The organism is Mesorhizobium sp. IMUNJ 23033 (assembly GCF_044778005.1).
GTDB lineage: Bacteria > Pseudomonadota > Alphaproteobacteria > Rhizobiales > Rhizobiaceae > Mesorhizobium > Mesorhizobium amorphae_A.
The window spans coordinates 54,952-106,885 of the sequence record NZ_JBJACT010000029.1; the positions used below are offsets into that span (position 1 = coordinate 54,952).

A 51,934-nucleotide genomic window follows, 5' to 3' on the forward strand; every position below is an offset into this window, starting at 1 on the left:
CTCACCGAACTTGCTGGATCGGCCGTCAACGCGGCGGCGGAAGCCGCGTAACGGCAGGCAGACATCCCCTCTATTGTCGTCCCGAGCCCTGGTGACCGGTCACCAGGGCTCGGACTACTTTCAATCGAATGGCTCCGCGAGGAATGGAACATTAGCCTGTTCTAAAAGTTCTACACCCAACACTGTCAGGGGTGATCGAAAATGGCATTTGTGGTGGTTCATTTCCTCGGCTTGACGGTTCAGGATTTCGTGGGCGGGGTGGTGCCGTTGCTGGCGTGCGTTCTCTTCTTCCATTTTGCGTTGAGGGACAGTCCGAACCGCTAGGAGCAATGGGCTCTGGACACAGCATGGTGATCCGTCGAAAGGCCCAGCAAGCAGGTATTCTTGATCCGTCCGAAGTTGGCACTTCCAGCCCGGGTCGTTCGAACTTTTGAAACTTGAAGGCCAGTCGAGCGATCAGGGATGTAGCTACCCTGGCGCTGCCTATGCTCCTTCGGAACTCTTGGCCACGTCGCCGGTTCCTCCTTCATAACCCGAAGGAGACCCTGTCATGGACCACACCAGCCACGTACGACTTTCAAACGCCGAGCTGACCCCTTCCATACTGGAAGGCGCGACCATCTATGGCCCCGACGACGAAAAGATCGGCTCTGTCGATCATCTGCACGGCTCTCAGGTCGTTATCGACGTCGGCGGCTTTCTCGGCATCGGCGCCAAGCCTGTCGCTGTTGCCGCCAGCCAGCTGGATTTCATGCGCGACGAGGATGGTGACGTCCACGCCGTCACCAACTGGACCAAGGACCAGCTGAAAGCCATGCCTGAACACCGCGACTGAAAATGAGCCAGGGCCTGGCGACAACCGGGCCATCCTCCTTTCCGGGAGAGACCGATGATCAGAAAACTCAAATCCGGAAAATACCGCCTCTATTCGCGCAAGAAGGATGAAAAGACCGGCCGCCGCCGCAATCTCGGCACCTTCGACACCCGCGAAGCCGCCGAGAAACATGAACGCGAGGTGCAGTATTTCAAGCGGCATTGAGGGGCCGGCGACTGGCGCGCACGATGCACCGCTGACGACGCCCCCAAATGTCATGCCGCGCGGCCGCGTCGGCATGACAATTTTCGCCACGTCGCTGGTCTCCTGCAGGCTTCGCGACGCATTGGCTTCGATATTTCTCAAGCGATCTTGACGCGCCGCGTCACCTGGCCATTGCTCTCCCAGTATGTGTGCTTCTTGGTGATCAAGGGATCGTCCATTGCTGGTTGAACCTGTCCCGTGGTGCTGACCGCGCGCGAGGTCACCGTGTGTTCTCCCGGCGACGGGTTTGCCCAGGGCAGGGACCAGATTTTCCAGGCGTGTTCGGCCTCCTCACTGTGATCGATGGTCGCCGGCGCCCAGGGCGCTTGATCGATTTGCACTTCGACCCGGTCGATCGGTGCCCCCCAGGCTGCCCCGACGATGGCGTAATCCGAGCCTTTCCGGGTGACCTTCGCGGGTGCCGACTTTAGCAGCGCCCGGCCCACCGAGGTCTCGGCCCACACGGTCTCGCCATTGTGGTCTTCCTCCCGGATGGTGACATAGTCGCGGGCCATCATAACGCTCATGAACCTTGTGTCGCGAACCTCGATGCGCTTCAGCCACTTGACGTTGGCGATGCCGTACCAGCCCGGAGCAATGAGCCGCAGCGGGAAACCATTGGGCGCCGGCAAGGCGGCGCCGTTCATTTCATAGCAGAGCAGATTGTCGGGGTTCATCGCATCGGCGAGCGACATGCTGCGCGCGAAGTTCTGCTTCATCTTGACGTCGCGTATCGGGATCTCGCTTTCGTCGGTCCCGAAAAAGACGACCTCGATGCCCTTCTCCAGCACGCCGGCTTCCTCGAGGATCGGCGCGAGAGGCGTCCCTGCCCAACGGGCATTGCCGATGCCACCGGTGAAAAACGGAAAACCGTGGTTGCCCGAGCATTCCACTGTGAAAACAACCTCCTGGCGCGGCCGCGCCCTGATGTCGGCGAGCGTCAACTTCAGGGGCTTCTTGACCAGGCCCCCGATCTCCATGGACCAGGTCTTCTCATCGATCGTTGGTCGATTGAAATGCGAGATGCTGAAGAACTTGTCGTTTGGCGTTATCCAGCTATCCAGATCCTCCCAGACAAGCTGCGTCTTGATTCCATCCGGATTGGGATTTTCGGTCGGCTGATCCAGCCACGGGATAACGTCCTCGCCCGCCTGTGTTGGAAAAGCGTAAGCGCGACGCGAGAGAGCAGCGATTGCGACAAGAGCCGCGCTTCCTTGAATAAGAAGTTCTCTGCGTTGAATTCTATGCATGTTGTTTACCTCCCAGTTGATCCGGGAACAGGCTGCAACGTGCGTAGGCCGTAGCCTGACCGCGGATAGGCGACACAATGAAAGTTCTGCCCAGCCGGAAGTATCCGGATGGGTCAGACAATCACCGGCGCACCTCAAGCATGTGAAGTGTTGGGCGAAACTCTAGCTGCGTTTCGCAATCTAAGAGTGCGCCCTTGAAAAGGAAGTGTCCACAACCTGGGCGGGACATTGTAACTTTGTGGCATTATACTTTGTGGCATTCCAGACCGATTTCCGGTCCTGCCGAAATCATTGCTGCTCAGATCGCATCAGGCCGGCCTGGGTTTCGTCGTGCATGGGCTGGATCGACCATCCTGCCAGCCGTGCGCGAGTTCGCCAGGCGGCACGTCGGCTACGGCGTCGAGGAGCACCCGATCGTCGGCCAGGCGCTGATCGAGACGTTGGCGGCCGGCCTTGGCCCCGCCTTTACGCCGCCGGTGCGCGAGGCCTGGGAGGCAGCCTACGGCTTGCTGGCGAGTGTCATGATCGCGGCCGCCCGCGAGTTGCAACTCGCGGCGTGACGAGGATGCCGCTCGTGGGATCGCGCAGATTCCTTGGATCGTTCTGCCGCGCGCGGCGTTTCAGAAAAATGGAGGAACGGACAATGGGCGACGATCGGCTGGAAAAGATCAATCAGCGTGCCTATGAGATCTGGGAACGGGAAGGCCGGCTGTTCGGCAATCACGAGCGGCACTGGAACCAGGCCCAGGCGGAAATCGACCGCGAGGCGGCCCTGCCGCTGACGGCGGGCGACGCCCTGCCGGAAACCCGCGAGATCGCGAGCACCGACATTCTGACGGTCGAGGAACTTGCCATGCGCACCGGCATATCGGGCGACGAGGCGCGGGAGCTGATCGACAGGCTGGGCAGTGACCGCGCGGCGATCGAGGCAGCCGCGCGCAGCCTCAAGGCGCGACGGCGGCTCTAGCTACGGGCTGCATTGAACCGAACGGCCAGGCCCGCGTCAGCGGCCCCTCTGTCAGGCAGGCCCCAGCGGCCTTCGCCGTCATGCGGGAACAGGTGGGCGCCGATGCGCGTTGACCTCTGTCAGGAGACAAAAAATGTCTGTCCACAAGACGACTGTCCACAAGGAAGACTACCGGACAAATCGGGCCGACTACCTGATTGCGAGGTCGCCGATCTCAAAGGTCGAGCCCAAGCCGAAGAAGCGACCGTCCCGGCCTGATGACCTGCGCTCGGCCGGGGAGAACTCTTCGCAGCCATTGGCGAGATCGCCCCCGCGCCACTAGCCGCCTTGTCCGGAGCATCAAAACAAGGCCCGCGGGCTGAATCGGTTTCGAGGCGAACGCGACAGATGATCAGGAAACTCAAATCCGGAAAGTACCGGCTCTATTCGCGCAAGAATGACGAAAGACCGGCCGCCGACGCAACCTCGGCACCTTCGACACCCGCGAGGCCGCCGAGAAGCATGAGCGCGAGGTGCAGTATTTCAAGCCGCATTGAGGGGGCGGAGAGCGAGGGGCCGCAGCGATGCGGCGGGTGCAGCGGGCCATCGCTGGCGCATGGCGCAAGGCTGTCGGCTTCGATGAACCACAAACTTGACTGAACCAACGGATCAGATACGTTTTGCTGTGCCTTGAGAAGAAGCGGCGCCGGGCATTTCGTGAGCCGCATGATAACCGACGACGGTCTGACCTCACGTCGAAGATAAAAAGAAACAGCACCAGCTCAGGCTGGCCGCGCTGCCGACATAGCTTCCCAAACAAGAATCTGGCTGCCGCCTGGGATGGCGTGCGGCCCTAACCTCAATTGGAGAAGGTCATGCGGTTTGCATTGGTGAACAACATGCGATGTGAGGCCTCGCCTAGCTTGATCGCTTTCTGCCCAGGCTGCTCGCAGCCGATGATCGCAAAATGCGGGACGCAAAGGGTTCGGCATTGGGCACATCGCGGCAACAGGAACTGCGATCCGTGGTGGGAGCCGGAAACGCTATGGCATCGCGCTTGGAAGAATAGTTTTCCTCCAGAGTGGCAGGAGGTGATCCGGCGAGACGAGGCCGACGAGAAACATATTGCGGATGTGATGACCGAAAATGGCTTGGTTATCGAGTTCCAGCACTCACACCTGCCTATGCAGGAGATGGCTGCACGCGAGTCGTTTCATCGGAATATGGTCTGGGTCGTGGACGGAACGAGGTTGAAGAAAGACGAGCCGCGCTTTATCGAAGGTCGCAGGCACTTCAGACTCCCCCCAGTACCTTTGAAGGGCGTTTTCGTTACGAGCAGTCCAGCGCATTGCTTCCCCTTCTCATGGCTGAATTGCACTATGCCAGTCTTCTTCGATTTCGAAGGTATCGGGACGGCAAGCGATATGTCGGGACAAAATCGGGGCATGCTCTGGTGTTTGTTGCCGGAGCGTGTCGAAGGCCAGGCTATTATCGCGGCAGTTTCGCGGGAAGTGTTTCTGGATGGGGCTCGGAAACGGGAGCAGATCATTCCTATTCGCGCGGTTGTGGAAATGATCGCCGTCGGACTTAGGCGCGAGCGGGCGGTTGCCGAACTAAACGCCCGACGTTCGGCCTATGCACATCCTCCGAGCAGGGGACGAACGTTCCGCCGGAGTCGCCGATCGAGATACTAGGTAGGGCGCCGGCACGTGCTCAAAGAGAAAAGATCGCTTTCAACGACCGGAGGTCTGTCAAGAACTGCTCTCGCATCTGTGTCGTATAGATACGATCGATCTTTCCTTGGTTCTGTCGGTCGACAATCTTCTTGAGGTCAGAAATACGTTGCTTCCAAGTCGTGCCGTCAGTCACGAAGAATAGCTTTGTACCATGGCGCTTAGCATCGATGATCGCATCAAGATCGCCGATGATGTCTGTCATCTTCGAGCCGGTCGCGCCGTAGCCCTTCACCTCGATCACGATCGAAGGGCGTGTCCGACTAGGGATCGCGACGTCACACTTGGCCAACTTCCCGTCGGCCCCCGTAAAGGTGCAGCGAGTTTCATAGGCATCGCCGAAAACTTCACGGACGAGTGCCTCGACAAAATCCTCCAGCCCGCGGCCGCGCCTTTGGCCAGAGATGGCTGACCCGCGACCGGCTCGGAGACGTTCGACGAGAATGTCGCTCCAGACGGGCTCATGGTTGATCACCGTCTCCATCTTCACGAGGAGGCCCATACGCTCGAGCGCATCGAGGAACCCCGTCCGATCGGCTTCGTAGCCCTTGATGCCTATGCCACGTCGCGGCAGCTCCTTTCGGAGTAAGGAATCCATGCTGTCTTTCGACAGCATTAAGAACAGCCGCGCGCACAGGAGACCTTCCGTGAAGTTGTCGTCGAGTAGAGCAGCGATGTCGTTGCGAGTGTATTCGCCTTTCTTCGGCAAGGCTGTTAGGCGCGCAATCGCACTCGCCGCGATGTCGTCCATCCAATCGACATCGAGAGGACTCAATCCCTCGACGACTTCCTCCAGCGATTGGTCACGATCCTGCATTAGCGCCCAACGATCAGATATTCGGTGGTCTTGGCGCGCGAGACGCCGCCGTGGGTTCCGAAATGATACGTGTGGGGCTTTTCGAAGACCCGCACGTCTCGCTTGTGTCGTCGCATTAGCCGCTCGAGCTCGACGAGATCGGGATAGCCGTTCGAGCTGTAGGAAAGAGCGATGATACTTTTCGAGAAGCGAGCAAACATTCGATCAAACGCGTCTATTGCGGTCCGGCGATAACTGAAGGGCGTGTGCTTCTTTGCGATCTTGCGGACCTTGGTCGTCATGTCGACCGGCTGATCTTGCCAGTAGCTCGAAAGTCCTTCGAGGAAATGGTAGCGCTTGATATAGCAATTATCGTCGGATCGTGGAACATAGGGCGGGTCCAGATAGACGAGATCGATCGCCCTATTGGGAAGGTCGAACAGGTCGGTTTGCAGCGCTTGATTGCGACGGCCGTTGTCGAACACAGTTGCATTGTAGACCTCGATCTGCTCGAGGAAATGCTCCTCGATGGACAACTTCAGATCGCGGCGGCCATCGTCATAGTGCGATAAATCGCCAGAAATGGTGAAGACCCCGCGCGGTTGCCGCTTGAGACAGGAACGAAACAGTGCCGCATAGGCCAGTGCTTGCTGATGTAGATTCTCGAGGCCACGAATATTGTGCGAAAGCCGATCGAGAAACCGCAAGTCGTCAGGTGTGTAGAAAATGCCCTTGAACGTCTTAATAATGAAGTCGTCCGCGTCCTTGGGTCGTGTAAGGAGGCGTTTGATCGTCCTGCCATCGAGATGATGAGTGTTGTTTTCGACAGTGGCTCGCGCAACGATCGATGAAAAACGTAAAAAATCTGACGAAACGACGCGCCTGTCCATTGCTTTCAAAAGGTAGGCGACGCTGCCCGTTCCTGAAAAAGGATCCATCGCGCTCTCGAAATCCAAGGCATTCAGCGCCTCAAAAATCCAAGGCAGAAGCCGTTTCTTCGATCCCATGTAGCGTAGCTCGGGATAGCGCATCGCGCGTTCAGGGACTGTAGCGTGTAGCGTGCTCGGCAGGACCGAGTCTGCGACGACCCTGAGTTTTGGCGTAGCGATGTGCGCAACACTAGACATGGAATTGGTGCCCCTCTCAACCATTGTATGACCTAAGCGACGAGTCGTGGAAACGAGAACAAAAATAGAACATCGCCAAGCCTATGACAACCGTGCAATTCAACTGGCTTACGTCATTTGTAGCGCGTTCGCCCCAACGGGCTGCTGTCAGGAGTGGCCCTTCCCAATTCTCCCTCCAACCCCCTCCGTTAACCTTTCGTTAACCATGCCCGGCCTAGCGTTTACCTATCAGTAAGGAATCGCTGTCCGTGACCTTCGCCGCCCCCGTCGAGACCAAATCCATTCGCTTTCGCGCCCGCTCTTTCGTCGCCTTCACGCTGACGCCGGAGGCGCCTTTGGATGTGTGGCTGGAGAGCCTTGATCGCTGGATCGGCAACTCGCCCGGCTATTTTGCCGGCCGTCCGGTGGTGCTCGATTTGAACACGCTCAAGCCCGATGTCGCCGCGATCGAATCGCTGGTCGGCGTGCTTGGTCATCGCGGTATCCGCGTCTATGCCATCGAGATGGATGGCGGCGCCGAGCTTGGGTCGCATCTGCCGCCGGCGCTGGTCGGCGCCAAGGAGGCCACCGCCGACGGGCTGTTGCAGCCCGGCCGCAAGGCAGCCCCAAGCAAGCCGGAAGAAGGCAAGCCGGAAGAGGGCAAGGCTGAAGAGCACAAGGCCGACGAGGGCAGGGCAGTCGCCCAGGCGAAGCCGGCCTTGCCGGCTGACGGCACGCTGATGATCCGCACGCCGATCCGCTCGGGGCAGCTTGTGTTTCATCCGCATGGCGACGTCATCGTGCTGGGCTCCGTCGCTTCCGGGTCCGAGATCGTCGCCGCCGGTTCCATCCACGTCTACGGCACGCTGCGCGGACGCGCCTCGGCCGGCGGGCTCGGCAATTCCGCGGCGCGCATCTTCTGCCGCAAGAACGAAGCCGAACTGCTCTCGGTCGACGGCTGGTATTGCACCGCCGAGGAGATGGATCCGTCGGTGCGCGGCAAGGCGGTCCAGGCCTTTCTCGACAACGGCATGCTGCGCATCGCGCCGTTCAGCTGACAGGAACTCGGCGGCGGCGCCGACCGACAAGACAACGAAACAAAAACGGAGGCACTTTTTCATGGGCAAGGTAGTGGTGGTCACGTCGGGCAAGGGGGGCGTCGGCAAGACGACCTCGACGGCGGCGCTGGGAGCGGCGGTCGCCAAGACCGGCAAGAAGGTGGCGCTTGTCGACTTCGATGTCGGCTTGCGGAATCTCGACCTGATCATGGGCGCCGAGCGGCGCGTCGTGTTCGACCTGGTCAACGTCATCCAGGGCTCGGCCAAGCTGTCGCAGGCGCTGATCCGCGACAAACGGGTCGAGACGCTGTTCCTGCTGCCGGCCTCGCAGACGCGCGACAAGGATGCGCTGACCGAAGAGGGCGTCGGCGAGGTCATCGAGCGGCTGCGCTCGGTGTTCGACTATGTCTTCTGCGACAGCCCTGCCGGCATCGAGCGCGGCGCCCAGCTTGCCATGCGCTTTGCCGACGAGGCGGTCATCGTCACCAACCCGGAAGTGAGCTCGGTGCGCGATTCCGATCGCATCATCGGCCTGCTCGACGCCCGCACCATGAAGGCCGAGCAGGGCGAGCAGATCGCCAAGCACGTGCTGGTCACGCGCTACGATGCGGCGCGCGCGGCGCGCGGCGAAATGCTCTCCATCGACGACGTTCTGGAAATCCTGTCGACGCCGCTCTTGGGCATTATTCCCGAAAGCCAGGATGTGCTGAGGGCCTCGAACCTCGGTTCGCCGGTAACATTGGCCGATCCGCTGACTGCCGCCGCCAAGGCCTATCTCGACGCGGCACGGCGGCTCGAAGGCGAGGAACTGCCCGTCGTGGTGCCCTTCGAACGCAAGGGCTTCCTCGACCGTCTGCTCGGAAGGAGGGCGGCATGAACATTTTCGACCTCTTCAAGCGGCGCTCCAGCGCGCCGGTGGCGCGCGAGCGGCTGCAGGTGCTGCTCGCCTATGAGCGCCGCAACCGCAGCCAACCCGATCTGGTCTCCATCCTGCGCGAGGAGATCATGGCGGTGATCGCCAAGCATGTGCAGATCGACCAGGACTATCTGCAGGTCTCAATGGACCGTGGCGAGACCATGTCGACGCTGGAGATCGACATCCAGATCCCCAACAAGAGCGCCGTGCCGCTGGCCATGGCGGGGTGAGGGGCTGACCTCGCGGAACTAGGGTTGCACGCCCCCACGGAGTGGGGGTCCGAAGGACGGGCGAGACCCGTGGCTCGCCCCGGCAAAGGTGGCCGCGAAGCGGCCGGAGAGGGGGCTTCGCCACGCCGGCGGGTTCCCTCTAGATCGTTAGAGCGAGGCATTTCCGCCTCTCCGTCCCGGCTTCGCTGAGCCACCTCTTCCCACGTCGCGGGGGCGTGAAACCCTAGCTTTTCCAAGGCCGCGGCTAAATTGCCTCGCGCGGCATCTACCCCAAAATGTCCCCAAATTACCTACAAGCCGGCAGGGGCTTCCCCTACGAAAGCATAGGATGTAAAAGGAGAAACATTAGCAATTCATTAAGTACGAGGGGTTTGCGTAAGCGGCAGAGTAAGAGGTGTATGACATGAACCTCAAGAGCCTGATCAAGCGTGCTGAAGATGTAGACAAGGTATTCCAGGAGCTGCAGACGGATCTGGCGGAAGCCATCAATGAGTCTCTCGAGTCGCTGGAAAACGATCCGGATGAGGATCTCCAGGCAAAGGGCGACAGTCTGCAAATCGAGGGCGCCAAGGACGAGGTGACCAAGGGCGAGGTGGCCGAGGCCGAGCCGCCGCCCGAGGACAGCACAGGACAGCCCGTGCAACGGCTGACGTCCCACACGCAAACCCGGCTGGCCGCATTGGGCGCCGTCGATGGGCTGTTCCACGAAGCGCAGGACTATTTGGAGGAGATCACCGCGAAACTGTCGGAGATCGGCACCTCGCACCATTTGACGCGCGAATTCCTCACCATCCTGCACGGCGACATCCTTCGCGCCAACGAGCTTGAACTTGCAAATACCGGCCTGGCCGCGGAACAACGCGCGCTCTCGCAGCAGCTGCACGATGCGGTCAAAAAGCAGCGCGAGCGCGAAAGCGCCGTCGAGGTGCTGCAGCAACGCGAGACAAGCCTGGTCCAGGAGCGCGAGTCGCTTCGCACCGCCCTGGCCGCGGCAAGGCTGGAACTCGTCGAGGCGGCCAATGCGAGCGCCAGGCGCGAGGCGGAGTTCGGCGATGCCGTCAAGTCGCTTTCCGACAGGACGGTCGAGGCCAACCGGCGCTCGCGCGAGATCAAGACCTTGCGGGAAAAGCAGGTCAACCTGTCGATCGATCTCGACAGGGCGCAGAAGCGCGAAGCCGAGGCGCGCCACAGGCTCGACGAACTGATGACCACGCATAGCAGCGAAGCGGCGCGGATCGCTGACCTCGTGGCCGCGCTCGTCAGAAGCGAGAAAGAGGAAATGCGGCTGCAGACCGGGCTCGAGATGGCGCAGGCGAAGCTGTCGGAAATGACCGAAGCGGCCCGTCTTGTGGAAGCCGACAGGCAGGCCGAGCAGGAGCGCGCCCAGGCCGAGATGAGCGGACTGCGTGCCGAGATCCAGGGCCTCCAGTCACGGCTGGAGCTTGCCGCGAACGAGAACGGCGAGGCCGCCGGCGAGGTCGCCAGGCTCAAGGCGGAACTGAGCGACGCCATGGCCGAAAAGCAGATCGCCGATGAACGACTGTCTGCCCTCATGAACGAGAGCGAAAACGACAAGATAAGCCTTTCGACCGTGAGCGCGGACCTTTCGCAGCTGACGCTGCAGCAGGCGTCCGAGCAGATACAGCTCGATATCCAGAAGCAGGAATGCGAGGACCTGCGCGCCGAGATCGCGTCGCTCAATGCCCGCATCCAGGAGCTGTTGCCCTATGAGCGGCTGCATCGGGTCACCGAGGCCAGGGCGCGCGACGACGCGGCCAGCGCCAGGCCGCGCGACGACGGGGTGGTGGTCGAGATCAAGGGCGTGGTCGCCGAAAAGGCGCGTGCCACGCACCGGCGGCGCGCCCACCGCAATTTGCGCGCGACTTCGTAAGCAGGCGAAAGCGGCGGAGTGCGTCATCTCCCCCACGACGGGGGAGATTGGCTGTTCAGCGCTTCGTCCCCCTCACTCCCCCGCTTCATGCTGGTAAAGCTCGTCCATGCTGAGCTTTGCCAGTGCCGCGAAGGGCGCCTGCTTCTTCACCCGGCCGCGGCTCAGGATCACCACGTCGTCGCAGAACGAGATGGTGCTGTGGTGGTGGCTGATGACGATGGTGGTGCGGCGGCCGGCGCGCGACTTCAGCGTCTCGACGATGGCCGCTTCCGACAGACCGTCCACGGCATTGGTGGCTTCGTCGAGGATCAGTATGTCGGGATCGCGCACCAGCGCGCGCGCCAGCGCGATGCGCTGCCTTTGTCCGGCCGACAGGTTGACGCCCCGGTAGCCGACCAGCGTCTTGTAGCCCTGCGGTAAGTGCTCGATGAATTCATGCGCCTCGGCCAGCTTTGCGGCGCGCTCGGCGTCGCCGGCCGAGGCGGTGTCGTGGCCGTAGACGATGTTGTCGAGGATCGTGCCGTCCACCAGTTCCAGCTCCTGGCTGGCTAAAGCGATGTTCTTGCGCCATTGGCCGGGGTCGATCTCGCCAAGTGGCGTCCCGTCGACAAGGATGCTGCCGCCATCGGGCTCGACGAAGCGGCAGAGCAGGTTGACGATCGTCGTCTTGCCGGCACCCGAACGGCCGATCAGCGCCGTCGAGCGGCCACTGCGAACGCTGAACGTGGCCTGGTGCAGCACCGCCCCGCGCGCGTCCGGACCGGGCGTCGAGGCTGCGCCCGCATAGGTGAAGCTGACATCGTCGAAGCTGATCGCCTGGCGCAGGCCGTCGAACGGACGGCTGCCTTGCGGCGCCGCCGGCTTGCCTGCGGGGTCGAGCAGCCATTGCACCTCTTCCAGCGAGCCGGAGAGGCCTTGCAACTGGCTCCACGACATCTGCAGGGCGCGCATATGCGGCTGCAGCCGGTAGAGCAGGATCAGGAAGGCGGCGGTCAGCGGGAAGCTGACATTGGCGAGCCACGCGCCGATCACCACCATCAGGAACAGCATGGCGTGCAGAACCTCGGTCAGCGGCGGCAAGACGCCCTGACGGGTCGAGAGCACGAAGGCGGCGCGCCGCACCCCGTCGGAGGCCCTGTCGAACACCGCCTTCTCGCGGTCCTCTTGGCCGAAGATGCGGATCAGGCGCCCGGCATGCACCAGATGCAGCATCTGCGAGGCAAGTGCGCTGTTGCGCGCGGCGACGCCGCGGCTCGGCGCCTTCAGATTGGCCGACAGCAGGCCGTGCGCCAGTTGCACCAGCGCCAGCCCGAGCGTCACCAGCAGCGTCATCTGCCAGGACAAGAGCAGCAGGAAGGCGAGCAGGATGATTGCCGCCGAGGCGCTGACGATCGCGCCGAGCAGGGCCTGGATTGCGTCCGAGGCTCGCCAGGATTCGTTGGAGATGATGTTGAGCAGCCGTCCGGGGCTCTGCTGCAGGAAGAACGGGTAGCCGACCCTCAGCAGCCGCTCCGACAGCGCGCTGCGGATGGCATAGCTTGCCTTGCCGTAAATATGCGCGGTGAGCAGCGTGTTGGCGAAGGCAAGGACGTTCTTCAGCACGATCGAGCCGAGGATCGCGGCCGAGATGGCGATCAGCCGCTCGCGCTCGCCTAGGTTCGCTCCAATCTGCTGGAGGAGGGCGGAGAAGCCGGCCATGCCGGCTGTGTCGCCATGCCCCATGATGATGCCGAGCAGCGGAATGATCAGCCCGATGCCGAGGCCTTCAAGCGCCGCACCCGCCAGACCGAGCACCACCACGGCGGGAACAAGCCGCAGCAGCCCGCCGCCAAGCGCGCGGCGCAGCATCGGCAAGGCTGGCGGCATCAGCGTCATTATCGTGCTCTGGCCTCCGCGCCGGCTTCATTGGCCTGCCGATCCGGTTGCAGCCGTGGCTGCCTGCGCCATCCGACTATCAAAAGCAGCGCAAATCTGGCGGCACCTGCAAGGTTCATGACGACGACGGGCCAGTGCGACAGGCCGAGATCGTGGTCGAAGCGCGGGCCGCCGGCAAGCTCGCGCATGGCCGACCGCGCGGCCCAGTAGAAATGGCGCAGCAGCCAGGGCGCGCGCCGCACATGCTTCAGGCACAGCGCGCCATTGCCGAGGCTATAATCGCGGTGCAGCCTGTCGATCGACTTGCGATCGCGCCGGCCATGATGGTGGAAGATCGTCATGTCGGGCACGTATTCGACAGGAATGCCCTTGAGCATTGCGCGCACAAGGTAGTCCGTATCCTCCGCCGAACGCAGCGGGCCACCGGCGCCAAAACGTTCGTCGAACGGGCCGATGCGGGCCGCGACGTCGCGGTGCATGGTCATGTTGCAGCCAAGCACGAAGCCGCCCGGGTGGACGGCAGGCGTCAGCCGCTCGCGCTGTTCACAGCGTTTGATGGTGAAGGGCAGGTCCCTGGCGTCGCCGAGTTCGACGCGTCCGCCGCGCACCAGCCATTTCTCACCGCTCGCATTATGCCGCATCAGGTCGCGCAAGTAGTCGCGATCGACCGCGCAATCATCGTCGACGAACACCAGAATGCGGCCGCGCGCCCGCGCCAGCCCGGCATTGCGGGCCGCCGCCAGTCCGGGCCGCGGCTCCGAAACGGCGGTCAGCGGAATGTCCGAGGTCTCGGCCAGGCAGGCAAGGCGTTCCGCAGTGCGGTCGATCGAGCCATTGTCGACCACGACCATCTCGGCAGCAAAGGCGGGATGCGCCCGGCAGGCGGCCTGGACCGACTTGATGCAGGCTTCGAGCACGGCCAGTCGGTTGCGCGTGCAGATGATGAAGCTGACCTCGAACGCCGGCTTCTGGCCCCGCCGGGGATGGACGGGCGAGGGCGCCGGGCGATCGCGTCGCAAGAGCGGATGCGGCTGGTCGTTCATGCCGACCCCCGCTGATAAGGCGCAAGCACCGCCTGGGCCGGCCTGGTCTTGAAATAATGCGCCATCTCATCCGCCTGCTTTCCTGCCGCTATGGAGGCAAGGCTGAGCCACGGCGCCCAGGGTCCGGGGCGCAGCGCGTATTGTTCGCGGCGGCGAATGACGTTCCACTTCGCGGTTCGCGTCAGCAATTCATGCGTCAGTGCAGGCTCCCTTTCGTCGCCGACGAGCTGGTAGAGGAAGTAGAACAGGTTGAGCGCACCGGCCGCGAAGCTCGGCCTGATGTCATCGGGCAGCGCGGAAACCCGCTCTTCCAGCGCAACGATGTATTGCGCGGCGCGGGCGACCGTGTCGAACGAGACGGCATCGCCGATGGCCCGCAGATCCTCGGTGCGGTCCGCCAGTCCCTCGCGCTCCAGGTTCTCGGCCACGATCCGCAAATGCGTCCTGCGCATGTCCCCGGTATGCCGGCTGGTCACGCTTCCAGGGTGGATGCGGTAGACGAGCAGGTTTTCCGTCATCATCGCCGCCGGGAAACGGCGGGCAAGCCGCCCGAAGAGATCGAAATCCTCGGCGTGCCTGTATTCGGGATCGTAGTGGAGACTGCCCTCGTCGATGACCTTCCTGTTGTAGACCACCGTCGGGTGCATGAAGACGGTGAAGAACATCGACAATATCGGCAGGCTGAACTGGAACACCGGATCAGGCCTGCCCTTGGCGATACGGCCGCGCAGCAAGGTATCGATGCCGGCGCCGCAGAAGCCGAGCTCGGGCCGCCGGTCGAACAGCGCCACCTGGCGCGACAGGCGCCAGGGATAAGCGATGTCATCGGCGTCCATCCTGGCGACCAGTTCGCCCCGGGCAGTGGCCAGGCCCTCGTTCAGGGTGGCGACGAGGCCGCGGTTTTCGCGAGAGATGATCGTAACGCGGTTGTCGGCCTGGCGGTGTCGCTCGAGGATATCGAGCGAGTTGTCGGTCGATCCGTCATCGATGGCGATGACCTCCAGGCGATCGTAGTCCTGTCGCAGGATCGAGCCGATCGCAGCAGCGAGATAAGGCCCGGCATTGTAAACCGGCAGCAGAACGGAAACGAGCGGGGCGCCGGTCATTGGCCGGCACCCGTTCGCCGGAGATTGCGCGGCGGCTCGCGGCCGTCGGGCGATCCGGTGGGATAGGCCGGCCTGCCGAACCAGCCGGCCTTGCTTGCGCGCTCTTGGGCAGCACGGCGGGCGACATAGGGAAAATGCCGCTTGAGGCCGTTGAGCGGCTTTTCGAAAACCTGCCAGGAGATCGCCGCCACGACGATCGTGGCGGTGCTCGCGACGAGGAACCGCCCCGGCCCTTGCTCAGAGACGTTGAGCGGGATCCAGGGCTGCGCCTTGACGGCATAGGCCAGGAGGATCGGGTGATAGAGATAGACGCCGTAGCTGATGCGGCCGAGGGCAAGCAGCGCCGGCAGTTCGGCAAGCTTGCCGAGGATGCCGCCAAACCCGGACGAACAGGCGGCGACAATGGCCACCAGCGGGACCAGCGGCAGCACCTGCAGCAGCAGCCAATGGGCCCATTCCAGCATGGGATCGGCCGGCGCCGGGATAAACCACTGGATCGCCAGGAACGCGGCCGCGAAGGCCGGCCAGCCGCGCTGCATCCATTGCGGCAGGGCAGCGCCTCTGGCAGCCCTCATGGCGAGCAGCGCGCCGCAAGCCAGCGCGTCCATCGAGGCGGGCGGCAGCAGGTCGCGGGCGAGCGCCGTGTTGGCGGTCACCGGCCAGTAGAAACGGTAAGCCAGCGAGAGCGCGATGACGCCGATGGTGATCGCCTCGATGCGCCGGCGCGGCGCCAGAAGCACGATCAGCGGCCAGGCGATATAAAACTGCTCCTCGATGCTCAGGCTCCAGAAGTGGCAGAGCAGCCAGGGCGTCCACTCGTTGCGCAGCGCGTACCAGAAATTGGAGAGATAGAGCGCGTGCCACAGAAGCGACCCACGCGACTGTTCGAGATCGGTCAGCCAGACGAGGCCGAGCACGGCGAAATAGGGCGGGAATATTCTCAGCGCCCGCCTGATGTAGAAGGAACGCAGCGCCGGCCCGGCTTCGAACTCGGCGGCCGCGCGGGCTTCCAGCAGAAGCCGCGTGATCAGGAAGCCGGAGAGCACGAAGAACAGCCGCACGCCGAGATGGCCGAGGAAGGAGGAGCCGCCCGCGGCGAAGAAATGCGAGTACAGCACCATCGTCACGGCAATGGCGCGCAGCGCATCGAGCTGTATGTCGCGCTGATTTGACATCAGCCGCGTCCGCCGATCCGATGTCTCCGATGAAACAATGTCGCGCCTTGCCAGCAGGCAGTGGAATGACACATCGTTCCGCTATCGCCCGCCGGCGGTCTGCGCCTTGCGCTCGGGGCGGCCTCGAAACCGGTCAGCGGAAAGCCCACTCTGGTCAATATACCGGAACCTCCACCGCGCCTGTCCAATCAGGCAACGATTGTCTCACGCTATGCTGCAGCGCAACACAAAATGTTTACCATGTTGAAACACATCTGTGATGCCGGTGTCGAAAAAATGGCTGAAGATCGCCCATATTTTGACATTTTCGGTAATGGCACCCCCGGCGGCTGGAGTGCCATGTGAATGATACAGCGCTTGTTCTTCTCGTTTTCAAGTATTTATCGAGTTGTATTCTTAGAAATTCTTGGCAACTTTTGCGAGTGCGCGGGTGGTATTTCGATAAGAATCTTCTGATTTTTCGATTTTGAGCCGTTCCGCGGCGAATGAGCTAGGCGCGGCTAGCTTGTGCGATGCAGCGAAATAAGGCGCAAAATGAAGCCATTGCGTTCTTTCGTCCCCTCTGTCCCGTCGGCATCAACGGTTTCGCAAGCGTGAAATCGTTTGCCCTTGCCCCATCAACCATGGTTGCCGTGCCTCACGACAGGCCGGCTGGTTGGCCCTATCTCCAGCCATGCCTTGGTACGCTGGCGCGCGATCTAGGCGGCAGGGGAGGAAGAAGCAAGGTGACGTCGACGCCGATTGCAAAGTCTGCGGCTGAAGCCGGCGCTATCCCCCTTGTGGCGCTGCTCGGCGCCATGATGTCGGTGCAGATCGGCGCCGCCTTCGCCAAGGGGCTGTTTCCGCTGGTCGGAGCCGAGGGCACGACGATGCTCAGGCTTGTCGCCGGCGCGCTCATGCTGGCGGCCGTGCTCAGGCCTTGGCGGGTCAGGCCGTCGCGCGCCGTCTGGCCGTGGCTCGCCGCTTACGGGGTGACGCTCTGCGTCATGAACCTTCTCTTCTATGCCGCGCTCACCAGGATTCCACTGGGCATCTGCGTGGCGCTCGAATTCACCGGCCCGCTGCTGGTCGCCACGCTCTCGTCTCGGCGCGCAATGGACTTTGTCTGGGTGGCGCTGGCGGTGGCCGGCATCGTGCTGTTGTCGCCTTTTGCCGATATGCGTCAGGCGCTCGATCCCGTGGGCGTGGTGCTGGCGCTGGCCGCCGGCGGCTGCTGGGCGCTCTACATCGTCTTTGCGCAGAAGGCCGGCGCCGAGCTCGGCGGGCGCACCGTCGCCTATGGCATGGCGATCGCCGCGGTGCTGTCGCTGCCCTTCGGGCTTGCCGGCGCGGCGCCGGTGCTAGGCAATCCGTCGATTCTGTTGAGCGCCGCAATTGTCGGCCTGCTCTCCAGCGCGCTGCCGTTCTGGCTGGAGATGGTGGCGCTGACCAGGATGCCTGCCAGGGTCTATGGCACGCTCACCTGTCTGGAACCGGCGCTGGGCGCGCTGATGGGCTTCCTGTTCCTGCGCGAGAACCTGACGGCGCTGCAGTGCCTGGGCATTGCGGCGGTCATCGCCGCTGCCTTCGGCGCCGCCGTCACGTCAAAGCCGCCGGTGCCGTCGCCCCAATAGGCGTTCGCGTCTGGCGTTGTGCCGCTTCGATATGCTCTGCGCGCAGCCTTCCCTTTGTGACTTCCAGCGCCGCTTCTGCGCCCGCCGAGAGCTCCTCGACGTTCCTGGCCAGCTCGCTGCCGGTGTCGCGTTGCTTGCTGCCCATGCTCCCAGCGTCGCCAGCATCGGCAGGAGCCGGTCTTTTTAGCCGTGCCTGGCCGGCTTAAGGCTGTGCCCTGTCATGCCTGGTCGGCCCGGCCATGCCTAGCCGGCTAAGCCATTCCAAGCCTGGCGTGCCCGCATGCAGGACCACATCCGGAGGTTGAATTGGGACTTAAGTCTGAATCCGTTTCCGCAAAAGTCTGAATCGACAAGACAAGGGTCGTGGGCCACTTCCGCAAGGCGCTGCGATTTGTGAATGATTTCACTTCGACAATGCCGTTGGGGTTTTCGGCTTGGAGTCGGGCCGGGTGACCGGCATGGGGAGAGTGGGATGCGCGAACCGCGCATGGGAAGCACGTGTGTCTTGCGAGCGCTTACGGCGTTTGCGCTGGTTATCGCGCCCTTTCACCTCTCGATCGACGGCCCAGTCGCCACCAAGGCCTATGCCGGCAAGGGCGGCAACGGCAATGGGAATGGCGGGAACGGAAACGGGAACGGCGGCGGCAACAGCGGCGGTAACGGCAACGGAAACAGCGGCGGCAACAACGGGAACGGGAACAGCGGAAACAGCAATAGCGGTGGCAACGGTAAGGGCAACAGCGCGAGCAAGGCCTCCGCCACTGTCGATCATGTAAATACCGTGACTGGCGACAAGGTCGAGGTCAACGGCAAGAGCATCAAGGTTACTCATCCAAACGGGATGAAGGAAGAGATCGAGAACGGCCGCTTCAGGATGGAGGATGCGCTTGGGCGCACCATCGTCGACAGAGCGGCAACCGCAGCCGATATGGCGCGTTTGAAGAGTTTGTGAGAGCGAGGTTCTATCTGGAAGTGATCTTTTCGGGACCGTAGGTCAGCGCTGCAAAATCAGGTTGCCACCTTTTGCTTCGTCTCTTCGGTTCTTGATCATCGTATGACAGAACTCCCGCTACTCACCTTGCCCCCGCCTTTGGCGGGGGTATTTTTTTGGGCTCCGGCTGCATTTCTACAAACGAAACTCTTGGCGCATCGCGGTTCGTTGCTGCTGTCCGGCTTTTTCGCGCGCTTCAATCTTAAAGAATTGCCTTCAGTTTTCCAAGGGGGTTGGTTAACGCCCTGTAACCGGCGTCGTTTGCGTTGTTTTCATCCTGTGCGTAGTGCCGATCAACGTCAGGCCTGGCGACGCCGTTGCGACATAAGTCCGGCACCGGCGGCAAAAAGGTCCGAACCGGCAAGGCAAGGGTCGTGGGCCGCTTTCGCGCGCGCGTCGATGCATGGATGTTCCTCTCGATAATGCCGGTTTCGGCCAGACCGCCAAAGGGCCGACACGGGGGGAGGATGTGTAGACTTTCGTTGATCCGCCTGGGATGGCTCGCCTTGCTGACCCCATCGGCATTGGCGCTTACGCTCGCGCCATCCCACGTCAAGCTCTACGGCGCCGCCAGCATCGCTCCCTCGATGGCCTACGCCGCCGGCGGGAACAGTGGCGGCCACGGCGGCGGCAATGGCAATGGCGGCAATGGCAACGGCGGTGGCAATTCATCCTCGGCTGGCGCCGGCGCCAATTCTGGCTCCGGAAACGCCGGCCAGGGCAACTCCGGCAAAGCCAAGGGCAACCAGGGCAACCATGGCACCCACGTCAATGCGGCGACCGGCGACACGGTCGAGGTCGACGGCGACAAGATCACGGTCATCCATCCCGACGGCATGCAGGAGGAGATCGAGAACGGCCGCTTCAAAATGCAGGATGCGCTCGGCCGCACCATCATCGAACGCGAGGCGACGCCAGAGGATGTGGCGCGCCTGCAGGCCTTGTGAGGGCAGGGAACTACCCCCTCCCTGTTTCTCACTTCACCCCCGTCCCCGCCCCCGGGGGCGGGGGTGACACGTTTTGGGGAGGGAGTAGGGCAGTAGGGCAGTAGGGCAGTAGGGCAGTAGGGCAGTAGGGCAGTAGGGCAGTAGGGCAGTAGGGCAGTAGGGCAGTAGGGCAGTAGGCAGTAGGCAGTAGGGATTGGTCGCGGCAGCCCGCTCAGCGGCTCATATCCAAACCTTCGCTATCCCCTACTGCCCTATTCCCTTTCCTTCGCCTCATGCATCAGCAGCGCCGCCTCCGTTCGGTTGCGCACGTTGAGCTTGGCCAGCACCCTGGTCATGTGGTGCTTGACGGTCTTTTCCTGCAGCGACAGCCGGGACGCGACCTCCTTGTTGCTCAAGCCTTCCGCCACCAGCCGCAGGATCTCGGCCTCGCGGCTGGTGAGCTGGCTGAGCGGGTCGGGCTTGCGGTTCGCCGGCTGCAACAGGTTCGACAGAAGCTTGGCCGACAGCGTCGGCGATACATAGCTCTGGCCGGCCGCGACATCGCCGAGGATCTCGGCCAGAGTCTTCGAACCGACACCCTTCAGCACGTAGCCGCGCACGCCGGCATTGAGCGCCTGGGCAACGTCGGCATTGGTTTCCGACACGGTCAGCATGACGATTTTCTGGCCGGGGTGCCCGGACAGGATGCTGGCCGCAGCGTTGAGCCCGCCGCCGGGCATGCTGATGTCGAGCAGCAATATGTCGGGCGCGATCGTGTGAGCAAGCCTTTCGGCGTCCTCGGCGCTGGCGCCTTCCCCGACCAGCTCGAAGCCGCCGATCTCGCCGAGGCTGCGCGCCACGCCCTCGCGAAACAGCGGATGGTCGTCGACAATGGCGATGCGGATGATGCCGGTCACGGCTGCTCCTCGACTGAGAGTGAAATCACCAATCGTGTACCTTGCGGGCCGGACAGGGTTTCGAACTGCCCGCCGATGCTCTCGATGCGCTCCCTGAGGCCGGCAAGCCCGAGGCCTTCGCTCCTGCCGGGCTCGAAGCCGGGGCCGCCGTCCATCACTTCAACAATCAGCCTGCCACTTTTCACCCCGGCTTTCACCGCCTGGTTCCTGCCTTTTCCATGCCGCCAGGCATTGTTCAGCCCTTCCTGGACGAAACGGTAGATGCTGATCTTCTCGGAAGTGCCGAGTTCCGGCAAGCGGGCCGGAAGCGTCAGCGCCACCGAGCTCGAGGTCCGTCGTTCGTGCTCGCTCACCGCAAGCCGCAGGATGTCGATCACGGCCTGCGTCTCGATCTGCGGCAGCACCAGGCCGTTGCAGATGCCGCGTATCTCGCGCATCGCCTCGCCAAGCGTCTTGTGGATGCCGGCGATCTCGGCTTCGCGCTGCTCGCTGGACGAGCCGGAGTCGAGCAGAATGGGGCTGTCCATCCGCAGCGCCGCCAGCGCGACGAGCTGCGCCGGCCCGTCATGCAGGTCGGCGCCGATGCGTCTGAGATAGCGTTCGTTGATTGCGGTGGCGCGGCGCGAGGCGCGCTGCACGCGCTGGCGCAGCGTCGAGTTCTGCGACAAAGCCGCCTGCAATTCCGAGACCTTTGCCTCGAGCGCTGCGCGCTGGGTCTGGATGGTGTGACTGCCGCGAAAGACGATGCCGGACAACAGCGCCAGTGCCGTCGCCGTGGCGCCGGCCACCACCAGCCAGCTCGACCACAGGGCGGCGTTCAGCGTCGTCTGGAAGTCGTCGGCGATCTCGTAGAACTCCGAAACCGCGACCACTTCGCCCGACCAGGGTTCGCGCACCGGATTGTAGATTTCGAACAGCGGTGCGTTCACTCTCTTTTCCTCGTGGCTTTCGGGGTCGTCGTCGAGGTCATTGTACTCGGCAACGACATTGCCGCCAAAGGCGGCGACCAGATTGGCGTTCGGTTCGAACCGCTTGCCGATCAACGAAGTGTCCTTGGCATAGAGGATCATGCCGTCGCGCCGCCACAGCTTGAACGAGACCAGCCTCTTGCCGAGTGCGCCCTGGCCGAGCGTCTCGTCCAGCGCCCGCTTGACCGTGTCGCTGAGCTCGCGGCTGGTGCGCATGTCGGGCAACAGGGGCGCAATCACGCTGTCGACATAGAGTGCCGTGGTTGCGGCGGAATTTCGCATCACGCCTTCCCGGATCTGCGAGGTCACCCACAGGCCAACCACCAGCATCACCAGCAGAAGCCCGATGCCGCCCGCGATGAAGAACTGCAAGGCCAGCGACAACTTGCGCCAGTACTGTAAATAATCCCCCAAGAAGGTCCCAGGCAATCGCGCAATCTCCCCCTGTCGGCGAAGATTATAGAGTGAGCGCGGCATTTGCGACATCGACCTTCGTGCTGTGTATGCAGGATTCTTCCGTCGGGCGGATTTTCTGCGGGTTTCGGAGCCTTGAAGCACGGCAACGCCGCCGCCGCGGGAGCGGATCCTTGGCGCGGGGGTTGTGCCGGCCACGTTTCGAGGTCACTATCGGTTGTGCCTTCAAGGCGACGGGCGGCCGCTTCGACACCAAATTGACGAAGCGCCGCTCCGTCGGTCCAGCCGCGGCATCATCCGCGACTGGGAACTCCAGCACCTTGCCGCCGCCGGTTCGATCCCGGCACCGCGTGGATACACGAAGGCAAAAAGCGGCCGCTCAGCTGATGTCGCAACGGAAGACCCAACTCGTCTTCCCGGGGAAGGCGTGCTTTTTCTCTGAAGGAAGCGCAGGCTTTTCCTGGGTGACCCGCGGGACTTAGGGGGCGGGTTCCGCTGAAACCAAAGCAAGATGCGAGGTCAAACGCGATGCATCCCGTTCCGAGCCGGATTCCGGTTTCCATCATCATTCCGAACTACAATTACGCGCGCTTCCTGAAACGCGCCGTCGACAGCGCGCTCGGCCAGGACCACGCGGACGTCGAGGTCATCGTCGTCGACGATCGGTCGAGCGACGGCTCGGCGGCGATCATAAAGTCTTATGGCGACAGGATCCGCGCTTGTCTCAGGCCGAAGAACGGTGGGCATGCCGCCGCCTTCAACACCGGCTTTGCGGCAAGCTCGGGCAAGATCGTGCTGTTTCTCGACGCCGACGACTATCTCTATCCGGACGCCATCTCCAGGATCGTCGACACTTGGGATTCGGCAACCGCCCAGGTCCAATCGAGGCTCCACATCGTCGACGAACGGCAGCGCATCAAGGATGTCTTCCCGCCGCCGGCACTGCCGTTCGATGACGGCGATGTCATGCCGAAGCTCCTGCACAAGGGGCGCTACCAGACGACGGTGACAAGCGGGCTGGCCTTCGACCGCACGACGCTGGAAACCATCATGCCGATCCCCGAAGCGGATTTCCGCCAGGGCGCCGATGGCTATCTTGCGACGCTGGCGCCGCTTTATGGTCATGTTCAGTCGATCGACGAGTGCATCGGCGCCTACCGCATCCACGGCGCCAACCATTCCGTCTTCGGCGAAAAGCTCGCCGAGCGGGCGCGCTGGCGGGTGACGCACGATTTCCACCGCCTGGAGGCGCTTTCCGACCAGGTCTCCAGTGTCGGCCTGACCGTGGAGCCGTCGAAAACCTTCCTGCACGATCCCGTTCACCTCGAAGAACGGCTGGCCTCACTCTGCGCCGACAGGCGTCGGCACCCGGTGGTCAATGATTCCAGGCTGGTCCTGGGTGCGGCCGGCGCCGTCGCCAGCCTCCAATTGACGGCGTCGCTCAGGCGGCGAGCCGTCCTTGCCGCCTGGTTTCTGTCCGTCGGCATGCTACCGCGCAAAATGGCGACGGCGGTGCTGTCATGGAAGCTCGACGCCTCATCGAGGCCGGCCTTCCTGGCCCGATTTTCCAAATCCATCCGCCAGGCGATGGGGTGAGGCGTGGTCCGCGAAGCGGACGCAAAGCCAATTGCTTGGCTTTGCGAACAACGAACGCCCGGAGCGACAGCGAAGGGCCGGTCCGGCAGACGCGATCCTTCGCGCCCCCTCTGTCCTACCGGACATCTCCCCCTCGAGGGGGGGGAGATTGGCAGTCTCGGGCCGCATGGATCTTTCGCCATCAACCTCTATTGATTGATCTCGGGTTCGACGAGCCTTGCCAGGTTTCGCAGCGACTCCTGCCAGCCGAGATAACAGGCCTCGGCCGGAATCGCGTCCGGTATGCCTGCCTGCGTGATATCCAACTCCGTGCCGACCGAGACTTTCTTCAATGTCACCGTCACCTGTATCTCGCCGGGCAGGTTGGGATCATCGAACGTGTCCGTGTAGCGGAGGCGTTCACCCGAAACGAGCTCGACATAATCGCCGCCAAATGAGTGGCTGTTGCCCGTCGTGAAGTTTCGGAAGGACATTTTGAACGTACCGCCGACCTTTGCTTCCAGATGATGGACCGTGCAGGTGAAACCGTTGGGCGGGAGCCATTTCGCCAGCGCGTCCGCCTCGATGAAAGCGCGATAAACCTTCTCCGGGCTGGTTGTCAGAACGCGGTGCAAGCGTACGGTGCTGGGCATATCGTTTCTCCTGATGATTGCCGGTCTATGTTCCAAGGACGAACGGGTCTTGACTGGTCCGACACCCGTGCCGAACATTTTTAAACCGCGACCGCCGCTTCACAGTTCCTTCTCGGCCAGCTCGCGGAACTCGTCCGGCACCAAACGCGCCGCCTCCAGCGCCACGGCGCCATAGCCGACCGCCTGCTTGCCGAAGCGCTGCCGGATCTTGTCGACGGCGCGGTCGGCGCCAAAGCGCGCTAGGCCCCTTTTGCTGCCCGGCCGGCGCTTCTCGTCGGCAAGTCCGAGCGGTAGCTCCAGCTGCAGTTCCGCACTTTCCTCGAGATGCGAGACCGAGATCGCCAGCAGCGAAATCACCTTCTCGCAGGGATGGGCGGCGAGCACGCCACGCACCAGTTCCTCGGCGGTCTCGGCCAGCATCGCCGTCGCTGATATAGCTTGGTCAAGCGTGATCGAGCAGCTCACCGCGCGCAGGTCGGCGAAGCGCACGCGCACCGTCACCGTGCGGCCGGGGCGGTCCTTGGCCCTCAGTCGGCTCGCCACCCGGTCGGCCAGATGCAGCAAGGTTGGCACGAACACATCTGCCACGGCAGGCTTGCGGCCCAGTGCCGACTGCGCGCCCGCCGAATGCGCGCGCCGATGCGTCTCGAGCCGGCGCGGGTCGCGATTCCAGGCCAGCGCGGCAAGCTTCTGCCCGGCGGCCGGCCCGATCAGCCGTTCCAGCGCCCCACTGTGGGTCTTGGCCAGCTGGCCGATGGTCTCGACGCCGATTTCCGCCAGCCGCGCCTTGGTCGCCGGGCCGACGCCCCACATCAGCGAGACCGGCAAATCGTGCAGGAAGGCGAGCTCGCCTGCGGGATCGACGACCACCAGCCCGTCGGGCTTGGCCACCTGCGAAGCGATCTTGGCCAGGTGCTTGGTGCGCGCCACGCCGATCGAGATCGGCAGGCCGAGCTCGGCCCGCACGCGGCGCCGTACAATGGCGGCGATCACGGCCGGCGGCCCGAACAGATGCGTGCAGCCGGCAACGTCGGCGAAGGCCTCGTCGATGGAGATGCGCTCGACCAACGGCGTGAAATCGTCGAGCACTTTTATGGCGGCGTCGCCGAGTCGCTGGTAGTCCCCGAAATGGCCGCCGACGAAGATCAGCTGCGGACAGAGTTCGCGGGCCTTGCGTCCGGGCATGCCGCCGCGCACGCCGAACGCTCGAGCCTCATAGGATGCGGCCAGCACCACGCCGCCTCCGACGGCGATGGGTTTGCCGCGCAGCGATGGATCGAGCAACTGCTCGACCGAGGCATAGAAGGCGTCGAGGTCGGCATGCAGGATGGTGGCGCTGGTTTCCATCCCGTTCCACCCTACGGCATTGCAGCATTAGCCATGCCTGTTTTAAGGAATTTTTTGCCGAACAAAAAGAGAACAAATAGGGTCTCTTGTCAAGCTGCCTCTAAGCCGTCGGCGAGGGCAGGGGAAATGTCTTGCGATGAAGGGCGGATTCAAGTCGGAATCTCGTTTTTTTTGCCCACCGTCAGTGGGCAGCGCACCATCGACGAAGGTCCATGATCCGCCCCGGAACATTGTCGCGCGCCACGGCGTTGATTGGCTCGAAGGGACTGTTTTGCGGAGACCTGAGATGGACCGCTTCGAAATCATCGATCTCGTTTGTGTCGTCGATGCCTGCACCACCGACCGTGCCGCCGGGCGGCTCGTATCGATGGCGAGGGCCGTGGAAGAATTGCGCGTGCTGACCGGGGATTTCGTCTCGGCGGATGAGACCGTCGCCAATGCGCTGTCGGCGGTGGCGCTTGGGCGCGGTTGCGCGGTGCTGTTCGACGAGCAGCCGGGCGCCGACATTTTGCGGGCGCCATAGTGCATCGCCAGGAGGTGGCACCGCTCATTTGGCTGCCGTTCAGGCGGTCGGAGCGCCCTCGCTTGTCATCGACTTCCGCTGCTTGAGCGCCTTCTCAATCGACGACGCGGCGACCGTTTTCGTACCGCTGGACGCCCGTTTGGGACCATGGTCTGACCCGTATGGGCCTTCTGCGGTCCAAATGGCGCAAGCCGGTTGTCAGTTTTCATATAGTTTAAGAATTTCAAATGGTTATGGCAGTTTCTCGATTCGGATTGTTCGCTGGCGGGCTGCTTCGCTCTCGCATTGAAACCACATTTATCTAAAGTTTACCGACGGCATTAGGGATTTCTCATATTGCGCTCATTAGCGGTTGGGTGAGGTGGCGATTCTCGGAGGAAAATACTCATGACATCCCGAAAGACTCTCTTTGCCGCGCTTGCGGCATTCGCGCTTCTGGCGTCTCCCGCACTGGCCGCTGCCGGCGGCAATGGTGGTGGGAATGGCGGTGGCCACGGCAATGGCGGCGGCAACGGGAATGGCGGCGGCAACTCCGGCAAAAGCGGTTCGCAGGGCAATTCCGGCAAGAGCACGCACGGCAAGTCAGGCAAGAGCACGCACGGCAAGTCAGGCAAGAGCACGAACGGCAAGTCAGCATCGGCTAAGTCGACAAAGTCGGGCAAGAAGGCCACGACGGAAGTCTCCGTGGATGAGGTGGACGTCGCCGCCGCTCCCAAGGAGAAGAACATCCACGCCAAGCTCGGCCGGCTGAACTCGCTGCAGCGCAACATCAACGCCTACATGAACTCCAAGAGCAAGAAATTCGCCGCTGTTCAGGCTTTTGTGATGGCATCCGCGAACGCCAAGCTCGCCGAGGCCACGGCTGAAGAGGCGGCCGCCGCGGCAGCCGAAGCTCAGGCGAAGCTGGACGACCTGAACGCGCAGCTCGTTGAGGCGAATGCACAGACGCCCGCAACGCCCGAGGAGCAGGCGGCCCTGGACGCACAGATCGCGGATCTGGAAGCGCAGATCGCGGATCAGGAGACCGCGGTCACGGATGCCGAGGCGGCGGCTGCCGCGGCCCAGGCGGAGGCTGACGAAGCCGCTGTCGGCACCGACGACGCATCGCTCGACGCGGCACTCGCCGATATGGCCAACAAGCCGGTCGACGCCGAGGTCACCGAATGGGCCAAGGGCGTGCTCGCGGACAAGGTCGACCAGGTAGCCGCCAAGCTAGAAGCGGAGAACGCGGACGACGCGGCTGCCGATTCGACCGTCGACGAGCCGACCGAGACCGAGACGGCGGAATAGTTTGGCTGAACGGCAATGCCGCCGGGGTTCGCCCCGGCGGCATTTTTTCGCCTGCCGCTGCCCAAGTTTGGAATCGGTTCTGCAGCGATCCATCGCCTCCCCTGTCCGCCGGCGTCAGGAAGCCACCACAACGCTGCGCAAAACCCGTTGCTAACCCCAAGTACGGCATGGAAAATCTCGGTTCCCAGGTGTAACCTTCGCAATGTCGGGGTTTAAAAGGGATTGGGGAGAAAACAACATGCCTAGGGTTTCGGAACTTTTCTTCAAAACGGCCATCGTTTTTCTCATCGTGGGCATCGCCATCGGCCTGCATATGGCGATCTCGCAAGATCACGCCGCCTTTCCGGCGCATGCCCATATCAACCTTCTGGGCTGGGTAACCTCCGCGATATTCGGCGGCTACTATGCGCTCAATCCGGCCAAGGCCGCGCGCCGCATCGCGATGATCCACTTCGGCCTCTATACGCTCGGCCTGGTGGTGATGCTGCCGGCGCTTTACCTGATGCTGGCGAAGGGCAACACGGCGATCGAGCCGGTCGTTGCCACCGGCTCCATGATCGTTGCCGCTGCCGTTCTCGTCTTCGGCTTCGTCGTCTTCTCGTCCGAACCGGTGCCCACCGCCTCCGGCCTGAAGTCGGCGCCTCGCTGACCGGAGTCATGCAGCGCTGCCGGGTGGGCTGCTATGCCACGGCGTAGCGGGTCCCCTGGCGCACCTGCCCGGCTGAAAGTTTTGCGCCGGCGTCTGGGCCGGACGCCGGCTCGCGCTGGTGCGACAAGTCTTGGATAAAGGCGCCGCGCCGCCTGTTAAAAAAGCCGCGACAGCAAGGTGTGGATGATGCCGTCGCGTTCGAACGGCCCGGGCACTTTGGCCGGGAGCGATTTGTCGGCCTTGGCCGCCGATGAGGTGCGGCCATAGATGAGCAAAAGCACAGCGATGAAGTAGCCCGCCTGCAGCACCAGGGCGGCGACAAATGTCCAGCCCAGCGATTGCCAAAACGACCCGGTAGCCGCGTAAATCCAGCCAAGGATTACGAGAAGCGTTGCTGACATTCCCACAAGAAATTGCGGAAAATACATTTGCCCAATCGAACGTCCCGGACCGATTGAAACCCGGGAAGCCCGCCCATGTCTCTACCCAATTCGAGCGTTGCACCTTTCATGTGCGGTCGCAAGTTGGCACTGTGCCGCGCTCTCGGAGGGCTTTCGGCCCACGGCATGCGACCTACGTCTTAGGACTTAGGGCCATACGCCTTTCGCTGCAAGTGCGGCGTTGGAGCATCGCGCGCGCTTTGCTGGAATCGGTTTTGCCGCGGGCGAAATCAGCGCAAGGTCGCCGGCTCTGGCTCCGCTGTTGGCTCGGATGCGCGAAAGTTCGCGAGCCCCAGGCGTTTCGGCGGCGGTAGCACTTCTCATCATCTGATCGCGATCAAGGCGGCACTCGATGACGAGCGCCGGCCGAGGCAGCTATAGGAACTCCGCCGGCGCTCGGCGCAAGGGTTGGGTGCTTTGCCTGCGCGAATCATATTAGCGTTTGCGAATATTTTGACCTATCCATCCAAAGGAGGATGTGTGGTTCCCCAAAGAAGCTGAATTGTCCGCGCCCGCCCGACTTGCTGCGGTAGAGCGCGGTATCGGCTTTCTGCAGCAGTTCGTCGCTGCCCAGCGCATCGCCAGGCGCCAGCGCGATGCCGATGCTGACGCCGACGACGACCGGGCTGTCGGCGACCGCGAAGGGCGACTGGAAACGCTCGACGATGCGCCGGGCAAGCGCCGACACATCCGTCTGTCCGGTAATCCCGGTCTGGATGATGGCGACTTCGTCGCCGCCGAGCCGCGCGACCGTATCGTTGTCGCGCACCGCGGCGCGCAGCCGGCCGGCCACGTCGATCAGCAATCTGTCGCCGGCCTTGTGGCCGAAATTGTCGTTGACCGGTTTGAAATTGTCGAGGTCGAGGTAGTGCACGGCCATCAGGGCGCCGCGCCTGGCAAGGGCAAGCGCGCCGTGCAACCGGTCGGAAAACAGCATGCGGTTGGGCAGGTCGGTCAGCGCGTCATGATGCGCCATATGCGCGATCGTGGCCTGGTTGCGGCGCTGTTCGGTGACGTCGAAATAGGTGGTGACGAAGCCGCCGCCCTCGATCGGCATGCCGCGCACCTCGACGATGGTTCCGTTCGGCCGGGTGCGTTCGTAGACATGCGCCTCGCGCTGCCTGACGAGGGCGAGGCGGCGCGCGACATGCATCTCGATATCGCCCGGTCCGTACTCGCCACGCTCGGCATTGAAGCGAAACAGCGTCTCCATCGAGGGGTAGCCATTGGCAAAAAGCTCATCGGGATAGTCGAGCAAGGCGCGTTGCCGCTGATTGCAGACGACCATGTTGAGATCCTGGTCGAACAGCGAAACGCCGCCGGGGAAATTGTCGATCACGGCCTCCAGCAGCCGGATACGCTCGCGCGAATGCTCGATCAGCTGGCCATCCGCCCGATCGCTTCGGCCAGGCCCGGCAGGCCGGCCCCTGACGGCTCGGCCACCTCGAACGCATTCGCCAGGATACGTGACACCTTCGGCATCGGCCGCTGACCCCCTCAGCAATTTTCCGGAATATGCGGCGACGCTAATATGGAACGATTGCCATCGGATTAACGGCCTGGCCCGCGCCTGGTTTTGCGGAGGCAGGTTGGTCGCCTCATCGGGCGCGGCCATGGCCTTTGGGTCTTTTGGTCGATGCCATTGGGGACCTTTGGCCAAGGACTTCTGAATTCAGGAACCAAGCACAGGCGGGACCGTTCCCCACCCACATCGATCAGGAGGAGCTTATGGAACGCAGCGTCCACGAGGCGCGCTTGCGCCTGTCTTCGCGCTCGGCGTCGTCTTTGTCACTGCCGGAATCCTGTTCAGCTAGGGCAAGGTGATGCTCAAACAAAAAAGATAGTGGCCGGGAACAATCGCCAGCGACCCGCCGAGAACGTCCCTTCATCGGCGGAAGGCCGACCCCGCCGCCTTTTTCCGTAAGGGCGGCGGGGTTTCGGTTTGGGAGGTCCATAACCTTCGAAGGACCGGCGTCAGACGCACGAAAAGGCCCGCCGTGCCGAATGCGCGGCGGGCCTGTTCGTGGTGTTCGCCGGATCAGGTCAGGATCAGCACGATCTTGTAGCTGTCCGGATCGACGATGACGATGCGGCCGTCGGCAAGCACGAAATACATGTAGGTTTCGTAAGCGGGGACGATCTTGACGATGCGCGCCGGCAAGCGGTGCAGCCGCACCTTCTGCCGTGGCACCTCGATGCCTACCGAAATGTCGAAGTCGACACGCGCCACCGGTGCGACGTTCGTCTCGCGAATGATCTGCGTGACCTCGGTCTTCTGCTCGACGGTCACATTGCTGATAGACGCGGTCGAGCCCTGGTCGGTCTGGGTCGAAGCCTTGCCCTGCACCTGTTCGTCGGTCTGGACCTTGGCCTTGCCCTCAGCCTGCTGGTCGGTCGTGGCGCCAGCCTTGCCCTCGGCCTGCTCTTCAGTTGTGGCGCCGGCCTTGCCTTGAGCCTGCTCATCGGTCTTCAGCTTGGGCTTGCCCTGAGCCTGCTCTTCAGTCGTGGCGCCGGCCTTGCCTTGTGCCTCGTCGGTCTTCAGCTTGGCCTTGCCTTGAGCCTGCTCTTCTGTGCTGGCGCCGGCCTTGCCCTGCGCCTGCTCATCGGTCTTCATCTTGGCCTTGCCCTGGGCTTGCTCGCCGGCCTTGCCGCCCTGCTGGCAGTCCGCTGCGCCGGCTTCGCAATTGGCGCCACCGCTTGGCTGGACCTCGGCGGGCGTCTGCGTCTGGGCTATGGCGGCGCCACATCCGACGCCGAGTGCGAGCATGCTTGTGATCAGAAGATGTTTCATCAAAAGTCTCCTCGAAAGTGTCGTCCCTTCGTTGGGTTAACTTCGACTCGTGGCCTTTGTTCCGGGCTGATCTGCCCCTGCCGGCAAAGCGGAACTGTCGCGTCGAGGAGCCGAAAAATGGGAGGAACAAGCCCCATGCGATGGCGTTTACGACTGAGGCGACCCGGTCGCGAATGGCTTCAGGCCGCGTGGCGCAAGTGGCCGCTGCAACGAAAGGAGACGATCATGAGACTGCATCTTGCAACCGCCGCCGCCGGCCTTCTGTTGTTCGCTGGAGTGGGCGCCGCTGCTGCCCAGGACGTCATCATTCAGCCTGAGCAGGAAACCGTGATTCGGGAATATGTGCAGAAGAAACCACTGGCATCCATCAAGATTCCCGGCGTGGAGCTCAATGTCGGTACCGCACTTCCCGACACGGTCGAACTCCATGAAGTCCCCAATGTCAAATACCGCTATGTCGTCGTCGACAATCAGACCGTGCTTGTCGATCCCGGCACACGCAAGATCGTGAAGATCATTCAGTAACCCGCATCGCACGGCTCACCGCTTGCCGGAGCGGTGGGCCGGTCCGCCCCGTATTATCTCGTGACTAGTATGAGCAGGTACAAGCAGGAACCTTCCTCGGAATCACGCGTTGCCGCGTCTGACTTCGTGCTGCCTTATTGATAGGCAGCATGGGCCAGCGAAGCGGCGAGGCGGCGAAATGGGCTGGGGAGGAGGCAAGGTATTATGTCGAAGCGTGAAATCGGAACGTCCCCCGCATTGGGGATGCGGGTCGCTGACCTCAGGGCCAGGATGCGCAGCGCAAGCATCACCGAGCATGAGATGAGAACCTTCCAGAAGGTCGCGGCCATCATGGGTGATGGCGAAGGCTCCTTACGCATCGATGCCGACGACCTGATTGCGGCGTCCTTCGTTGCCCAAGGGGCGGGCGATCACTCCCTGAATTGACAATCCGCCGGCCGGAACCGGTCGAATCAAAAAAAATCGCGCATACGGTCTGTCGAGTATCAGCGCAGGTAAGGGCGCTGATACTCGACGTCCGCACGCGTGCCGTCAGCTGTGGCCAACAAAGGCCGGGACGCGCTCGACGTCGTCCTTCACCAGACCAGCCGCCAGGCTGATCTGGCCGACGAACACCAGTGCGTTGAAGACAAGCCCGACGATCACGGCCAAGGGTATCTGCCACGCCGGCATGCCGGTGCGCGGGGCCTGGAGCGCGATTCGCAGGCTGGCGCGCCAGGATGCCGAAGCCCAGCGGCGCATGGCCTTGAAAACGCGCCGTGGCCGCGAGGCGGATTTCAGCGCGGCATATTTGCGGTCCGCGTCGCGGCCGGTGACCAGCGCGCGCCACAACAGGAAGCGCCAGCCGCGCGGCGGATAGTGGCTGGCCAGCGCCTCGGCCTTGACCAGGTCGTGGCCTTCCGCTCGCAGTTGCCGGTCGAGCAGCGTGCACGACACCTTGAAGCCGTTGTTGTTCGGAAATGGATGGCTGGCGAGCCAGCTTCGCTGGATGGCGCAATTGTTGGCGTTCATGGCGCGCTTGGCGGCAAAGCGCCGATCATGGTCGCGAAGCGGAAAGATCCATAGCAGCGCGAATGTCCGCGAGGCAAAGTCGTCATGCTCGAGATAGGTGTGGCCGTTCACGGCGACGGTCCGCGGGTCCTGGAACGGCTTCAGCAGGGCCGGCAGCCAGCCTGACTGGGCGACGGTGTCGGAATCGCAGAGCACGACGATGTCGCCCGTCGCCTGGGCGATCCCCTCGTTCTTCAGCTCGTAATAGCGCCCGCCGGGCAAGGCGCAGAAGCCGAGCGTCACGTCCCGCGCAAGCTCCGGCGCCGCGTCTTCGATCTGGCGGCGCAACAGCGGTGTGTCGCCGGCCTCTCCGGCATGAACGAAAATCACCTGTCTGGCGACGTATCCCAGGCGTGCCGCGGCCCTGACCTCGCGCGAAAGCGCGGCGAGGCCGGCGCCGACCTCGTCCCAGTCGATCGTGCCAGCATTTTCCATTTCGACAATGATCGAATAGCTTTCGCGTTGCATGAACTGGCCCGCTTGCATTTCCCTCGGCGCGTGCACCCATAGCTGACTGCGCCGGATTTTGCAGCCCCTTGCCGAGCCGTCGCAATGTTCGCTTTGCCGCGGTTGGAACCAATCGCCGCCGACATCCTTTCCCGAAGGACAAGCCTTGCAGGAAAGGAGTTGGAACCATGAAACCACTCTTGCCATGCGCTTTGTTGCTGGCGCTCGCCGGACCGGCGGCCGCGCAGACCGACGACCAGATGAACGCCCCGACGCCGGGCGGACCGTGCCAGGCCGAGCCGCAAGGTCAGAACGACGGCCAGAAGCCGTCGACGACCAGTGGCGGCAATGGCGGCCTGACCGGCAAGCTCGAACCTTGCGGCGGCGTGCTGCAGCCGCCGCCCACCGGCGACCAGGGCATGGCCCAGCCGGCGCCGAATGAGGGCAGGACGCCTGTGATCAGGCCCGACGAGGTGCCGGCGCAGCCGCCGAAGCAATAGCAACGGGCCCCAAGTCACGGCACGGGGCGATTCCGCTCAGCTCGGCTGCGCACGCTTCTCGTCTTGGCTTGCCGCAGCGCGGTGACGGGATCGACGCCTGTCCACACTATGCCTGCTGCTTCGGCAAAGCCCATGAAGGCCCGCCGCGCCTGGTCGGCCGTGAGATGTCCGGCGCGCGCCGCCTCGCAGGCCCTGATGGCGGTGGCGTAGACCGGACCGCGCCGCGCCGCCGGCCATTCCTTCAGAAAATTCTGCATCTCGGCCAGCGAAGCGATTTCGCGCTTGAAGCCGGCACCGACGGCAATTGTCAGCGGAGCACGGAAAGGCATGTCGTTCATGTGGAGAACCTCCTGATGGACCGGCCCTTCAATGCAAATTGGGCCGGTCCGGTTCCCAGCGGGATCCGGCGAGGCGCAAGGTGGCTTTGCCAATGGCCGGGACCGACAAACGATCGCCTGGGATGCGGCCATCGCGTCGTCTCTCGCACGCAAAGGCGAGGGCAGAGAGCCGCAAAACCATAGATCAATTAGTCCCGACTTACGGAACAACAGCGTTGTGGCGGCGTTTGCCTTCAGAGCTCGCCACTTATCGACCTGTGGATGTTTCCGTTAAGGCGGAGGCGAGGGCGAAGCTCGCCAACACGAAACAGGAGAGAACGATGAGAACCCTGATTCCTTCCGCCGCCGCGCTGCTTCTTTTTGCAGGCGTCGGTGTCGCTGCCGCTGAGGATGTGATTGTTACAACCCAGCCGCAGGCCGTCGTGGTCACGCCCGAACAAAGGACGGACATCCGCGAATATGTGCACAAGCACCCACTGGCTTCGATCAGCCTTCTCGGCGTCGAGCTTAACGTCGGCTCTATCCTGCCCGACACTGTAGAGCTTCGGGAAGTTCCCGACACTCAATACAGATACACGGTCGTGGGCGATCACACCGTGCTGGTCGACCCCGGCACGCGCAGGGTCGTCGAAGTCATTGAGTGATGCATGATACCTGTCCCGCCGTCTTCGGGAGGAGACGGCGGGCAACGGGTTTGTTCAAAGGAGCATTCCCATGTTGCCGCATGTCGAGACCCCCAATTCCACCAATGTCGCGGCCTGTTGCGACAAGCTGCTGGCCGAGCGAAGCACCAGCTTGCTGTCGATGAAGGAGGCGATCGATGAGCTGCGCCGGCGCACCGGCACAGAGCGCTCCGACGCCGATCTCGCCGGGCTGATTACCAAGAAGGCGGCATTGCTGGGTGTCGCGGTCCTGTCCAACGACCACTAAAGGAAATCGCGGCGTCGAGCGTGTCTACGCCCCAAGACGCCGGTCGAAATATCCGCTAATGTTTTGCCGGGATTTGGACCCATCCGATTTGGACCCAACCACGGAGGCGACAGTGACGGACGACAGGCAGGAACGCATTCGCCAGCGGGCGCACGAAATCTGGGAACAGGCCGGGCGGCCCGAGGGCTCGGACATGCAACATTGGGACCAGGCGACAGCCGAGATCGACGGAGCGGCGAAGCCGAAAACCAAGGCTGCGCCGAAGAAGGCTGCGGCCGCCAAGTCAGCCAAACCGGCAGCCGCCAAGGCCAAGGCACCCGCCAAGGCCGCCAAGCCAAAAGCCAAGGGCTGAGCGCCGGCCACGAAATCTCTCTTCAATGACCCATGGGAAATGGATGCGGCGCGGCAGCGCCGTCTCCGGTAGAGATTGGCTGCGTTCATGGAACCTGCATTGTCGCCCCGTCACGCCGAGATTGCAGCTTAAGGAAATTAGAATAGTCTAATTAGTTTCGTGACAGCCAGCGCGCGTTAGTTAAATACACCCAGTAAAAGTCAGGTTGCTACTCCGATCGCGCCGTAGAGCAGGGCCATGCGCCGCCGCCATTCCCCGCGCGGCGACGGCCCGACCGGCGGGAACCTTTAGGCGTCGCTAATGTTGTGCTTCCAGCACCAATTTTGGGCGAAGGAGCACGTCATGAATAATATCATTTGGCTGGTCGGGGCCGTTGTAATCGTCATCGCGATCCTGAGTTTTCTCGGTCTGAGATAGGCTTGGCTCCCCAACGGGCTCCGGCCCGGCCGCGCCGGCCGATTGCGGCTGATCACTCCCGCTTCAGCGGCAAACGAACCCACTGGCCCCGCGGCCAGTGGGTTTGCATTCCCGGCCAGACCGACAGCTTTCCGCCGCTCGGCCCTCACGCATCCCAGGCATCGCTGGAGAGCGCAAAGCGGATGCCGGCCGCCGTCATGGCGAGTTCGCATTCGGTGATTGCCCGCAGGTTGCGCAGATAGCGCGCCACGGTCTGCGGCAGCCAGCCGGCACAGGCATCGACATAGGCGCGGCTGTGGACCAGCGTGCCGGTCGACAGCCGCTCCTCTTTTTCGGCGATGACTTTCAGATACTGGCGGATGAAGCGGATGTCCTCCGCGATATCCTGGCTGGCCATGCGCCAGGCGCCGGCGAGGCGCTGCCTCTGGTCGGTCGTTGCGGGAGAAAAGAGCGGGCGGGAGAGATCGGCGAAGGCGGCGTGATTTGCGGTGTTCAAGGATATCCCCTCAAAGAGAAGATATCGTACTTTACGTACGAATACTGGTCAAGTGCAATTCGTACAATATGAACGAAAGAGATGGATAGAAACCATCGGAATGCCGGCGCCTCAGGCGAGCCGCATTGGAAATCCTTCGAGCTGCGCGCCAATATCGGCAAGCGCCCTCCCGAGGATCTGGCCGACCATATCATGCCTGTCCGGATCGAGCAGGTGCAGGCCTTTCCGGAGCGCGTCGCGCCAGCTGTCGCCCCTGTTCCATGCTTCCGCGAACACGAAGGCGAGGTCATCCTGCCGGCGTGTGGCGTCAAGCGCCTTGACCAGCTGGCTCGCCTGATGGAGGTCCTTTTCCCGCTTCGCTGCGGCGCTTTGCCGGCGTGAAGCGACGATCAGCTTGTGGACGGCGTAGCGCTCGGGCGAGGGCACCAGCACGGGCACGCCCGAGCGGTGCAGGAGCACCGTTCTGACGGGGTCGCGGATGAGAAAATCCAGGAACCGCAAAGGCTGCGCGGAGACGCCTCCCAGCGACGGCATCGGGCTTGCGTGATCCGCATGGTCGTCGCTGCCCCGGTTCGGAGTGAGGAATTCGACCTTGTAGCGGGAAGCGTTCTCGAACTGTGTGGTCCGTCCGGCGTCTGTTCGGTGTGGAACCTGACGAAATGTCGGATCGATTGCCTTGAGCACCTCAATGACCGGCGGCAGACTGTCGTCCACTTCGGCCGAGACGGAATGAAATTGAGCGAAGTCTACGTCGCCTGTCTGCAGCGAGGCACCAGGCAGCCGCACGCCAAGATGCCCGGCATAGGTCTGGAAGGCGACCGTTCCGACCAAAACGGCGCGCAGGCGAAAGAGTCCGGCCTTCTCCAGGGCTTCGACCACTTCGCCGGTGAATGTGTCAGGCGCGGTCAAGCCGGCGTCGCGCACGAGGCTGGAAACCAGCTTGCGGCGGCTCTTGAGGTCGCTCTTGATCTCCTTGAAGGCGGCGACCCGTTTTGCGATCTCGGGGTCTTCGGCCGGGCCGACGTATCGCCTTGTCTTCGTCGGGCGGGTTTCCTCGAAGTACCAGTAGTCGCGGCCCTTTACCGGAACGCGGACGAAGTTGCCCGCCGTCGAGAAATAGGTCTCGAACGAGGCATCCAGGCTACGCTGCACGAGTTCGGCGTACATCGTGCGATAGGCGAGATCGATCGTTTTCATGGCTAGCACTCCGATCATGCGCCTTCCGTTATAAGAATTTGTCAGTTTTCTTATAACTGCGCGCTATCCAGCTGAATTTCAAGGATGTTATAAGAAAATGGTGAAAATCTTATAACGCGGAGCGTTGAAACCGATCTCCCCCAAGCGGGAGACTGTCAAAACCTGGCCCAACACACATTCGCGTCACGCCTCGACAAACCCTCTTCCCCAATTCGCCGAACAGTGCTTTAACCCCGGCATCCACAGGGGTGCTCCGTACGGTCGGGGCTGAGACGGGGGCGGCAAGCCCACAGACCCTAAAAGCTGATCTGGGTAATACCAGCGGAGCGAGGCGGGCTATGTTTTCTGGCGCACAGATTTCCCTCTATCCCATGGCCGATGATTTCGTCGGCGTCATCCTTGGCGCGCTTGGCGCGCTCGATCCGTATCGCGATCGGCTGAGGATCGAGACCGACGACATCTCGACCTTGCTGGTCGGGCCGCCCGAAGTGCTGTTCCCGGCGATGCGCGACTTGTTCGTCGCGGCTTCCGCCAGCGGCAAGCACTGCGTGCTGTCAGCGGCGATCTCGCGCGGCTGCCCGGGCGAGCCCGACGATCCGATCTGCCGCTCCGACGAGGTCGGCGGCCCCGTCATTCCGCTCGACGAGCGCAAGGTTGCCGCCATCCGCGCCGTGCAGGCCACCGCCGTGACCGGTCAGGCGACGGCGGCGCAATTCTCGCTCTATGTGATGGGCACTGGCGACCACATGGACGAGATCTATGGCTGCATCGACTTCCTCAAACAGTCCGGCGTCTACGAGCGCTCCAAGCATTTCTGCACCAAATTGCGCGGCGATGCCGGTGCCATCTTCGCCACGCTGAACGAAGCCTTCTGCCGCTTCGGGCCGGGCGCCGGCCACGTAACCCTCGACGTCACCGTGTCGGCCAACAGCCCGTCCGCTGTCTGAGCCATAGCGCTCGCCGCCGTCGAGGATATTTCCGTGGCTGTTCCGTCCGTCCCGTTGTCTGGAGGAGATACCTCTGGCCCTTCCCCACGAGGGGGGAGATCAGCTGTCTCGTCGGCCATCGCCAGGGCTGCACCGGCTGCCGTCTCGGTCGGGCTGCTGTTCGCTGCGTGGGAGCTCTATGCCCGCTATGGCGGCGTTAGGCCGACGGTGTTGCCGGCGCCCTCGCGCGTCTTAGGACAGGCGTGGGAGAATCGCGAGGCGCTGATGGACAATGCCATCCCGACCATCCGCGCCACTCTTGCCGGCTTTGCCTGCTCGCTCTCCGCCGCCTTCCTTTTCTCGGCGCTGGTCGACTTCTGGCCGTCATTGCGCCGCGCGCTGTTTCCGCTGCTGATCGCCAGCCAGACCTTGCCGCTGGTGGCGATCGCGCCGCTGGTCGTGCTGTGGTTCGGCTTCGGCCTGCTGCCGAAAATCCTGCTCGTGGCACTCGTCACCTTCTTTCCGATGATGGTGGCGTTGGTCGAGGGTTTTGAGGCGACCGAGAAGGAGATCGGCCAGATGCTCCGCGCCATGGGGGCAGGGCGCTGGCGTGTCTTCTGGCTGGCGCGGCTGCCCTCGGCGCTGCCCTATTTCTTCGCCGGCTTGAGGATATCGATCACCTATGCCGTGGTCGGCGCGATCTTCGCCGAATATGCGGGCGCGGCGAAGGGGCTGGGCATCTACATGCTCAACGCCAAGAACAATTTCCGCCCCGACCTGGTGCTCGCGGCGGTCGGCGTCAGTGCGGCGCTGACGCTGGTGCTGTTCGGCCTGACGGTGCTCGTCCAGCGCCTTGTCATGCCCTGGGAGCGAGCGGCAGGAGAACGCGGCGGCGAGGGGCGGCAATGACCCGGCTGGAGCTGCGCCAGGTGCGAAAATGCTTTGGTCCGCTCGAGGTACTGGCCGGCATTTCGCTCAATGTCGCGGCAGGCGAATTCGTCTCCATCCTCGGTCCGTCCGGCGCCGGCAAGTCGACGCTGTTCCAGCTGCTGACCGGCGCGGAGAAAGGCGAGGGCGAGATGCTGTTCGACGGCGCGCCGCTCGACGACCATGGCAGCCGCTTCGCCTTCATGCCGCAGCGCGACGCGCTGATGCCATGGCGCCGCATCCTCGACAATGCGACGCTGGGGCTGGAGGTGCAGGGAGTGCCGCGCCGGGCGGCGCGCGAGCGAGTCACGCCGCTCTTTGCCGAGTTCGGCCTTGCCGGCTTCGAGCGCGCCTGGCCGGCCGAGCTTTCCGGCGGCATGCGCCAGCGCGCGGCCTTGCTGCGCACCGTGGTGCAGCAGCGCGACATGCTGTTGCTCGACGAACCGTTCGGCGCGCTCGATGCGCTGACCCGCGCGGCCATGCAGCGCTGGCTGGAAGCCATGTGGCGGCGCCACCACTGGACGGCGCTGCTGATCACCCACGACGTGCGCGAAGCCGTGCTTTTGTCCGACCGCATCTACGTGTTTTCCGCGCGCCCGGCCCGCATCGTCAGCGAGATCGCAGTGCCGTTGCCGCGCCCGCGCACCGCCGACGCCAGCGCAGCGCGCGAGGCGGCCGTGCTCGAGGCCGGCATTCTCGACACGCTGCTCGGCGCCACCGATCCGCAACCCTCAGCCCAATGACCGTCCCAAGGAGATGACCATGACTGAACTCACCCGCCGCCAGGCACTGCTGCTGACGCTCGCTGCCGGTCTGCCATTCCCCGCCCGGACTTTCGCCGCTGGACAGAAGGTCACCGTCGCGCTCGACTGGACCGTCAACACCAACCACATCGGTTTGTTTATCGCCCGCGACAAAGGCTTTTACGCGGAAGCCGGCCTCGAAGTCGAAATCCTGCCCTACAGCGACACCGGCGCGGGCACGCTGGTCGCCAACCGCGTCGCCGATTTCGGTATCAACGGAACCATCAGCCTGTTCACCCAGAAGACCGCCGGCGCCGACCTCAGGGCCGTCTATGCCGTGGTGCAAACCGAGACCGGCCGCGTCGTGTTCAACGCCGACCGTAGCGCGATCAAGAGCCCGAAGGATCTCGACGGCCTGACCTATGGCGGCTTCGGCAGTGCCTGGGAGAACGCACTGATCTCGACCATCATCCGCCATGATGGCGGCAAGGGCAATTTTGAGACGGTGACATTAGGCACCTCGGCCTATGAGGCGCTGGCCAACGGCGCCGTCGATTTCACGCTCGAGGTCTCGACCTGGGAAGGCGTCGAGGCCGAACTGAAAGGCATCAGGCAGCGCAGCTTCCGCTACGCCGATTATGGCGTGCCCGACGAGCACACCACCTTCATCGCCTCCAGCGACGCCTTTCTTCAGGCCAATCCGAAAGCGGCCGTCGCCTTCGTTCAGGCGACTCGGCGCGGCTACGAGTTCGCCGTCGACCACGCGCAAGAGGCGGGCGACCTGCTGATCGCGGCCAACAAGGACGCGCTCACCAATCCGGCCCTGATCCACGCCTCGCTGAAGGCGCTGAACGACGGACATTTCCTGAGGAGCGAAGCCGGCGCCATCGGCACCATCGACAAGGCCAAGGTGGACGCGATGGGGGAGTATCTCTTCACCGCCGGCATATTGCGCGACAGTGATGGCAAGGCGCTGGAGAAGCGCCCGGATTTCGCCGGGTATTTCAGCAATGAATATTTGGGGTAGGACGAGTTTCTGATCTTCCCACTCGAGGGGAGGGGGACATGTCGCCAGGCGACAGAGGGGGGCGGCACCTCCTGACGCGACTTCCTATCGCGGACAGAATGCCGGCGTTCCATTAGCGGCGCCCCCTCTGGCCGGTCCCCTCGAGGGGAGACCACCCCTCACATATCGATCATCGACCGCTTCACGCGCCCGATGATGGTGATCGCGCCTTCCAGTTCCGGCGGCGGGATTTCCATGTAGGAGGCCGGCTGGAACGGCGGCTTGTCGTTCGGGCGGTAGCGCTTGTAGGTGGCGCGGCCGCTTTCGTCGGAGATCACATAGCAGCCATTGGTCACCAGCCGCTTGTCGCGCAGATTGACGAAGATGATGGAATCCGGCGGCGAGATCTTGTTCATCGACGGGCCGTCGACGCGCAGCGCAATCCATTCGCCCTGCTCGAGATCGGCGGCGGGTATGGTCGGATAGTCCGACAGGTTGACGACGCTGTCCTGGCTGCCGAGTTCGCCGGCGCTGATCCACGAGACGATCGGCACGTCGACGGTAAGTGGCGAGGGCATCAGCGCGGCCGAACCGGCCTCGTGGAAGCCGCCGCTTCCCGCGGGATTGCCGTCGAACAACAGCCAGCCGGGATCGACGCCGAACAGGCGGCCATATTTCTCCGCCGCCTTGCGCGACAGCGGCCGGTTGCCGTTCTCGTGGCTGATCAGCGTGTTCTTGTTGATGTCGCGCAACGCCCGCGACGCATCGCTCGGCGAGGCATAGCCCGCCTCGGCCCGCGCCTGCTGCAATCTGTGTCGAGGATCCATCATCGTACAAAATGCCTGAAATTTATCGTCCAAGGTGTACGATTTTGCTTGCGACTCTTTCGTACATATCGTACGCTTAGCGCATGATCGAGCATCCTGCAAGCATTTCCGCACTGATTGACCATTGGCCCGCCATCACCGACTTCGCCGCCGAAGTCGGCTGCGGCTACGAGGCAGCCCGGCAGATGCGCCGGCGCCAGCGCATCGCGCCGCAGCACGGGGCGCAGGTCGTCGCCGCCAGCCGCAGGCGCGGCATCGCCAGCGTCAGCTACGAGTGGCTGGCCGCTGTGGCCGCCGCTGATACCGCGCAAGGGGAGGCGGCATGATCCTGCGCCTGTCCGCCCATTTCGAATCGTCCGGGCTGTCCTCCTCCCCGGCTCGGACGAAGACCGGGGCTTTTGCCCCGGATCCGGCCCGCCTGCGGTCACCGCAGGCCGCCGGATCGGCCGGAACCGTTCCTCCCCCGGTTCCGGCCCCCTTTTCGCGCCAGGCTGGTTTGCCGAGGACCGGCGAACCAGCCGCCGCCTCCTGCATCCGCACCGAGGACGGCACCGTCATCCTGTTCGACAGGCTGACGGGCAGGGCGGTGTCCGGCCTGACCCGCGTGGCTGCCGAGGCCGCGCTCCGCCGCCTGAATGGGGCGGTGAGCCCCGCCTGAACCAACCCCTTCGAACGATTTCGCAACGGCCTTTCTGGCCGAACCCTGGCGCTCGCCCCGGGCGAGGCCTTCACAACTGACGGATCCCGACATGGCCGCTGCTTATACCGACACCGAACTCAACGCGATCGCGCTTTGGCTGAAGGATGGTCTATCGGCCACCGGGATCGCTCTGCGCTTTTCCGCCCTGCGCGGCAGCCCGGTCTCGCGCAACGCCATCATTGGCATCGTCCATCGCAACACGGGCTTGCGCGCCATCGGCTTCGCCAATCCCAAAGGCGGCCGCGCCAGTGGCCGGCCCCGGAGGAACGCGGCAAAGCCCGCGGCGGGAGGGCGCGCTGCGGGTCAAGCCAGGCCGTCCGGGCAAGCAAGGCAGTCCGGACATTCAGACCAGCCCAGACAGGCAGAGCTGGCCGGACAGGCGAGGGCTTCCGGGCAGGCTGAGGGGCAGGGCGGCGCTGGTATGCCATTCCCGCCTGCTGGCGCCTCTGCAGCCCGCACGCCGGCAAAGCCAAAACAGGGCAAGCCGAGGAAGCCGGCGCGTGCGCTGCCGCCGGCCTGGTTGTCGCCGCACGGCCTGGTCCGCGACGAGGACAAGCCCGACGCTCCTCGTTACAAGATGCCGGCGCCACCGCCGCCGGTGTCGCCCGGTCGCCAGCCGCATGTCGCCGCCATGCGGTTCATCGACTGCCTGTTCGGCCGCTGTCGTGCCCCGCTCGATCTCACGCTGGAGGAAGACCCTGACAAGGACGCGCCTGGCGCTAGGCCGGCGCCGGACATGCTGTGCTGCGGCCTGCGCACCTCGGCGACGCACTCCTACTGCAGCCACCACCACGCACGATTCCACGGCCGCCGCCGCACTTTGTTGGCGGAGCTGGCGCGATGAGCTTGTCTGGCATGCCCCTATTTCGGCATCCGGCTCTAGACGCTTCTCTCTTCGAACACCATGGCCGGGTCGTCATCGACAACGAGAATCCCGGTCACCCGGGCAAAGCCGGTGAACACCTTAAGCGCATCGTCTGGCGAGATCTGCGCGGCGATGGCGGCGCTGCAGGCATTGAGCGCACTGCGGTAGACGTGCCCGCGCCGGTCGACAGGCCAGCGCTGCAGGAGGTCGGCGGCGGCGTTGACATCCTCGATGTCCTCGATCTCGCCGTCGAAGCTGACCCTGATCGGACGTCCGGTTCGCATCGTGCCCACGCCGTTACACCTCGCTGTCGATTTTCTGGCTGCAGCCTCCAACAACGCGCGGCAATGCCGTGCGGTTGCATTGCCTGCCATGTCGCCGCCGCTTTCGCCAATCGCCGACGTTGCAGAAAAGGTCGCGCGAGTGACGCTGCCAATCTCCCCCCCCTCGTGGGGAGATGCCCGGCAGGGCGGAGAGGGGCGCGAAGGATCGCCAACCTCGCCCGCCAACCCCACGGCCAGCCCACAAGGAACCGCCCCATGAGCCGAAAAACCGCTCAAAAACCAAAACCGCCGAAATTGCCAAAGGGCGAGGCCGAGCAGGTGCGCATCCGCAGGGAGATCGGCCATGATTTCGCGCTGAGGGACGACCGCTTCGGCCGCAAGCGCCTGACAACGGGTACGCAGGAAGCGGCGCGTATCTACGAAGTCTCGAACGGCGGCTATACCTCGACCGGCGGCATCGTGCGGGTGCGCAATGTCGACCCGCTGCTGGGCATCACCTCGCTGACACGCCAGCAGCGCGAGGCGGGCATGCGCTTTCGCGGCGATTTCGAGCGCGCCTCGCGCGAAGGCCTGCGGCCGATGGCATGGGAAGAGCGCGTCGACGGCGGCCGTCGCGATGGTGGCATTCCCGACCATGTCCTGTCGGCTGGCCGCGCCCATGCCGAAGCCACCCGCGCGCTGGCACATTGGGAGGTCTCGACCGTGGTGCAGAAAATCTGCTGCGCCGGCGATTCGGTGAAGAGCCTCGCCGAACAGACCGGCGAGGCGCGCGACGTGGTGAGCAAAATGCTCAAGATCGGCCTGGACCTGCTGGCCGTGCACTATGGGATGATGGGGCGGAGGGCAGGGTGAGGGAGGTGAACTTGTGCTGCCGAAGCCCCGCAAGTAGCGGCGCTTCTTCGCAGAAGCGGAATCGATCACTGTTGGGCTACGAGCGATCCGGCCGACAAAGCCGGCCGGATCGATTGCTTACGTCACCGCTCGCAGATGCGGATCTTCTCGATCACACGGTGGTGGTGGCGCCAGTGCTTGCGGTACTCGGTCCAGCAATTGCGGCTGTGGCGCATGGAGTAGCGCGGCCTGTAACCATCGTCGTAGACATTGTACCGATGGTGCGGGCGATAGACGTAAGGATCGTCGTAGTACGGGCCGCCATAATAATCATCGTCATAGGCAGGACCGATGCCGATGCCGAGCCGCAGGCTGTCGGCACTGGCCGGGCCGATCATGGCCGCCGCCGACGCAATAGCGATGACGGAGGCGAGCAGGAGATTTTTCATAGCTACCTCCTTTTCAAGGTTGATCCAATCAAACCCCTGAGGCGTGGCCCTGTTCCACAATTTTGCAAGAAGTGAACACGGGCAAACCCACCCCGGCCGGTCGCAAAATGCTGGGGCGGCGGCATTTGCTCCATCATCGCAAGGCCGTCTCCGGGCAATGCATTGACCTCGACTGGGCTCGTTCTTTGACGTCGCGCACCGCCACATCCCGCGTCGAATGAACCAATCGAGGGCTGCATTCCGCAAACTCAATCCGCTTGCCGGGCTGGTTTTGAAATCTTCTCGCTCATTTAATTCTACAAAATCGGTAGGCTTAATGCAGATAGCGTTGACGAGAAGGAGCCTGGCATGTCGAAGAACCTGGTGGTGGGGGTGTCGGGCAATTTGACCCGTCCGTCCAAGACCAAGGCGTTCATCAGCCATATCGTTGGCGACATCGCCGGCAGGACGGGCGGGGCCTCGAGCGTTTTCGATATCGAGGATCTCGGTCCGTCTTTCCCGCAGGCAAGGCGCGTCGGCGATCTCGATCCGTCGGCGCGCAATCTTGTCGAGCAATTGCTCGGCGCCGATATCGTCGTGGTCGGTTCGCCGACCTTCAAGGGTAGCTACACCGGGCTTTTCAAGCATTTCTTCGACCTGCTCGACCCGTCCTCGCTGCGCGGCAAGCCGGTGATCCTGACGGCGACCGGCGGCGGCGAGCGCCACTCGCTGATCGTCGAGCATCAGCTGCGGCCGCTGTTCGGCTTCTTCGAGGCGCTGACCATGCCGACCGCGATCTACGCCTCCGACAAGGATTTCGCCAACGGCCAGCTCGTGTCCGAAGCCATCCAGGCGCGTGCCCGGCAGGCCGTCGCCGAAGCATGCCGGGCGGCCGGCGTGCCCTACAGCGTCGGCCTTGCCGCCTGAAACAGTGGAATCCCCTTTCCGCACAGCGCCAGAAGGAAGCCTGCAAATGACCAGCAAATCCCGCCAGAGCAAACCGCGAAAGATCAAACTGGGCGCCTTCCTGCCCGGCGGCGGACAGCATATCGCCGCCTGGCGCCATCCCGATGCGCCGGCCGACGGCGCCACAAATTTCGAGTTCCACAAGCAGCTGGCGCTGACCGCCGAACGCGGCCTGTTCGACGCCTATTTCCTGGCCGACAATCTGACGGTCGGCCTCGGCGCTCGTGAAGGCGGCAATGCCAAGATTGCCGGCTTCGAGCCGGTGACACTGTTTGCCGCGCTGGCACCGCTGACCACGCATCTCGGCTTCATCGCCACGGCCTCCACCACCTATGAGGAGCCCTACACGCTGGCGCGCAAGTTCGCCTCGCTCGATCTGCTGTCCAACGGCCGCGCCGGCTGGAACGTCGTCACCTCGGCCGGCGACGACACGGCGCGCAACTTCAACCGCGATGTCCAGCCCAACCACGCCGAGCGCTATGCCCGGGCGCATGAGCATGTCGAGACCGTCAAGGCGCTGTGGGACAGCTGGGAGGACGACGCCTTCATCCGCGACAAGAAGTCGGGCCGCTTCTACGACAAGGACAGACTGCACGACGTCGACCACAAGGGTGCGCATTTCAGCGTCAAGGGTCCGCTCAATGTCCCGCGCCCGGTGCAGGGCCATCCGGTGGTGGTGCAGGCCGGGCAGTCCGAGGACGGACGCGGGCTTGCCGCGCACTCGGCCGAGGTCATCTTCACCGCCCATCAGAAGCTGGAGACGGCGCAGGAATTCTACCGCGACATCAAGGCGCGCGTGGCCGCTGTCGGTCGCGATCCCGACCAGGTGCTGATCATGCCGGGCGTGGCGCCCTTCGTCGGCCGCACCGAAGAGGAAGCGCAGGCAAAATACCGGCAGCTCAACGACCTCATCCTGCCTGAGGATGGCGTTGCCCTGCTTAACGGGCTGGCCGGCCAGACGCTCGACATCCGGGGTTATCCGCTCGACGGCCCGCTGCCGCCCAGCAAGGAAACCGAAGGCATGAAGAGCCGCCAGGCGCTGATCCGCCAGATTGCCGACGAGAACAACTTCACCATCCGCCAGCTCTACCAGTGGGTGGCGACGGCGCGCGGCCACTACACAATCATCGGCAGCGCCACCCAGGTCGCCGACCAGCTGGAGGAATGGTTCGTCAACGAGGCCGCCGACGGCTTCAACATCCTGCCGCCCTGGCTGCCCGGCGCGCTCGACGATTTCGTCGGCCTGGTGATCCCCGAACTGCAGCGCCGCGGCCTGTTCCGCACGGCTTACGAAGGCAGGACGCTGCGCGAGAACCTCGGCCTCAGGCGGCCGGAAAACCCCTGGACCGCCGCGCGCTCGAAGGTGCTGGCCGCCGAATGATCGGCTGAAGCGCCGGACAACACTCGAAGCTCCCGACAATCCTGAAGCAAAGGGCAAAGACGATGAGTTTGCAGCACATCGAACAGCCGGTCATCCTCGGCACGCATGACGGCGCAACCAGGCTCGGCGCGGATGTCCTGCGCCTGGCCAAGGGGGCATCCGTACGTCTCCTGTCGCGCTACGGCATCCTGATCGCCTTCCTCGCGCTCTGGCAGGTGTCGAGCAGCGCCGGATGGGTCAATGCCGCGGTGCTGCCGCCGATCGGCATGATCGTCGCAGCCCTGTGGAAGGGGCTCGCCGGCGGCACCTTGCTCGGCGACATCGCCATCAGCCTGCAGCGCTCCGGCATCGCCTTCGCCGCGGCGGTAGTGGTGGCGATCCCGCTTGGCCTGTTCATGGGCCAGGTGCGATCGGTCGAAACCGCGCTCGATCCGATCCTGCAGGTGTTCCGGCAGACCTCGGCGCTGGCGCTCTACCCGGTGTTCATCCTGCTGCTTGGCCTGGGCGAGGCCTCGAAAGTCTTCGTCATCTTCTGGGCGACGCTGTTTCCGCTGCTGCTCAACACCATCAGCGGCGTCAAGGAGGTCGATCCCAAACTGCTCGAGATGGCGCGCGTCTACGGCGCCACGCGGCTCACCGTGTTTCGCCGTGTCGTGCTTCCGGGCGCCGTTCCCTCGATCTTCGTCGGCTTGCGGCTGAGCGCGACGACCGCGCTTCTGTTGCTGATCGCCTCCGAAATGATCGGCGCCAACAAGGGCATCGGCTTCCAGGTGATGAACGCGCAGTACAATTTCCAGATCCCGCTGATGTTCGCGGCGATCGTCATCCTCGCCGGGCTTGGCCTGATCGCCAACCAGGCGCTGGTCAGCCTGCAGCGGCGGCTCTGCCGCTGGAGCCAGCCTATCAACTGACGCTTTCACCTTCTTCTCGAACAAGGAAAGACCGGATCATGAAAATCACCCGCCGTACCCTGCTTGCCGGCGCACCGCTTGCCGCCGGCATCCTCACCGCCGGCCTGCCGCGCTTCGCCTTTGCCGAAGCCGCACCCGTCAAGTTCCGCTACCTCGCCAGCCGCGGCAGCATCTCCCCGCATGAGCTGGCCAACGAACTCGGCTACTTCAAGGGGCTTGGCGTCGAGCTGGAGAATGCCGGCTACGCCGCCGGCGGCCCGGAATCGCTGTTTGCGCTGTCGTCCGGCAGCGTCGACATCGGTTCGGCCGCCACCGCTGCCGTGATAAACTCGATCTCGGGCGGCAACGACTTCGTCGCCGCCTATCCGAGCAACGGCATCAACAAGGATGTGAAGAGCGTCTTCTATGTGCTGGAAGACAGCCCGATCAAATCGATCGCCGACATTGCCGGCAAGACCATCTCGGTCAACACGCTCGGCGCCCATCTCGACTATACGGTGCGCGAGGCGCTGCACAGCGTCGGCCTGCCGCCGGATGCCGCCAACCTCGTCGTCGTGCCCGGGCCGCAGCTCGAACAGACCTTGCGCTCGCGCCAGGTCGATATCGCCGGCCTCGGCTACTGGCAGGCGACGTTTGCCGGCGCGCTGGTTGCCAATGGCGGCGTGCGCGGCGTGTTCGACGACACCGATGTGCTGGGGGAACTCGCCGGCGGCTTCGTCGTGCTGAGGCGCGACTTCATCGCCGCGCATCCGGATGCCGCCCGCAACTTCGTCGAACAATCGGCGCGTGCCTCCGACTGGTCGCGGCAGAACCCCGACGAAGCCCGCAAGGTGCTGGCCAACATCCTCAACAAGCGCGGCGAAAATGGCGATCTCGCCCGCTACTGGACCGGCTTTGGCCTGCGTGAAGGCGCCCAGGCGACCGACCGCGACATCGATTTCTGGGTCGCCGTGCTCGAGCGCGACGGTCGCCTAGCCAAGGGTAAACTGAAGGCCGCCGATATCCTGTACCGGCCGGGCGAAACCAAGACCAACTGAGCACGGAGACGAAGGCGATGGCCAGCCCAAGCGGCGCCGAGGTCTCGATCCGCGACCTCTCGAAATCCTTCAGTCTTGGCGGGCGTCCGCTTCAGGTATTGAGGACGCTCAACCTCGACATCCGCGCGGGCGAATGCCTGGTCATCGTCGGCGCCAGCGGCTCGGGCAAGACCACGCTGCTGCGCATCCTTGCCGGGCTGGAGGCCGCCGACAGCGGCGGCGTCGCCATCGACGGCAAGCCTGTCGATGGCGTCGGCGCCGAGCGCGCCGTGATATTCCAGGAGCCGCGCCTGCTGCCCTGGCTGACCGTGCTCGGCAACGTCGCCTTCGGCCTCGAGGTGCGCGGCGTGCCCAGGCAGCAAGCCGAGGAGAGGGCGCGCTTCTACATCGCGCTGGTCGGCCTCGCCGAATTCGCCGATGCCTGGCCGCGCCAACTTTCCGGCGGCATGGCGCAGCGCGTCGGCATTGCGCGGGCGCTCACCGTGCAGCCCGAGATCCTGCTGCTCGACGAGCCGCTCGGCGCGCTCGACGCCATGACCAAGATCGGTATGCAGGAGGAACTGGCGCGCATCTGGAGCGAGGAGAACGTCACCATGGTCATGGTCACCCATGACCTCGAAGAGGCGATCTACCTTGCCGACCGGGTGCTGATCCTGCCCAAGGAAAAAGGCGGCGCGGCGCGCCTGATCGACGTCGACCTGCCACGCCCCCGCGACCGCAGCGAGAGCCGGTTTGTGAGCTATCGCCAGGAGCTGTTGCGGGAATTCGGGCTGCATTGATAGGGCGAAATCGACCCGGCCGGCAGAGGCTGGCTGGGTTGATCGCGCCGGCAGTTCTCAGCCTGCGCGGGCCAATGCCACAGCATCGGCTCCTGCCGGGTAGCGCAGCCGGGCGGAGGTGTCGTTGGCGGCATGCCAGACGGCCTCGGCAACGTCGGTCTCCTTCGTGACCATGGCAGGGTTGGCGAACCCGGCGAAGATCGGCTGCGCGAACGATGCATAAGCCTCGGGGATCATATCCTCGACGCGCAATTCGGTATTGTGCGCAAAACGGGTGCTCGGCGCATAGCCGGGTTCCACCAGCTTGACCCGCACGCCGAATGCCTGAAGCTCGTGCGCCAGCGATCCGGTGAATCCCTCGATGGCCATCTTGCTGGCCGTGTAAGCCGCGGCCAAGGGCATCGGGACCAGCGTCGCGCTCGAGGTCACGTTGACCACCACGCCTGATCCCCTGATGCGGAATTGCGGGATGATGGCCTGTGTCATCGCCATCACGCCGAATGTGTTGGTCTCGAACACCTTGCGGATGTGCGACATCGGCGTCGCTTCGAACGCGCCGGCGACACCGATGCCGGCATTGTTGACGAGCACGTCGACAGGCCCGCTCGCCTCGAGCGCGGCCGCGATGCTGCTGGCATCGGTGACGTCGAGCGGCAGCACGCGGATGCGATCGGAAGCGGGCAGTATGCCCTCGCGCGGGGTTCGCATCGTGGCGACGACGGTCCACCCCTGCGCGTGGAAGTGACGTGCGGTCTCCAGGCCGTAGCCGGATGAGCTGCCGGTAATCAGTACGGTTTTCATGACGATATCCTCTTTCGTGTTGACGCAGGACAAATAACCGCCAATATCAGGACTATCATCGACCAAGAGTCTCAATTTCATCTGCCAAAGTCCGGAAATGACCGATCCGCTCTCGCAAGTGATCCAGCTTCTGCGCCCACGCACGGTGTTCTCGAAGGGGATTAGTGGCGCCGGGCGCTGGGGCGTGCGCTACTCCGAATTCGGCCAGCCGGGCTTTTGCGCGGTGATCGAAGGCCGATGCCGGCTGGCCGTCGGCGGGCAGGCGCCGATCAGTCTCGAAGAAGGCGATTTTGTCCTGCTGCCCGCGACGCCGGCCTTCACCATGTCCAGCTTCGACCATGTGACGCCGAGGCGTATCGATCCCAAGGTGACGCCTGCGCCCACGGACGAGGTCCGTCACGGCCGTCCCGACGGTCCCGCCGATGTGCGGCTGCTCGGCGGTTACTTCGTGTTCGACTCGCCAGATGCGGGACTGCTGGTATCGCTCTTGCCGGCACTGCTTCACCTGCGCGGCATTCCGCGGCTTTCGGTCCTGGTGCGGCTTGTTGGCGAGGAGGCGAGCGCCCAGAGCATGGGCCGCGATCTCGTGCTCGCGCGTCTGGTCGAGGTGCTGCTGATCGAAGCGCTGCGGGCAACCCGGGGAAAGGACGCGCCGCCGGGGTTGCTGCGCGGCCTCGCCGATGCGCGCTGTGCCGGGGCGTTGCGGCAGATGCATGCCGATCCCGAGCGGCCGTGGACGGTGGCTGACCTGGCGCGCGAGGCGGGCATGTCGCGCTCGGCCTTCTTCGACCGCTTCATCCGCTCCGTCGGACTCCGGCCGATGGAATATCTGTTGGGCTGGCGAATGGCCATTGCGAAGGATCTTCTGCGTAGCAACAGTGTCGCGCTCGATGAAGTTGCCAGGCGAGTGGGCTATGGCTCGGCCAGCACATTCAGCACCGCGTTCAATCGCCATGTGGGCCAGTCGCCG

62 protein-coding genes and 1 riboswitch (2 of these 63 running past the window's edge) are annotated in these 51,934 nt (G+C 63.7%); of the genes, 39 read left to right on the forward strand and 23 right to left on the reverse strand.

Going from position 1 to position 51,934, the window contains the following annotated elements; translation table 11 throughout:
* The 4 genes from ACFX5Q_RS26435 to ACFX5Q_RS26450 all read left to right on the forward strand — a co-directional run.
* Positions 1 to 51: the 3' end of a ferritin-like domain-containing protein gene (locus ACFX5Q_RS26435; RefSeq protein WP_404282758.1), read on the forward strand. Its footprint begins 456 nt before the window's first position; only the last 51 of its 507 coding nucleotides appear in the window; its start codon lies beyond the left edge, outside the window; it ends in the stop codon at positions 49 to 51.
* Positions 52 to 201: 150 nt separating this feature from the next.
* Positions 202 to 324: a hypothetical protein gene (locus ACFX5Q_RS26440; protein WP_404282759.1), complete on the forward strand. Its 123-nt coding sequence runs from the start codon at positions 202 to 204 to the stop codon at positions 322 to 324.
* Between the two features lie 226 nt (positions 325 to 550).
* Positions 551 to 835, forward strand: a complete 285-nt coding sequence (locus tag ACFX5Q_RS26445) for a PRC-barrel domain containing protein (protein WP_120018064.1) — start codon at positions 551 to 553, stop codon at positions 833 to 835.
* Between the two features lie 54 nt (positions 836 to 889).
* The gene (locus ACFX5Q_RS26450) at positions 890 to 1,039 is read left to right on the forward strand and encodes a hypothetical protein (RefSeq protein ID WP_126043134.1); all 150 of its coding nucleotides are present in this window, start codon (positions 890 to 892) and stop codon (positions 1,037 to 1,039) included.
* 137 nt (positions 1,040 to 1,176) lie between these two features.
* Here ACFX5Q_RS26450 and ACFX5Q_RS26455 read toward each other — a convergent pair whose 3' ends face one another.
* Positions 1,177 to 2,328 carry a sulfite oxidase gene (locus ACFX5Q_RS26455; RefSeq protein WP_404282828.1) on the reverse strand — a complete coding sequence of 384 codons (1,152 nt, stop codon included), beginning with the start codon at positions 2,326 to 2,328 and terminating at the stop codon, positions 1,177 to 1,179.
* Between the two features lie 251 nt (positions 2,329 to 2,579).
* Here ACFX5Q_RS26455 and ACFX5Q_RS26460 point away from each other — a divergent pair, with 251 nt between their 5' ends.
* Both ACFX5Q_RS26460 and ACFX5Q_RS26465 read left to right on the forward strand, forming a co-directional pair.
* On the forward strand, positions 2,580 to 2,888 hold the full coding sequence (locus tag ACFX5Q_RS26460) for a globin domain-containing protein (RefSeq protein ID WP_404282760.1): 309 nt from the start codon (positions 2,580 to 2,582) through the stop codon (positions 2,886 to 2,888).
* 83 nt (positions 2,889 to 2,971) lie between these two features.
* The gene (locus ACFX5Q_RS26465; RefSeq protein ID WP_404282761.1) at positions 2,972 to 3,295 is read left to right on the forward strand and encodes a DUF2934 domain-containing protein; all 324 of its coding nucleotides are present in this window, start codon (positions 2,972 to 2,974) and stop codon (positions 3,293 to 3,295) included.
* 422 nt (positions 3,296 to 3,717) lie between these two features.
* On the opposite strand, the gene ACFX5Q_RS26470 is transcribed toward ACFX5Q_RS26465, so the two are convergent.
* Positions 3,718 to 4,002: a hypothetical protein gene (locus ACFX5Q_RS26470; RefSeq protein ID WP_404282835.1), complete on the reverse strand. Its 285-nt coding sequence runs from the start codon at positions 4,000 to 4,002 to the stop codon at positions 3,718 to 3,720.
* A 147-nt stretch (positions 4,003 to 4,149) separates the two neighbouring features.
* Here ACFX5Q_RS26470 and ACFX5Q_RS26475 point away from each other — a divergent pair, with 147 nt between their 5' ends.
* Positions 4,150 to 4,968: a competence protein CoiA gene (locus ACFX5Q_RS26475; RefSeq protein ID WP_404282762.1), complete on the forward strand. Its 819-nt coding sequence runs from the start codon at positions 4,150 to 4,152 to the stop codon at positions 4,966 to 4,968.
* Positions 4,969 to 4,987: 19 nt separating this feature from the next.
* Here ACFX5Q_RS26475 and ACFX5Q_RS26480 read toward each other — a convergent pair whose 3' ends face one another.
* Positions 4,988 to 5,758 carry a DpnII family type II restriction endonuclease gene (locus ACFX5Q_RS26480; RefSeq protein WP_404282763.1) on the reverse strand — a complete coding sequence of 257 codons (771 nt, stop codon included), beginning with the start codon at positions 5,756 to 5,758 and terminating at the stop codon, positions 4,988 to 4,990.
* Positions 5,759 to 5,823: 65 nt separating this feature from the next.
* Positions 5,824 to 6,834, reverse strand: coding sequence for a DNA adenine methylase (locus ACFX5Q_RS26485; RefSeq protein ID WP_404282764.1), 1,011 nt, complete (start codon positions 6,832 to 6,834; stop codon positions 5,824 to 5,826).
* 344 nt (positions 6,835 to 7,178) lie between these two features.
* On the opposite strand from ACFX5Q_RS26485, the gene minC reads away from it, so the two are divergent.
* The 4 genes from minC to ACFX5Q_RS26505 all read left to right on the forward strand — a co-directional run bounded on the left by minC (position 7,179) and on the right by ACFX5Q_RS26505 (position 11,004).
* On the forward strand, positions 7,179 to 7,967 hold the full coding sequence (gene minC / locus ACFX5Q_RS26490; protein ID WP_404282765.1) for a septum site-determining protein MinC: 789 nt from the start codon (positions 7,179 to 7,181) through the stop codon (positions 7,965 to 7,967).
* 61 nt (positions 7,968 to 8,028) lie between these two features.
* A complete protein-coding gene (gene minD / locus ACFX5Q_RS26495; RefSeq protein ID WP_006201442.1) occupies positions 8,029 to 8,844 on the forward strand; it encodes a septum site-determining protein MinD in 816 nt (271 codons plus the stop codon).
* Complete coding sequence (gene minE, locus ACFX5Q_RS26500) at positions 8,841 to 9,113, forward strand: cell division topological specificity factor MinE (protein ID WP_006201441.1); 273 nt, start codon at positions 8,841 to 8,843, stop codon at positions 9,111 to 9,113. The genes minD and minE overlap by 4 nt, the downstream gene beginning before the upstream one ends.
* A gap of 403 nt (positions 9,114 to 9,516) precedes the next feature.
* Positions 9,517 to 11,004, forward strand: coding sequence for a hypothetical protein (locus ACFX5Q_RS26505; protein WP_404282766.1), 1,488 nt, complete (start codon positions 9,517 to 9,519; stop codon positions 11,002 to 11,004).
* Between the two features lie 72 nt (positions 11,005 to 11,076).
* Here ACFX5Q_RS26505 and ACFX5Q_RS26510 read toward each other — a convergent pair whose 3' ends face one another.
* The 4 genes from ACFX5Q_RS26510 to ACFX5Q_RS26525 are packed head-to-tail and all read right to left on the reverse strand — an operon-like array spanning position 11,077 to position 16,203.
* A complete protein-coding gene (locus ACFX5Q_RS26510) occupies positions 11,077 to 12,879 on the reverse strand; it encodes an ABC transporter ATP-binding protein (RefSeq protein ID WP_404282767.1) in 1,803 nt (600 codons plus the stop codon).
* A complete protein-coding gene (locus ACFX5Q_RS26515; protein WP_404282768.1) occupies positions 12,879 to 13,922 on the reverse strand; it encodes a glycosyltransferase family 2 protein in 1,044 nt (347 codons plus the stop codon). Before ACFX5Q_RS26515 ends, ACFX5Q_RS26510 begins: the two co-directional genes overlap by 1 nt.
* A complete protein-coding gene (locus tag ACFX5Q_RS26520) occupies positions 13,919 to 15,028 on the reverse strand; it encodes a glycosyltransferase family 2 protein (RefSeq protein WP_404282769.1) in 1,110 nt (369 codons plus the stop codon). Before ACFX5Q_RS26520 ends, ACFX5Q_RS26515 begins: the two co-directional genes overlap by 4 nt.
* Entirely contained in the window at positions 15,025 to 16,203 is a 1,179-nt protein-coding gene (locus tag ACFX5Q_RS26525; RefSeq protein WP_404282770.1) for an acyltransferase family protein, read from the reverse strand. The genes ACFX5Q_RS26520 and ACFX5Q_RS26525 overlap by 4 nt, the downstream gene beginning before the upstream one ends.
* Positions 16,204 to 16,928: 725 nt before the next feature.
* Between ACFX5Q_RS26525 and ACFX5Q_RS26530 the strand changes: the two genes are divergently transcribed.
* The 3 genes from ACFX5Q_RS26530 to ACFX5Q_RS26540 all read left to right on the forward strand — a co-directional run bounded on the left by ACFX5Q_RS26530 (position 16,929) and on the right by ACFX5Q_RS26540 (position 19,754).
* Positions 16,929 to 17,816, forward strand: coding sequence for an EamA family transporter (locus ACFX5Q_RS26530; RefSeq protein ID WP_404282771.1), 888 nt, complete (start codon positions 16,929 to 16,931; stop codon positions 17,814 to 17,816).
* Between the two features lie 472 nt (positions 17,817 to 18,288).
* On the forward strand, positions 18,289 to 18,768 hold the full coding sequence (locus tag ACFX5Q_RS26535) for a hypothetical protein (protein ID WP_404282772.1): 480 nt from the start codon (positions 18,289 to 18,291) through the stop codon (positions 18,766 to 18,768).
* A gap of 545 nt (positions 18,769 to 19,313) precedes the next feature.
* Positions 19,314 to 19,754, forward strand: a complete 441-nt coding sequence (locus ACFX5Q_RS26540) for a hypothetical protein (protein WP_404282773.1) — start codon at positions 19,314 to 19,316, stop codon at positions 19,752 to 19,754.
* Positions 19,755 to 20,005: 251 nt separating this feature from the next.
* On the opposite strand, the gene ACFX5Q_RS26545 is transcribed toward ACFX5Q_RS26540, so the two are convergent.
* Both ACFX5Q_RS26545 and ACFX5Q_RS26550 read right to left on the reverse strand, forming a co-directional pair.
* Positions 20,006 to 20,650: a LuxR C-terminal-related transcriptional regulator gene (locus ACFX5Q_RS26545; protein ID WP_404282774.1), complete on the reverse strand. Its 645-nt coding sequence runs from the start codon at positions 20,648 to 20,650 to the stop codon at positions 20,006 to 20,008.
* Positions 20,647 to 22,002 (reverse strand): sensor histidine kinase, encoded by a 1,356-nt coding sequence (locus ACFX5Q_RS26550; protein ID WP_404282829.1) that lies wholly within the window; start codon positions 22,000 to 22,002, stop codon positions 20,647 to 20,649. The genes ACFX5Q_RS26545 and ACFX5Q_RS26550 overlap by 4 nt, the downstream gene beginning before the upstream one ends.
* Positions 22,003 to 22,560: 558 nt before the next feature.
* Here ACFX5Q_RS26550 and ACFX5Q_RS26555 point away from each other — a divergent pair.
* On the forward strand, positions 22,561 to 23,628 hold the full coding sequence (locus tag ACFX5Q_RS26555; RefSeq protein ID WP_404282775.1) for a glycosyltransferase family 2 protein: 1,068 nt from the start codon (positions 22,561 to 22,563) through the stop codon (positions 23,626 to 23,628).
* A 188-nt stretch (positions 23,629 to 23,816) separates the two neighbouring features.
* On the opposite strand, the gene ACFX5Q_RS26560 is transcribed toward ACFX5Q_RS26555, so the two are convergent.
* Both ACFX5Q_RS26560 and dinB read right to left on the reverse strand, forming a co-directional pair.
* Positions 23,817 to 24,260, reverse strand: coding sequence for an SRPBCC family protein (locus tag ACFX5Q_RS26560; protein ID WP_404282776.1), 444 nt, complete (start codon positions 24,258 to 24,260; stop codon positions 23,817 to 23,819).
* A 99-nt stretch (positions 24,261 to 24,359) separates the two neighbouring features.
* Complete coding sequence (dinB, locus tag ACFX5Q_RS26565) at positions 24,360 to 25,607, reverse strand: DNA polymerase IV (RefSeq protein ID WP_404282777.1); 1,248 nt, start codon at positions 25,605 to 25,607, stop codon at positions 24,360 to 24,362.
* A 286-nt stretch (positions 25,608 to 25,893) separates the two neighbouring features.
* On the opposite strand from dinB, the gene ACFX5Q_RS26570 reads away from it, so the two are divergent.
* The 3 genes from ACFX5Q_RS26570 to ACFX5Q_RS26580 all read left to right on the forward strand — a co-directional run bounded on the left by ACFX5Q_RS26570 (position 25,894) and on the right by ACFX5Q_RS26580 (position 28,069).
* Positions 25,894 to 26,130, forward strand: a complete 237-nt coding sequence (locus tag ACFX5Q_RS26570) for a hypothetical protein (protein WP_404282778.1) — start codon at positions 25,894 to 25,896, stop codon at positions 26,128 to 26,130.
* 387 nt (positions 26,131 to 26,517) lie between these two features.
* Complete coding sequence (locus ACFX5Q_RS26575) at positions 26,518 to 27,420, forward strand: hypothetical protein (RefSeq protein WP_404282779.1); 903 nt, start codon at positions 26,518 to 26,520, stop codon at positions 27,418 to 27,420.
* A 238-nt stretch (positions 27,421 to 27,658) separates the two neighbouring features.
* Positions 27,659 to 28,069: a hypothetical protein gene (locus ACFX5Q_RS26580; protein ID WP_192181495.1), complete on the forward strand. Its 411-nt coding sequence runs from the start codon at positions 27,659 to 27,661 to the stop codon at positions 28,067 to 28,069.
* 155 nt (positions 28,070 to 28,224) lie between these two features.
* On the opposite strand, the gene ACFX5Q_RS26585 is transcribed toward ACFX5Q_RS26580, so the two are convergent.
* Together ACFX5Q_RS26585 and ACFX5Q_RS26590 are read right to left on the reverse strand one after the other, a co-directional pair.
* The gene (locus ACFX5Q_RS26585) at positions 28,225 to 28,497 is read right to left on the reverse strand and encodes an exopolysaccharide production repressor protein (protein ID WP_404282780.1); all 273 of its coding nucleotides are present in this window, start codon (positions 28,495 to 28,497) and stop codon (positions 28,225 to 28,227) included.
* A 442-nt stretch (positions 28,498 to 28,939) separates the two neighbouring features.
* A complete protein-coding gene (locus tag ACFX5Q_RS26590) occupies positions 28,940 to 29,848 on the reverse strand; it encodes a diguanylate cyclase domain-containing protein (RefSeq protein WP_404282781.1) in 909 nt (302 codons plus the stop codon).
* Between the two features lie 30 nt (positions 29,849 to 29,878).
* Here ACFX5Q_RS26590 and ACFX5Q_RS26595 point away from each other — a divergent pair, with 30 nt between their 5' ends.
* Complete coding sequence (locus tag ACFX5Q_RS26595; protein ID WP_404282782.1) at positions 29,879 to 30,001, forward strand: hypothetical protein; 123 nt, start codon at positions 29,879 to 29,881, stop codon at positions 29,999 to 30,001.
* A gap of 546 nt (positions 30,002 to 30,547) precedes the next feature.
* Here the strand turns inward: ACFX5Q_RS26595 and ACFX5Q_RS26600 are convergent.
* Complete coding sequence (locus tag ACFX5Q_RS26600; protein WP_404282783.1) at positions 30,548 to 31,300, reverse strand: DUF1236 domain-containing protein; 753 nt, start codon at positions 31,298 to 31,300, stop codon at positions 30,548 to 30,550.
* Positions 31,301 to 31,525: 225 nt separating this feature from the next.
* Between ACFX5Q_RS26600 and ACFX5Q_RS26605 the strand changes: the two genes are divergently transcribed.
* A complete protein-coding gene (locus ACFX5Q_RS26605) occupies positions 31,526 to 31,825 on the forward strand; it encodes a DUF1236 domain-containing protein (protein ID WP_404282784.1) in 300 nt (99 codons plus the stop codon).
* A gap of 204 nt (positions 31,826 to 32,029) precedes the next feature.
* Complete coding sequence (locus ACFX5Q_RS26610; protein ID WP_404282786.1) at positions 32,030 to 32,251, forward strand: hypothetical protein; 222 nt, start codon at positions 32,030 to 32,032, stop codon at positions 32,249 to 32,251.
* Between the two features lie 105 nt (positions 32,252 to 32,356).
* On the opposite strand, the gene ACFX5Q_RS26615 is transcribed toward ACFX5Q_RS26610, so the two are convergent.
* Positions 32,357 to 33,343 carry a glycosyltransferase family 2 protein gene (locus tag ACFX5Q_RS26615; RefSeq protein ID WP_404282788.1) on the reverse strand — a complete coding sequence of 329 codons (987 nt, stop codon included), beginning with the start codon at positions 33,341 to 33,343 and terminating at the stop codon, positions 32,357 to 32,359.
* Between the two features lie 167 nt (positions 33,344 to 33,510).
* Here ACFX5Q_RS26615 and ACFX5Q_RS26620 point away from each other — a divergent pair, with 167 nt between their 5' ends.
* Entirely contained in the window at positions 33,511 to 33,822 is a 312-nt protein-coding gene (locus tag ACFX5Q_RS26620) for a hypothetical protein (protein ID WP_404282790.1), read from the forward strand.
* 14 nt (positions 33,823 to 33,836) lie between these two features.
* On the opposite strand, the gene ACFX5Q_RS26625 is transcribed toward ACFX5Q_RS26620, so the two are convergent.
* A complete protein-coding gene (locus tag ACFX5Q_RS26625; RefSeq protein WP_404282792.1) occupies positions 33,837 to 34,160 on the reverse strand; it encodes a DUF982 domain-containing protein in 324 nt (107 codons plus the stop codon).
* A gap of 320 nt (positions 34,161 to 34,480) precedes the next feature.
* Between ACFX5Q_RS26625 and ACFX5Q_RS26630 the strand changes: the two genes are divergently transcribed.
* From ACFX5Q_RS26630 to ACFX5Q_RS26640, 3 genes are all read left to right on the forward strand, one after another.
* Entirely contained in the window at positions 34,481 to 34,804 is a 324-nt protein-coding gene (locus tag ACFX5Q_RS26630) for a DUF1236 domain-containing protein (protein WP_404282793.1), read from the forward strand.
* Between the two features lie 70 nt (positions 34,805 to 34,874).
* Positions 34,875 to 35,090, forward strand: coding sequence for a hypothetical protein (locus ACFX5Q_RS26635; protein ID WP_404282795.1), 216 nt, complete (start codon positions 34,875 to 34,877; stop codon positions 35,088 to 35,090).
* A 112-nt stretch (positions 35,091 to 35,202) separates the two neighbouring features.
* Positions 35,203 to 35,442, forward strand: a complete 240-nt coding sequence (locus tag ACFX5Q_RS26640) for a DUF2934 domain-containing protein (protein ID WP_404282797.1) — start codon at positions 35,203 to 35,205, stop codon at positions 35,440 to 35,442.
* Between the two features lie 562 nt (positions 35,443 to 36,004).
* Here ACFX5Q_RS26640 and ACFX5Q_RS26645 read toward each other — a convergent pair.
* Together ACFX5Q_RS26645 and ACFX5Q_RS26650 are read right to left on the reverse strand one after the other, a co-directional pair.
* Positions 36,005 to 36,355 (reverse strand): hypothetical protein, encoded by a 351-nt coding sequence (locus ACFX5Q_RS26645; RefSeq protein ID WP_404282799.1) that lies wholly within the window; start codon positions 36,353 to 36,355, stop codon positions 36,005 to 36,007.
* A 111-nt stretch (positions 36,356 to 36,466) separates the two neighbouring features.
* Entirely contained in the window at positions 36,467 to 37,552 is a 1,086-nt protein-coding gene (locus tag ACFX5Q_RS26650) for a GSU2403 family nucleotidyltransferase fold protein (RefSeq protein WP_404282800.1), read from the reverse strand.
* A gap of 234 nt (positions 37,553 to 37,786) precedes the next feature.
* Positions 37,787 to 37,900, forward strand: a riboswitch (TPP riboswitch).
* Between ACFX5Q_RS26650 and ACFX5Q_RS26655 the strand changes: the two genes are divergently transcribed.
* The 4 genes from ACFX5Q_RS26655 to ACFX5Q_RS26670 all read left to right on the forward strand — a co-directional run bounded on the left by ACFX5Q_RS26655 (position 37,891) and on the right by ACFX5Q_RS26670 (position 41,175).
* Entirely contained in the window at positions 37,891 to 38,499 is a 609-nt protein-coding gene (locus ACFX5Q_RS26655; RefSeq protein WP_404282801.1) for a YkoF family thiamine/hydroxymethylpyrimidine-binding protein, read from the forward strand. Its footprint overlaps the riboswitch before it by 10 nt.
* A gap of 117 nt (positions 38,500 to 38,616) precedes the next feature.
* Positions 38,617 to 39,387 carry an ABC transporter permease gene (locus tag ACFX5Q_RS26660; RefSeq protein ID WP_404282831.1) on the forward strand — a complete coding sequence of 257 codons (771 nt, stop codon included), beginning with the start codon at positions 38,617 to 38,619 and terminating at the stop codon, positions 39,385 to 39,387.
* Positions 39,384 to 40,148, forward strand: coding sequence for an ABC transporter ATP-binding protein (locus ACFX5Q_RS26665; RefSeq protein WP_404282803.1), 765 nt, complete (start codon positions 39,384 to 39,386; stop codon positions 40,146 to 40,148). Before ACFX5Q_RS26660 ends, ACFX5Q_RS26665 begins: the two co-directional genes overlap by 4 nt.
* Before the next feature lie 19 nt (positions 40,149 to 40,167).
* The gene (locus tag ACFX5Q_RS26670) at positions 40,168 to 41,175 is read left to right on the forward strand and encodes an ABC transporter substrate-binding protein (RefSeq protein ID WP_404282804.1); all 1,008 of its coding nucleotides are present in this window, start codon (positions 40,168 to 40,170) and stop codon (positions 41,173 to 41,175) included.
* A gap of 158 nt (positions 41,176 to 41,333) precedes the next feature.
* Here ACFX5Q_RS26670 and ACFX5Q_RS26675 read toward each other — a convergent pair whose 3' ends face one another.
* Positions 41,334 to 41,984 (reverse strand): helix-turn-helix transcriptional regulator, encoded by a 651-nt coding sequence (locus ACFX5Q_RS26675; protein WP_404282806.1) that lies wholly within the window; start codon positions 41,982 to 41,984, stop codon positions 41,334 to 41,336.
* An 80-nt stretch (positions 41,985 to 42,064) separates the two neighbouring features.
* Between ACFX5Q_RS26675 and ACFX5Q_RS26680 the strand changes: the two genes are divergently transcribed.
* From ACFX5Q_RS26680 to ACFX5Q_RS26690, 3 genes are all read left to right on the forward strand, one after another.
* A complete protein-coding gene (locus tag ACFX5Q_RS26680; RefSeq protein ID WP_404282807.1) occupies positions 42,065 to 42,307 on the forward strand; it encodes a hypothetical protein in 243 nt (80 codons plus the stop codon).
* On the forward strand, positions 42,304 to 42,639 hold the full coding sequence (locus ACFX5Q_RS26685) for a hypothetical protein (protein WP_404282809.1): 336 nt from the start codon (positions 42,304 to 42,306) through the stop codon (positions 42,637 to 42,639). Before ACFX5Q_RS26680 ends, ACFX5Q_RS26685 begins: the two co-directional genes overlap by 4 nt.
* Before the next feature lie 91 nt (positions 42,640 to 42,730).
* Complete coding sequence (locus tag ACFX5Q_RS26690) at positions 42,731 to 43,525, forward strand: GcrA cell cycle regulator (RefSeq protein WP_404282810.1); 795 nt, start codon at positions 42,731 to 42,733, stop codon at positions 43,523 to 43,525.
* A gap of 35 nt (positions 43,526 to 43,560) precedes the next feature.
* On the opposite strand, the gene ACFX5Q_RS26695 is transcribed toward ACFX5Q_RS26690, so the two are convergent.
* Positions 43,561 to 43,830: a DUF982 domain-containing protein gene (locus tag ACFX5Q_RS26695; protein ID WP_404282811.1), complete on the reverse strand. Its 270-nt coding sequence runs from the start codon at positions 43,828 to 43,830 to the stop codon at positions 43,561 to 43,563.
* A 255-nt stretch (positions 43,831 to 44,085) separates the two neighbouring features.
* Between ACFX5Q_RS26695 and ACFX5Q_RS26700 the strand changes: the two genes are divergently transcribed.
* Complete coding sequence (locus tag ACFX5Q_RS26700) at positions 44,086 to 44,682, forward strand: DUF6456 domain-containing protein (protein ID WP_404282812.1); 597 nt, start codon at positions 44,086 to 44,088, stop codon at positions 44,680 to 44,682.
* A gap of 122 nt (positions 44,683 to 44,804) precedes the next feature.
* Here ACFX5Q_RS26700 and ACFX5Q_RS26705 read toward each other — a convergent pair whose 3' ends face one another.
* Positions 44,805 to 45,110: a hypothetical protein gene (locus ACFX5Q_RS26705; RefSeq protein ID WP_404282814.1), complete on the reverse strand. Its 306-nt coding sequence runs from the start codon at positions 45,108 to 45,110 to the stop codon at positions 44,805 to 44,807.
* Between the two features lie 348 nt (positions 45,111 to 45,458).
* Here ACFX5Q_RS26705 and msuE point away from each other — a divergent pair, with 348 nt between their 5' ends.
* The 5 genes from msuE (at position 45,459) to ACFX5Q_RS26730 (ending at position 50,163) form a co-directional block, all read left to right on the forward strand.
* Complete coding sequence (gene msuE, locus ACFX5Q_RS26710; RefSeq protein WP_404282815.1) at positions 45,459 to 46,016, forward strand: FMN reductase; 558 nt, start codon at positions 45,459 to 45,461, stop codon at positions 46,014 to 46,016.
* Between the two features lie 46 nt (positions 46,017 to 46,062).
* Positions 46,063 to 47,436 carry an LLM class flavin-dependent oxidoreductase gene (locus tag ACFX5Q_RS26715; protein ID WP_404282816.1) on the forward strand — a complete coding sequence of 458 codons (1,374 nt, stop codon included), beginning with the start codon at positions 46,063 to 46,065 and terminating at the stop codon, positions 47,434 to 47,436.
* Between the two features lie 62 nt (positions 47,437 to 47,498).
* The gene (locus ACFX5Q_RS26720) at positions 47,499 to 48,347 is read left to right on the forward strand and encodes an ABC transporter permease (RefSeq protein ID WP_404282817.1); all 849 of its coding nucleotides are present in this window, start codon (positions 47,499 to 47,501) and stop codon (positions 48,345 to 48,347) included.
* 38 nt (positions 48,348 to 48,385) lie between these two features.
* The gene (locus ACFX5Q_RS26725; RefSeq protein ID WP_404282819.1) at positions 48,386 to 49,384 is read left to right on the forward strand and encodes an ABC transporter substrate-binding protein; all 999 of its coding nucleotides are present in this window, start codon (positions 48,386 to 48,388) and stop codon (positions 49,382 to 49,384) included.
* A gap of 17 nt (positions 49,385 to 49,401) precedes the next feature.
* On the forward strand, positions 49,402 to 50,163 hold the full coding sequence (locus ACFX5Q_RS26730; protein WP_404282821.1) for an ABC transporter ATP-binding protein: 762 nt from the start codon (positions 49,402 to 49,404) through the stop codon (positions 50,161 to 50,163).
* Positions 50,164 to 50,220: 57 nt separating this feature from the next.
* Here ACFX5Q_RS26730 and ACFX5Q_RS26735 read toward each other — a convergent pair whose 3' ends face one another.
* Positions 50,221 to 50,964, reverse strand: coding sequence for an SDR family oxidoreductase (locus ACFX5Q_RS26735; protein ID WP_040582503.1), 744 nt, complete (start codon positions 50,962 to 50,964; stop codon positions 50,221 to 50,223).
* A gap of 97 nt (positions 50,965 to 51,061) precedes the next feature.
* Here ACFX5Q_RS26735 and ACFX5Q_RS26740 point away from each other — a divergent pair, with 97 nt between their 5' ends.
* Positions 51,062 to 51,934: the 5' portion of an AraC family transcriptional regulator gene (locus tag ACFX5Q_RS26740; RefSeq protein WP_404282822.1), read on the forward strand. Its footprint extends 78 nt past the window's final position; only the first 873 of its 951 coding nucleotides appear in the window; the start codon lies at positions 51,062 to 51,064; the stop codon falls past the right edge of the window.

What these genes read in the sequence shown, in the direction of transcription:
- ACFX5Q_RS26440 (WP_404282759.1), top strand. Translation starts at nt 202, where the DNA reads ATGGCATTTGTGGTGGTTCATTTCCTCGGCTTGACGGTTCAGGATTTC.
- ACFX5Q_RS26445 (WP_120018064.1), top strand. Translation starts at nt 551, where the DNA reads ATGGACCACACCAGCCACGTACGACTTTCAAACGCCGAGCTGACCCCT.
- ACFX5Q_RS26450 (WP_126043134.1), top strand. Translation starts at nt 890, where the DNA reads ATGATCAGAAAACTCAAATCCGGAAAATACCGCCTCTATTCGCGCAAG.
- ACFX5Q_RS26455 (WP_404282828.1), bottom strand. Translation starts at nt 2,328, where the DNA reads ATGCATAGAATTCAACGCAGAGAACTTCTTATTCAAGGAAGCGCGGCT.
- ACFX5Q_RS26465 (WP_404282761.1), top strand. Translation starts at nt 2,972, where the DNA reads ATGGGCGACGATCGGCTGGAAAAGATCAATCAGCGTGCCTATGAGATC.
- ACFX5Q_RS26470 (WP_404282835.1), bottom strand. Translation starts at nt 4,002, where the DNA reads ATGCGGCTCACGAAATGCCCGGCGCCGCTTCTTCTCAAGGCACAGCAA.
- ACFX5Q_RS26475 (WP_404282762.1), top strand. Translation starts at nt 4,150, where the DNA reads ATGCGGTTTGCATTGGTGAACAACATGCGATGTGAGGCCTCGCCTAGC.
- ACFX5Q_RS26480 (WP_404282763.1), bottom strand. Translation starts at nt 5,758, where the DNA reads ATGGACGACATCGCGGCGAGTGCGATTGCGCGCCTAACAGCCTTGCCG.
- ACFX5Q_RS26485 (WP_404282764.1), bottom strand. Translation starts at nt 6,834, where the DNA reads ATGCGCTATCCCGAGCTACGCTACATGGGATCGAAGAAACGGCTTCTG.
- minD (WP_006201442.1), top strand. Translation starts at nt 8,029, where the DNA reads ATGGGCAAGGTAGTGGTGGTCACGTCGGGCAAGGGGGGCGTCGGCAAG.
- minE (WP_006201441.1), top strand. Translation starts at nt 8,841, where the DNA reads ATGAACATTTTCGACCTCTTCAAGCGGCGCTCCAGCGCGCCGGTGGCG.
- ACFX5Q_RS26505 (WP_404282766.1), top strand. Translation starts at nt 9,517, where the DNA reads ATGAACCTCAAGAGCCTGATCAAGCGTGCTGAAGATGTAGACAAGGTA.
- ACFX5Q_RS26510 (WP_404282767.1), bottom strand. Translation starts at nt 12,879, where the DNA reads ATGACGCTGATGCCGCCAGCCTTGCCGATGCTGCGCCGCGCGCTTGGC.
- ACFX5Q_RS26515 (WP_404282768.1), bottom strand. Translation starts at nt 13,922, where the DNA reads ATGAACGACCAGCCGCATCCGCTCTTGCGACGCGATCGCCCGGCGCCC.
- ACFX5Q_RS26520 (WP_404282769.1), bottom strand. Translation starts at nt 15,028, where the DNA reads ATGACCGGCGCCCCGCTCGTTTCCGTTCTGCTGCCGGTTTACAATGCC.
- ACFX5Q_RS26525 (WP_404282770.1), bottom strand. Translation starts at nt 16,203, where the DNA reads ATGTCAAATCAGCGCGACATACAGCTCGATGCGCTGCGCGCCATTGCC.
- ACFX5Q_RS26535 (WP_404282772.1), top strand. Translation starts at nt 18,289, where the DNA reads ATGCGCGAACCGCGCATGGGAAGCACGTGTGTCTTGCGAGCGCTTACG.
- ACFX5Q_RS26555 (WP_404282775.1), top strand. Translation starts at nt 22,561, where the DNA reads ATGCATCCCGTTCCGAGCCGGATTCCGGTTTCCATCATCATTCCGAAC.
- ACFX5Q_RS26560 (WP_404282776.1), bottom strand. Translation starts at nt 24,260, where the DNA reads ATGCCCAGCACCGTACGCTTGCACCGCGTTCTGACAACCAGCCCGGAG.
- dinB (WP_404282777.1), bottom strand. Translation starts at nt 25,607, where the DNA reads ATGGAAACCAGCGCCACCATCCTGCATGCCGACCTCGACGCCTTCTAT.
- ACFX5Q_RS26570 (WP_404282778.1), top strand. Translation starts at nt 25,894, where the DNA reads ATGGACCGCTTCGAAATCATCGATCTCGTTTGTGTCGTCGATGCCTGC.
- ACFX5Q_RS26575 (WP_404282779.1), top strand. Translation starts at nt 26,518, where the DNA reads ATGACATCCCGAAAGACTCTCTTTGCCGCGCTTGCGGCATTCGCGCTT.
- ACFX5Q_RS26580 (WP_192181495.1), top strand. Translation starts at nt 27,659, where the DNA reads ATGCCTAGGGTTTCGGAACTTTTCTTCAAAACGGCCATCGTTTTTCTC.
- ACFX5Q_RS26585 (WP_404282780.1), bottom strand. Translation starts at nt 28,497, where the DNA reads ATGTATTTTCCGCAATTTCTTGTGGGAATGTCAGCAACGCTTCTCGTA.
- ACFX5Q_RS26595 (WP_404282782.1), top strand. Translation starts at nt 29,879, where the DNA reads ATGCTCGATCAGCTGGCCATCCGCCCGATCGCTTCGGCCAGGCCCGGC.
- ACFX5Q_RS26600 (WP_404282783.1), bottom strand. Translation starts at nt 31,300, where the DNA reads ATGAAACATCTTCTGATCACAAGCATGCTCGCACTCGGCGTCGGATGT.
- ACFX5Q_RS26605 (WP_404282784.1), top strand. Translation starts at nt 31,526, where the DNA reads ATGAGACTGCATCTTGCAACCGCCGCCGCCGGCCTTCTGTTGTTCGCT.
- ACFX5Q_RS26610 (WP_404282786.1), top strand. Translation starts at nt 32,030, where the DNA reads ATGTCGAAGCGTGAAATCGGAACGTCCCCCGCATTGGGGATGCGGGTC.
- ACFX5Q_RS26615 (WP_404282788.1), bottom strand. Translation starts at nt 33,343, where the DNA reads ATGCAACGCGAAAGCTATTCGATCATTGTCGAAATGGAAAATGCTGGC.
- ACFX5Q_RS26620 (WP_404282790.1), top strand. Translation starts at nt 33,511, where the DNA reads ATGAAACCACTCTTGCCATGCGCTTTGTTGCTGGCGCTCGCCGGACCG.
- ACFX5Q_RS26625 (WP_404282792.1), bottom strand. Translation starts at nt 34,160, where the DNA reads ATGAACGACATGCCTTTCCGTGCTCCGCTGACAATTGCCGTCGGTGCC.
- ACFX5Q_RS26630 (WP_404282793.1), top strand. Translation starts at nt 34,481, where the DNA reads ATGAGAACCCTGATTCCTTCCGCCGCCGCGCTGCTTCTTTTTGCAGGC.
- ACFX5Q_RS26635 (WP_404282795.1), top strand. Translation starts at nt 34,875, where the DNA reads ATGTTGCCGCATGTCGAGACCCCCAATTCCACCAATGTCGCGGCCTGT.
- ACFX5Q_RS26650 (WP_404282800.1), bottom strand. Translation starts at nt 37,552, where the DNA reads ATGAAAACGATCGATCTCGCCTATCGCACGATGTACGCCGAACTCGTG.
- ACFX5Q_RS26655 (WP_404282801.1), top strand. Translation starts at nt 37,891, where the DNA reads ATGTTTTCTGGCGCACAGATTTCCCTCTATCCCATGGCCGATGATTTC.
- ACFX5Q_RS26665 (WP_404282803.1), top strand. Translation starts at nt 39,384, where the DNA reads ATGACCCGGCTGGAGCTGCGCCAGGTGCGAAAATGCTTTGGTCCGCTC.
- ACFX5Q_RS26670 (WP_404282804.1), top strand. Translation starts at nt 40,168, where the DNA reads ATGACTGAACTCACCCGCCGCCAGGCACTGCTGCTGACGCTCGCTGCC.
- ACFX5Q_RS26675 (WP_404282806.1), bottom strand. Translation starts at nt 41,984, where the DNA reads ATGATGGATCCTCGACACAGATTGCAGCAGGCGCGGGCCGAGGCGGGC.
- ACFX5Q_RS26680 (WP_404282807.1), top strand. Translation starts at nt 42,065, where the DNA reads ATGATCGAGCATCCTGCAAGCATTTCCGCACTGATTGACCATTGGCCC.
- ACFX5Q_RS26685 (WP_404282809.1), top strand. Translation starts at nt 42,304, where the DNA reads ATGATCCTGCGCCTGTCCGCCCATTTCGAATCGTCCGGGCTGTCCTCC.
- ACFX5Q_RS26690 (WP_404282810.1), top strand. Translation starts at nt 42,731, where the DNA reads ATGGCCGCTGCTTATACCGACACCGAACTCAACGCGATCGCGCTTTGG.
- ACFX5Q_RS26695 (WP_404282811.1), bottom strand. Translation starts at nt 43,830, where the DNA reads ATGCGAACCGGACGTCCGATCAGGGTCAGCTTCGACGGCGAGATCGAG.
- ACFX5Q_RS26700 (WP_404282812.1), top strand. Translation starts at nt 44,086, where the DNA reads ATGAGCCGAAAAACCGCTCAAAAACCAAAACCGCCGAAATTGCCAAAG.
- ACFX5Q_RS26705 (WP_404282814.1), bottom strand. Translation starts at nt 45,110, where the DNA reads ATGAAAAATCTCCTGCTCGCCTCCGTCATCGCTATTGCGTCGGCGGCG.
- msuE (WP_404282815.1), top strand. Translation starts at nt 45,459, where the DNA reads ATGTCGAAGAACCTGGTGGTGGGGGTGTCGGGCAATTTGACCCGTCCG.
- ACFX5Q_RS26715 (WP_404282816.1), top strand. Translation starts at nt 46,063, where the DNA reads ATGACCAGCAAATCCCGCCAGAGCAAACCGCGAAAGATCAAACTGGGC.
- ACFX5Q_RS26720 (WP_404282817.1), top strand. Translation starts at nt 47,499, where the DNA reads ATGAGTTTGCAGCACATCGAACAGCCGGTCATCCTCGGCACGCATGAC.
- ACFX5Q_RS26725 (WP_404282819.1), top strand. Translation starts at nt 48,386, where the DNA reads ATGAAAATCACCCGCCGTACCCTGCTTGCCGGCGCACCGCTTGCCGCC.
- ACFX5Q_RS26730 (WP_404282821.1), top strand. Translation starts at nt 49,402, where the DNA reads ATGGCCAGCCCAAGCGGCGCCGAGGTCTCGATCCGCGACCTCTCGAAA.
- ACFX5Q_RS26735 (WP_040582503.1), bottom strand. Translation starts at nt 50,964, where the DNA reads ATGAAAACCGTACTGATTACCGGCAGCTCATCCGGCTACGGCCTGGAG.